The organism is Micromonospora sp. PRAS1 (assembly GCF_059553435.1).
The window spans coordinates 115,343-173,013 of sequence record NZ_JCANNB010000011.1 but is presented as its reverse complement, the minus strand read 5'-3'; the positions used below and the strand labels follow the sequence as shown (position 1 = coordinate 173,013).

General features: G+C 72.1%; 37 protein-coding genes and 1 riboswitch (2 of these 38 running past the window's edge). Of the genes, 25 read left to right on the top strand and 12 right to left on the bottom strand.

Going from position 1 to position 57,671, the window contains the following annotated elements; translation table 11 throughout:
• Positions 1-494 carry the 5' portion of an ATP-binding protein gene (locus AC507J_RS13365; RefSeq protein WP_496289457.1) on the bottom strand. The gene continues 946 nt to the left of window position 1, outside the view, so the window shows 494 of its 1,440 coding nt (coding positions 1-494); the start codon lies at positions 492-494; its stop codon lies beyond the left edge, outside the window.
• A gap of 147 nt (positions 495-641) precedes the next feature.
• Here AC507J_RS13365 and AC507J_RS13360 point away from each other — a divergent pair, with 147 nt between their 5' ends.
• From AC507J_RS13360 to metE, 4 genes are all read left to right on the top strand, one after another.
• The gene (locus tag AC507J_RS13360) at positions 642-1,463 is read left to right on the top strand and encodes an ABC transporter ATP-binding protein (protein WP_496289456.1); all 822 of its coding nucleotides are present in this window, start codon (positions 642-644) and stop codon (positions 1,461-1,463) included.
• Between the two features lie 9 nt (positions 1,464-1,472).
• The gene (locus AC507J_RS13355; RefSeq protein WP_496289455.1) at positions 1,473-2,234 is read left to right on the top strand and encodes an ABC transporter permease; all 762 of its coding nucleotides are present in this window, start codon (positions 1,473-1,475) and stop codon (positions 2,232-2,234) included.
• Positions 2,235-2,263: 29 nt separating this feature from the next.
• Positions 2,264-3,034 carry a MerR family transcriptional regulator gene (locus tag AC507J_RS13350; RefSeq protein ID WP_496289454.1) on the top strand — a complete coding sequence of 257 codons (771 nt, stop codon included), beginning with the start codon at positions 2,264-2,266 and terminating at the stop codon, positions 3,032-3,034.
• A 29-nt stretch (positions 3,035-3,063) separates the two neighbouring features.
• A riboswitch (cobalamin riboswitch) is annotated at positions 3,064-3,274 on the top strand.
• Between the two features lie 112 nt (positions 3,275-3,386).
• Positions 3,387-5,624 (top strand): 5-methyltetrahydropteroyltriglutamate--homocysteine S-methyltransferase, encoded by a 2,238-nt coding sequence (metE, locus tag AC507J_RS13345; RefSeq protein WP_496289453.1) that lies wholly within the window; start codon positions 3,387-3,389, stop codon positions 5,622-5,624.
• A gap of 83 nt (positions 5,625-5,707) precedes the next feature.
• Here metE and AC507J_RS13340 read toward each other — a convergent pair whose 3' ends face one another.
• Positions 5,708-5,896 (bottom strand): DUF397 domain-containing protein, encoded by a 189-nt coding sequence (locus AC507J_RS13340; protein ID WP_496289452.1) that lies wholly within the window; start codon positions 5,894-5,896, stop codon positions 5,708-5,710.
• Entirely contained in the window at positions 5,889-6,770 is an 882-nt protein-coding gene (locus tag AC507J_RS13335) for a helix-turn-helix domain-containing protein (protein WP_496289451.1), read from the bottom strand. The genes AC507J_RS13340 and AC507J_RS13335 overlap by 8 nt, the downstream gene beginning before the upstream one ends.
• Positions 6,771-7,264: 494 nt before the next feature.
• Here AC507J_RS13335 and AC507J_RS13330 point away from each other — a divergent pair, with 494 nt between their 5' ends.
• A complete protein-coding gene (locus tag AC507J_RS13330) occupies positions 7,265-7,423 on the top strand; it encodes a hypothetical protein (RefSeq protein ID WP_496289450.1) in 159 nt (52 codons plus the stop codon).
• Between the two features lie 10 nt (positions 7,424-7,433).
• Here the strand turns inward: AC507J_RS13330 and AC507J_RS13325 are convergent, their stop codons facing one another.
• Both AC507J_RS13325 and AC507J_RS13320 read right to left on the bottom strand, forming a co-directional pair.
• On the bottom strand, positions 7,434-8,198 hold the full coding sequence (locus AC507J_RS13325) for a VOC family protein (RefSeq protein ID WP_496289449.1): 765 nt from the start codon (positions 8,196-8,198) through the stop codon (positions 7,434-7,436).
• Between the two features lie 126 nt (positions 8,199-8,324).
• On the bottom strand, positions 8,325-9,347 hold the full coding sequence (locus AC507J_RS13320; RefSeq protein ID WP_496289448.1) for a hypothetical protein: 1,023 nt from the start codon (positions 9,345-9,347) through the stop codon (positions 8,325-8,327).
• Between the two features lie 261 nt (positions 9,348-9,608).
• Between AC507J_RS13320 and AC507J_RS13315 the strand changes: the two genes are divergently transcribed.
• The 5 genes from AC507J_RS13315 (at position 9,609) to AC507J_RS13295 (ending at position 15,417) form a co-directional block, all read left to right on the top strand.
• Positions 9,609-10,619, top strand: a complete 1,011-nt coding sequence (locus AC507J_RS13315; protein WP_496289447.1) for a LacI family DNA-binding transcriptional regulator — start codon at positions 9,609-9,611, stop codon at positions 10,617-10,619.
• Positions 10,620-10,695: 76 nt separating this feature from the next.
• Entirely contained in the window at positions 10,696-12,321 is a 1,626-nt protein-coding gene (locus AC507J_RS13310; protein WP_496289481.1) for an FAD-dependent oxidoreductase, read from the top strand.
• Positions 12,322-12,337: 16 nt separating this feature from the next.
• Positions 12,338-13,609, top strand: coding sequence for an ABC transporter substrate-binding protein (locus AC507J_RS13305; RefSeq protein ID WP_496289446.1), 1,272 nt, complete (start codon positions 12,338-12,340; stop codon positions 13,607-13,609).
• 10 nt (positions 13,610-13,619) lie between these two features.
• Complete coding sequence (locus tag AC507J_RS13300; RefSeq protein WP_496289445.1) at positions 13,620-14,585, top strand: carbohydrate ABC transporter permease; 966 nt, start codon at positions 13,620-13,622, stop codon at positions 14,583-14,585.
• A complete protein-coding gene (locus tag AC507J_RS13295; protein WP_496289444.1) occupies positions 14,575-15,417 on the top strand; it encodes a carbohydrate ABC transporter permease in 843 nt (280 codons plus the stop codon). The genes AC507J_RS13300 and AC507J_RS13295 overlap by 11 nt, the downstream gene beginning before the upstream one ends.
• A gap of 15 nt (positions 15,418-15,432) precedes the next feature.
• Here the strand turns inward: AC507J_RS13295 and AC507J_RS13290 are convergent, their stop codons facing one another.
• Positions 15,433-18,771 carry an endo-1,4-beta-xylanase gene (locus tag AC507J_RS13290; protein WP_496289443.1) on the bottom strand — a complete coding sequence of 1,113 codons (3,339 nt, stop codon included), beginning with the start codon at positions 18,769-18,771 and terminating at the stop codon, positions 15,433-15,435.
• A gap of 646 nt (positions 18,772-19,417) precedes the next feature.
• Between AC507J_RS13290 and AC507J_RS13285 the strand changes: the two genes are divergently transcribed.
• The 3 genes from AC507J_RS13285 (at position 19,418) to AC507J_RS13275 (ending at position 23,338) form a co-directional block, all read left to right on the top strand.
• The gene (locus AC507J_RS13285; protein WP_496289442.1) at positions 19,418-20,041 is read left to right on the top strand and encodes a peptidase associated/transthyretin-like domain-containing protein; all 624 of its coding nucleotides are present in this window, start codon (positions 19,418-19,420) and stop codon (positions 20,039-20,041) included.
• Positions 20,042-20,664: 623 nt separating this feature from the next.
• Entirely contained in the window at positions 20,665-21,813 is a 1,149-nt protein-coding gene (locus AC507J_RS13280; protein WP_496289480.1) for a helix-turn-helix domain-containing protein, read from the top strand.
• 340 nt (positions 21,814-22,153) lie between these two features.
• Positions 22,154-23,338, top strand: coding sequence for a helix-turn-helix domain-containing protein (locus tag AC507J_RS13275; protein ID WP_496289441.1), 1,185 nt, complete (start codon positions 22,154-22,156; stop codon positions 23,336-23,338).
• On the opposite strand, the gene AC507J_RS13270 is transcribed toward AC507J_RS13275, so the two are convergent.
• Together AC507J_RS13270 and AC507J_RS13265 are read right to left on the bottom strand one after the other, a co-directional pair.
• The gene (locus AC507J_RS13270; RefSeq protein WP_496289440.1) at positions 23,294-35,482 is read right to left on the bottom strand and encodes an amino acid adenylation domain-containing protein; all 12,189 of its coding nucleotides are present in this window, start codon (positions 35,480-35,482) and stop codon (positions 23,294-23,296) included. The genes AC507J_RS13275 and AC507J_RS13270 overlap by 45 nt on opposite strands.
• A gap of 71 nt (positions 35,483-35,553) precedes the next feature.
• Positions 35,554-38,370, bottom strand: coding sequence for an AfsR/SARP family transcriptional regulator (locus AC507J_RS13265; RefSeq protein WP_496289439.1), 2,817 nt, complete (start codon positions 38,368-38,370; stop codon positions 35,554-35,556).
• A gap of 538 nt (positions 38,371-38,908) precedes the next feature.
• Here AC507J_RS13265 and AC507J_RS13260 point away from each other — a divergent pair.
• Both AC507J_RS13260 and AC507J_RS13255 read left to right on the top strand, forming a co-directional pair.
• Positions 38,909-40,150: a ricin-type beta-trefoil lectin domain protein gene (locus AC507J_RS13260; protein WP_496289438.1), complete on the top strand. Its 1,242-nt coding sequence runs from the start codon at positions 38,909-38,911 to the stop codon at positions 40,148-40,150.
• Positions 40,151-40,255: 105 nt separating this feature from the next.
• Positions 40,256-41,866 (top strand): hypothetical protein, encoded by a 1,611-nt coding sequence (locus AC507J_RS13255; RefSeq protein ID WP_496289437.1) that lies wholly within the window; start codon positions 40,256-40,258, stop codon positions 41,864-41,866.
• Here AC507J_RS13255 and AC507J_RS13250 read toward each other — a convergent pair.
• Positions 41,845-43,875 (bottom strand): hypothetical protein, encoded by a 2,031-nt coding sequence (locus AC507J_RS13250; RefSeq protein WP_496289436.1) that lies wholly within the window; start codon positions 43,873-43,875, stop codon positions 41,845-41,847. The two genes, AC507J_RS13255 and AC507J_RS13250, sit on opposite strands and share 22 nt — an antisense overlap.
• A 240-nt stretch (positions 43,876-44,115) precedes the next feature.
• Between AC507J_RS13250 and AC507J_RS13245 the strand changes: the two genes are divergently transcribed.
• Entirely contained in the window at positions 44,116-45,600 is a 1,485-nt protein-coding gene (locus AC507J_RS13245; protein ID WP_496289479.1) for a S8 family serine peptidase, read from the top strand.
• Between the two features lie 66 nt (positions 45,601-45,666).
• Here AC507J_RS13245 and AC507J_RS13240 read toward each other — a convergent pair whose 3' ends face one another.
• The gene (locus tag AC507J_RS13240; protein ID WP_496289435.1) at positions 45,667-47,307 is read right to left on the bottom strand and encodes a ricin-type beta-trefoil lectin domain protein; all 1,641 of its coding nucleotides are present in this window, start codon (positions 47,305-47,307) and stop codon (positions 45,667-45,669) included.
• Positions 47,308-47,691: 384 nt separating this feature from the next.
• Here AC507J_RS13240 and AC507J_RS13235 point away from each other — a divergent pair, with 384 nt between their 5' ends.
• Both AC507J_RS13235 and AC507J_RS13230 read left to right on the top strand, forming a co-directional pair.
• Positions 47,692-48,261, top strand: a complete 570-nt coding sequence (locus AC507J_RS13235) for a sigma-70 family RNA polymerase sigma factor (RefSeq protein ID WP_496289434.1) — start codon at positions 47,692-47,694, stop codon at positions 48,259-48,261.
• A gap of 67 nt (positions 48,262-48,328) precedes the next feature.
• Positions 48,329-49,270 carry a zf-HC2 domain-containing protein gene (locus AC507J_RS13230; RefSeq protein ID WP_496289433.1) on the top strand — a complete coding sequence of 314 codons (942 nt, stop codon included), beginning with the start codon at positions 48,329-48,331 and terminating at the stop codon, positions 49,268-49,270.
• Between the two features lie 13 nt (positions 49,271-49,283).
• Here AC507J_RS13230 and AC507J_RS13225 read toward each other — a convergent pair whose 3' ends face one another.
• Together AC507J_RS13225 and AC507J_RS13220 are read right to left on the bottom strand one after the other, a co-directional pair.
• Positions 49,284-50,102, bottom strand: coding sequence for a hypothetical protein (locus AC507J_RS13225; protein ID WP_496289432.1), 819 nt, complete (start codon positions 50,100-50,102; stop codon positions 49,284-49,286).
• Positions 50,099-50,596, bottom strand: a complete 498-nt coding sequence (locus AC507J_RS13220; protein ID WP_496289431.1) for a hypothetical protein — start codon at positions 50,594-50,596, stop codon at positions 50,099-50,101. Before AC507J_RS13220 ends, AC507J_RS13225 begins: the two co-directional genes overlap by 4 nt.
• A gap of 233 nt (positions 50,597-50,829) precedes the next feature.
• Between AC507J_RS13220 and AC507J_RS13215 the strand changes: the two genes are divergently transcribed.
• From AC507J_RS13215 to AC507J_RS13185, 7 genes are all read left to right on the top strand, one after another.
• Complete coding sequence (locus AC507J_RS13215; RefSeq protein ID WP_496289430.1) at positions 50,830-51,381, top strand: hypothetical protein; 552 nt, start codon at positions 50,830-50,832, stop codon at positions 51,379-51,381.
• Complete coding sequence (locus AC507J_RS13210) at positions 51,378-52,073, top strand: hypothetical protein (RefSeq protein WP_496289429.1); 696 nt, start codon at positions 51,378-51,380, stop codon at positions 52,071-52,073. Before AC507J_RS13215 ends, AC507J_RS13210 begins: the two co-directional genes overlap by 4 nt.
• A 65-nt stretch (positions 52,074-52,138) precedes the next feature.
• On the top strand, positions 52,139-52,492 hold the full coding sequence (locus AC507J_RS13205; protein WP_496289428.1) for a hypothetical protein: 354 nt from the start codon (positions 52,139-52,141) through the stop codon (positions 52,490-52,492).
• Between the two features lie 52 nt (positions 52,493-52,544).
• Positions 52,545-53,285, top strand: a complete 741-nt coding sequence (locus tag AC507J_RS13200; RefSeq protein WP_496289427.1) for a DUF8175 domain-containg protein — start codon at positions 52,545-52,547, stop codon at positions 53,283-53,285.
• A gap of 1 nt (position 53,286) precedes the next feature.
• Positions 53,287-54,573 (top strand): hypothetical protein, encoded by a 1,287-nt coding sequence (locus AC507J_RS13195; protein WP_496289426.1) that lies wholly within the window; start codon positions 53,287-53,289, stop codon positions 54,571-54,573.
• Positions 54,574-54,602: 29 nt separating this feature from the next.
• Positions 54,603-56,102, top strand: coding sequence for an SCO6880 family protein (locus AC507J_RS13190; protein ID WP_496289425.1), 1,500 nt, complete (start codon positions 54,603-54,605; stop codon positions 56,100-56,102).
• Positions 56,099-57,671: the 5' portion of a putative type IV secretion/conjugal transfer ATPase gene (locus tag AC507J_RS13185; RefSeq protein WP_496289424.1), read on the top strand. It continues 233 nt past the right edge of the window; only the first 1,573 of its 1,806 coding nucleotides appear in the window; the start codon lies at positions 56,099-56,101; its stop codon lies beyond the right edge, outside the window. The genes AC507J_RS13190 and AC507J_RS13185 overlap by 4 nt, the downstream gene beginning before the upstream one ends.

Sequence of the window (57,671 nt, the reverse complement as noted above, 5' to 3'; positions counted from 1 at the left end):
TCGTAGGCGGTGAGGCGCTGCATCATGTGCAGGTCACTGCCGAGGAGCAGGAGCAGGACAGGACGGCGGGACAGCAGACGGTCCCAGGCGACCTGGAGGTGCCCGTCGAAGGTGTCGTCCTGTTCGGCAAGCCATGGCAGTTCGTCGAGGACGACGATGCTGGGCTGCTCCGGAAGCGCCGCGGCGAGAATGCGGAGCATGTCACCCCACCCGCCGGCCGGTGCGCTGGCCGGCAGCAGGTTGGCGTCGTTGGGCAGGTCGGACTCGGCCAGGGCGGTGAGGAACTGGTTGGTCGACTCGGTGATCGATGCGCCCTTGACCGCAGTGAAGTAGACGTAGGGCAGCCCGGCCCGGTCGCAAAGCTCTTGAACGAGACGAGACTTGCCGACCTGGCGGCGACCGCGCAGGGCGACGGCGATACCGCGTCCCGTGCGGGTGACCTGGTCGACCCGCTTGCTCAGGAGAGCGAGTTCGGTGCGTCGACCGACGAACACGGATGCTCCTAAGGTAGATGTAATCTACGTAGAACAAATCTACATCATGGGTGTCCGCCTCAGGTTGATGGTGTCGCACGACCCGTCAGAGGTTCCGCTGATGCCGGGCTTGACCTTGACGCAGCGTCAACCCCGCATGCTGACGCCATGTCCACCGAACTCCAGAAAACCGAGCAGGTCCGCGGGCCGGCGATCCAGGTCCAGGGCCTGACGAAGTCATACCAGCAACTGAATGTGCTGCGCGGGGTCGACTTCGCCGTCGCCCGGGGCAGCATCTTCGCCCTGCTCGGCTCCAACGGCGCCGGCAAGACCACGGTCGTGCGGATCCTCGCCACGCTGCTCAAGCCGGACGCGGGAACGGTGAACGTCAACGGCTTCGACGTCGTCCGGCAGGCGGCGAAGGTACGGGAGTCGATCAGCCTGACCGGACAGTTCGCGGCCGTCGACGAGATCCTCAGCGGGCGGGAGAACCTGGTGCTGATCGCCCGGTTGCGGCAACTGGGCAATCCCGGCCGGGTCGCCGATGATCTGCTGACCCGCTTCGCCCTGACCGACGCGGCCGGCCGGCGGGTGTCGACGTACTCGGGCGGCATGCGCCGCCGCCTCGACATCGCGATGAGCCTGATCGGGAACCCGCCGGTGATCTTCCTGGACGAACCGACGACCGGGCTCGACCCGCAGGCCCGGCTGGAGGTGTGGCAGGCCGTCCGGGAACTCGCCCGGCAGGGTACGACGGTGCTGCTCACCACGCAGTATCTCGACGAGGCCGAACAGCTCGCCGACCGGATCGCGATCCTGCACGCAGGGCGCATCATCGCCGACGGCACCCTCGCCGAACTCAAGCAGCTACTGCCTCCGGCCAAGGTCGAGTACGTCGAGAAACAGCCGACCCTGGAGGAGATCTTCCTCGCCATCATCGGCGACGCGCGCACCGGCGCAGTCACCAGCCCCGACGGTACGAGCAACTGAGGACTATCGATGAACAAGCACTTCTTCGGCGACACCGCTGCCCTGGTGGGACGCTCCCTGCGCCACGTCAGCCGTAGCCCGGACACCATCATCACCACCGCGATCACGCCGATCGCCATGTTGCTGCTCTTCGTCTACGTCTTCGGCGGCGCCATCCAGACCGGGTCGGACAGCTACGTGAACTATCTGCTGCCCGGCATCCTGCTGATCACGGTCGCCACCGGCATCACCTACACCGCGTACCGGCTCTTCCTGGACCTGAAGGGCGGCATCTTCGAGCGGTTCCTCTCCCTGCCGATCGCCCGCGCGTCGGTGCTCTGGGCGCACGTGCTGACCTCGCTGGTCGCCAACCTGATCTCGCTCGTGCTGGTGGTGCTGGTCGCCCTCGTCATGGGCTTCCGCTCGGGAGCCGGCGTGCTGGGCTGGCTCGCGGTGGCCGGCATCATGATCCTGTTCACCCTCGCGCTGACCTGGCTCGCGGTCATCCCGGGCCTGACCGCGAAGTCGGTGGAGGGCGCGAGCGCATTCTCCTATCCGCTCATCTTCCTGCCCTTCATCAGCTCGGCCTTCGTACCCACGCAGAGCATGCCCGGCCCGGTGCGCGCCTTCGCCGAGCACCAGCCGGTGACCTCCATCGTCAACGCGATTCGCGGCTTGTTCGCCGAGCAGCAGGTCGGTGGTGACCTCTGGCTCGCCCTCGCCTGGTGTGCCGGCCTCCTCGTCGTCGCCTACGGTGCCGCCATGGCCGTCTACCACCGCCGGGTCGACTGAGCCGGGTCCGGGTGGGGCAGGCTGAGGCCATGCTGACGATCGGACGACTGGCCTCCTACGCCGGGGTGACCATCCGCGCGGTGCGGCACTACCACCAGATCGGACTGCTTCCGGAGCCGGAGCGCGACGCCTCCGGCTACCGGACCTACGACGCAGCGGCCGTCGTACGACTCATCCGGATCCGGACCCTGGCCGAGGCCGGCGTCCCGCTGGCCCGGGTGCGCCAGCTGCTCGACGCCGACCCGGAGACCTTCGCCGCCGCGACCGCCGAGATCGACCGGCAGCTGCGTACCCAGATCCGTACGCTCCAGGAACACCGGCGGCGGATCGCCCGGCTGGGCTACGGCGACTCCCTGGCCGTCCCCGCGGAGGTGGTCGACTACCTGGACCGGCTGCGGGACATCGGAGCACCGGCGGCCGTCGTCGAGGGGGAGCGCGACGCGTGGATTCTCATGGCGGCGCGCTGGCCGGAAGCGATCCCGACGTTCATGGCCGACAAGGTGGCCCAGCTGGGCAACCCGAAGATCGTCCGGCTGTACCAGCTCCTCGGTCGGATCGCGGAGAACTGGGCGGACGACGAGCTGCTGCGCGAGACGGCCGACCTGATCTGCGAACTGAACGAGGCGGCTGCGGCCCACGGCGGACTGGAGCAGCAGGACGAAATCATGCCCGACCCGGCGTTCATCGGCCTGATGGACTCGTTCGCCGATGCCGCGCACCCCGCTGTCGCCCGGCTGCGGGAGCTGATCGCCGAACGTGGCTGGACCGGCTGGACCCGGGCGACGAAGCGCGGAGCGTGACAGCGTGGCCCGGACACCGCACGGCCCGTACGATGACCGGTGGTGCTGGTTCGACCATCGGTCCACGGTGGTCGAGGCAAGAGGGAACCCGGTGCGAGTCCGGGACTGCCCCGCAGCGGTGAGTGGGAACGACCGCCGTCAACGAAGCACTGGACCGCGAGGTCTGGGAAGCGACGGCCAGTAGGCGACCTTCGGGTCACGCCCACGAGTCCGAAGACCTGCCAGCGCCGCGCACACCGCCGGTGTGCGCCGCCGGCGGTCTCGTGGGAGGGCCGAAGCGGAAGCCGGTACGCAGGCGCGTACCCGCCTTCCCCTCCCGTGCCGCCGGGCACTTCGAGGGAAGGACACCCTGGTGAGCACCGCATTCGGGCAGAGCACCGTGCTCGGCTATCCGCGCATCGGCGCGAACCGTGAGCTGAAGAAGGCCGTCGAGGCGTACTGGGCCGGCACCGTCGACGCGGACGGTCTGGCGGACACCGCCGCCCGGCTCCGCGCCGAGGTCTGGCGGACGCTGCGCGACGCCCGCCTCGACGCGATCCCGTCGAACACCTTCTCCCACTACGACCACGTCCTCGACACCGCCGTCGCGGTCGGCGCGATCCCCACCCGCTTCGCCCGGCTGGGCCTCTCCGCGCTGGACACCTACTTCGCCATGGCCCGTGGCGTCGACGCCGAGCCGGCGCTGGAACTGACCAAGTGGTTCGACACCAACTACCACTACCTGGTGCCGGAGATCGACACCGACACCGTCTTCACGCCGAATCCGGTCAAGCCGCTGGACGAGTACGCGCAGGCGCGCGACCTGGGCATCGCCACCCGACCGGTACTCGTCGGCCCGGCCACGTTCCTGCTGCTGGCCAAGGGCGACGATCCCTTCGCCCGCCTCGACGACCTGGTTGAGACGTACGCCGGGATCCTCACCGCGCTGGCCGACGCGGGCGTGGCCTGGGTACAGCTGGACGAGCCGGCCTACGTCGCCGACCGCAGCCCGGCCGAGATCGAGGCGCTGCGCCGGGCCTACACCCGGCTCGGTCGGCTCGAACACCGGCCGCGCATCTTCGTGGCGACCTACTTCGGTGAGCTGGGCGACGCGCTGCCTGCCCTGCTGGACACCCCGGTCGAGGCGATCGGCCTCGACCTCGTCGCCGGGCCGGGCAACGTCCGGCGGCTCGCCGCCGCCGGCCCGCTGGGCGGCCGGACCATCGTCGCCGGCCTGGTGGACGGCCGCAACATCTGGCGTACCGACCTGCGGGCCGCCGTGGCCGCCGGGGCGACGGTCGCCGGGCTGGCCGACCACGTTGCGGTCGCCACCTCCTGTTCGTTGCTGCACGTCCCGGTGGACCTCTCCGCCGAGACCCGCCTCGACCCGCAGCTGGCCGAGCGGCTCGCGTTCGCCCGGCAGAAGGTCGACGAGGTGGTTATGCTCGGCCGCGCGCTGCGCGACGGCACCACCGCGCTACCCGCGCCGCCACCGGCCGCCCCGGCCGCCTGGCGCCACGACGACGTACGCGGACGCCTCGCCGCGCTGCGCCCCACCGACCGGCGGCGCGGCGACTATCCCACCCGGGCCGCCCGGCAGCAGGACCGCCTGGGGCTGCCGGAACTGCCGACCACCACGATCGGGTCGTTTCCGCAGACCGCCGAGCTGCGCCAGGCCCGCGCCGCGCACCGGGCGGGCAGCCTCGACGACGCGGGCTACCGGGCCCGGATGCGTGCCGAGGTCGAACACGTCATCCGACTCCAGGAGAAGCTGGGGCTGGACGTGCTCGTGCACGGCGAACCGGAACGCAACGACATGGTGCAGTATTTCGGTGAGCAGCTCGACGGCTTCGCCGCCACCGAGCACGGCTGGGTGCAGTCCTACGGCTCCCGCTGCGTCCGCCCACCGATCATCTACGGCGACGTGGCCCGGAAGATGCCGATGACGGTCGACTGGTCGATCTACGCGCAGTCGCTTACCGGCAAGCCGGTCAAGGGCATGCTCACCGGCCCGGTCACCATCCTGGCCTGGTCGTTCGTCCGCACCGACCAGCCGCTCGCGGCCACCGCCGACCAGGTCGCGCTCGCCCTGCGCGACGAGTGCCGCGATCTGGAGTCCGCCGGGATCCGGGTCATCCAGGTCGACGAACCGGCGCTGCGCGAGACACTGCCGCTACGCCGGGCCGACCAGCAGGCGTACCTGGACTGGGCGGTCGGCGCGTTCCGCCTGGCCACCAGCGGCGTCGCCGACGACACCCAGATCCACACCCACCTCTGCTACTCCGAGTTCGGCGAGGTGATCACCGCAATCGACGCGCTCGACGCGGACGTCACAAGCATCGAGGCGTCCCGCTCCAAAATGGAGGTGCTCGAAGACCTCGCCGCGATCGGCTACGGCCGGGGCGTCGGCCCCGGCGTCTGGGACATCCACTCGCCCCGGGTGCCGCCGCGTGACGAGGTGGTCGAGGCGCTACGCCGCGCCGTCGCGGCCGTCCCGGCCCGGCGGCTCTGGGTCAACCCGGACTGCGGCCTGAAGACGCGCGGCTACCCGGAGGTCGAGGCGTCGCTGCGGCACCTGGTCGCCGCCGCGGCCGAGGTACGCGGCGACTGACCGGTCCCCGGCGGGCGGCGTGCCGCCCAGCTCGGTACGGGAGCGCGCCCGGTGGTTGTCGGGCGCGCTTTCGTGCAGCAGGTTCAGGGTCTGGTTGCTCGGATGAAGTTGGTCCAGGCGGTGGGGGAGAAGGTGAGGGTGGGACCGGCCGGGTCCTTGCTGTCGCGTACGGCGACGAGGCCGGGCAGATTGTTGGCGACCTCGACGCACGCTCCGTTGTTGTCGCCGCTGCGGGTGCTCTTGCGCCACCGGGCGCCGGTCAGCTCAGCCATGGTAGACCTCTCCAATGATCTTGCTGATCAGTTGCTTGGATTGTCCCTCATCGAGGGCCAACCCATCGAGGCTGGACCAGACTCTTTCGTAGGCTGCAATCTCGTCCGGTCGGTCGAGGTAGAGAGCCCCCGTCAACGACTCGCAGTACACGACCGAGGGCTCCGGGACCGCACGCGTGTGCAGCGGGAAGTCGAGCATCATGAAGGTGCCGGCGAGTGTTCCATAGTGGGCGCCGGCTGCCAGCGGCAGCACGCGAATGGAGACGTTGGGCAACTCGGCGATCTCCAGGAGATTGTTGAGCTGTTCGGCCATCGTCGCTCGTCCGCCGATGGCCCGAAGTAGCACCGCCTCAGACAGGACGGAGTGGAGGACCGGTGCCTTCGGCAACCTGCGCGTCAACAGAGCTTTGCGTTGCCGCCGGACCGCGAGCACCTGCTCGAACTCGTCCTCGTCCATGTCGCGGCGATTCTGGTAGACCCCCTGGGTGTAGGCCGGCACCTGAAAGATGCCCGGTATCAACGACTCGTCGTAGCCGCGAAGCTTGCAGGCGGCGGATTCCAGGCCGACGTACATTTCGAACCAGTCCGGGATGGCAAGGCCGTACGAGTGCCACCAGCCCTTGGCCTTGGTCTCGTTGGCCAAGGCGGTGAGCGCGCCGGTCAGCTCGGGCGTCGCGGCGTACAGCTCGCACATGGCCCGGACGTCGACGGCGCGGGCCGGGCCGAGGCCGCTCTCGATGCGCCACAGCTTCTGCCGGCTGAACTGCATCGCCTCGGCCACCGCGTCGAGCGTCATGCGCGCCTCGGTGCGCAGGTCACGCAGCGCCCGCCCGAGCTGCCGCCGGGGGACTGTCGATCCCATGTCGTCGGCCATCCGCCACCCCTCTCCGTGTTGCGTTTTGTTACATCACGACGCCAGTGGTGAAACGCGCGATCGTTGCTCACTGACCAATTCCTCCGGGCAGTGATCGCGCAATGTCTATTGTGCTTCCGACCATACAAGAAACTCCCGACAGCCTCCATTAGCGGGTGATTCCTCTCAGAGGTTGGCGCAGCAATTCGGTCGTGAGGCTCCGCAATCACCGCTCGACCCCACACGGACCTCCGCCCTCCGTCCGCGAACGCTTGTTCTCGCATGGTGGAATGGGGTCATTGAGATCTTGGAATTTTACCGTTCAGAGCTAACGGAAAGCGACCAAGATCTGGCGCCCGGTCAGGTTGGTGGCGCTGGCAGTGCTGCGAATCCCGGGTTGCTGTCCGATGGCGTCGACGGCTGTGCCCGACGCGAGTTGCGGGATGTCGCGGCATCCGGGTCGGTTGACGGCGCGAGTTGCGGCATCTCGTGGTGCCGCCGGCGGGATAGCCGCCGTGACGAGGCACGACCTGCTGGTCGTAGCCACCCACCTGCTCGCCGAGGAGGGCGCGGAGCGCACTGTGGCCGCCACCGACCAGACCAACTTCCCGATGGTCGCTGCGTTCGCCAGAGCCGGCTACCCGATCGTCCAGGACCGCATCGACCTGATCTGACCGGTACGCGTCACGCGGTCAGGACGCAGAACTCGTTGCCGTCGGGGTCGGCCATCGCGACCCGGCCAGCCTCGACCCGGCCAGCCTCGACCCGGCCAGCCTCGACCCGGCCAGCCTCGCTCCGGTCGGCGTCGATCCGGGTCGCGCCGAGGGCCAGCAGGCGGTCGATCTCCGCCTGCTGGTCACCGTCGGCCGGGGGAGCGAGGTCGAAATGCAGGCGGTTCCGGCCCACCTTCGGCATTAACGGTGGGCCGCCCCAGGTGATCTTCGGACCGCCGTGCGGCGAGCGGATCGCGGTCTCCTGGTCGTGGTCCCAGACCAGCGGCCAGCCGAGGGCCTCGCTCCAGAAGTAGCCGACCTGCTGTGAACCGTCGCAGGCCAGCGCGCCGACGAACCCGCACTCGGCGAGGAAGTTGTTGCCGGGCTCGATGACGCAGAACTCGTTGCCCTCGGGGTCGGCGAGCACCACGTGCGGGTCGTCGGGGCCCTGCCCGACGTCGACGTGCCGCGCGCCGAGCGCCACAGCGCTGGCCACCGTCTGCTGCTGGTCCGCCAGCGAGCTGCTGGTCAGGTCGAAGTGCATCCGGTTCTGGTCGATCTTGGGTTGCTGGCTGGCCAGGAACCGGAGCCGGAAGCCGGTATCGTCGGTGGGCAGCAGCGCGACTCCGTCGCGTGGATCGTCCGCCAGCTCCCAGCCCAGCAGCCCGGACCAGAAGTGCGCGAGCCGCGACGGCTGCTGCGCGTCGACACAGACCGCGACCAAGTGACACGCCATACCGCTGCTCATCTCCGACCCGCCGACCGGCCACCGCCGACCGGCCGCCCCTTGGCCAGCAGCCTAGGGACGAGTCGCGACGCGCGCAGCCGAGTATCCGGCCGGCGGTGGGCAGCGGACGAGAGGTCAGATGGCGCGGGCGATGCAGATGCGGGCGTTGAGACGGGGACCGGCCTCGTAGACCATGTACGACACGCCGCCGTCGGTGCCGAAGGCGGGGGAGGCGACCCGGCCGTTGTCCGAGGCGATCGGGGCGTGGAAGACCCCGAGGTGCACCTCCCGGTCGAAGTTGTTGCCGACCTCGGTGAGCCGCATCCGGCCGTCGTTGCCGTGGTACACCACGTACGTCGTGTTGTTGCGCTTGAGCAGGTGCGGGGCGGAGATGTCGGTAAGCCCGTCACCGGCCGGCGAGATCAGCGGGTTCGGGGCGAACTGCCACTGGTCCCAGCCGTTCGGCGACCAGCCCCAGAAGATCTTTCGGGTGCCCGGCCCCACGGTGTGCGCGCCCATGAAGAGCATCACGTACTTGTTGTTCTTCCCGGCCACCCGGTGCTCGAAGACCCGCGCGTACGAGGTCTCGGTGGTGTTCGGCACGAGTCTGGTGCTCAGGATCGGCGTCTCGTTGCTGAAGTTGATGCCGTCGCGGGAGCGGGCCACCCGGGTGGTGAAGTTCTCCCCATGGAAGTAGAGGAAGAACTCCTTGCTGGAGGCGTTCCACACCACGTGTGGTGAGGAGACGTGGCTGACCGTGGTGGTGGGCAGCACCCGGTCGATGATCGGGTTGCCCGGGTACTCGGTGTAGGGGCCTTCCAGCCGGTCCGCGTAGGCGACGCAGATGCCGCCAGGCGCGTCGTGCGGGGCGTAGTAGAGGTAGTACCGCCCGCGCGCCCCGGAGATCTTGTCGTAGACCCCGCGTACGCAGGGGAAGATCATTTCTCCGGTGGGATCGTAGGCCAGCGGCCGGGCGAACGCGTCGCGGACGTAGCGGTAGTTCGGGAAGCCGGCCGGGCCGGCGAGGGCGGGATCTGCGGCGACGGCGCCACCGAGTGCGGTGCCGGCGGCTGCGGCGGTGCCGAGCAGGGCCGCGCCGCGCAGCAGGCCGCGGCGGTTAAGCGTGGTCGGTCGGGGCGGGCTTTGGTCGTCGTCCATGGGGCCTCCGATCGTGCGGTGACCGTGCGTGAGATCGCGATCCACAGGGGAGTGGGCCGTGTGGTCGATGAGTCTGTGGTCGGGCGCGGCGGAGCGTCAAGACGCTAATACGAATTATCAGGGCCGTCTCCCGGGAAAATTTTCTGTCGCCGAGGGCTTGACGGCGGGCCGTGGGCGGTCGCAGGATTTCACACCAACGTAGCTAATGCGTATTAGCGCTGAAACGAATGGACACGCAAAGTGACCGGATCGCGTAGGCGGGTGACCCAGCAGGACATCGCCCGGATGACCGGCGTCAGCCAGGCCACCGTCTCCCTCGTGCTCAACGGCCGCGACGACGGTGGCGTCCGGATCGCCCCGGAGACCCGGGAACGGGTGCTGCACGCGATCCGGACCACCGGGTACGTCGCCGACCCGGTGGCCCGGCGGCTCGCCGCCCGACACAACCGGATCCTCGGCGTCTTCACCTACGAGCCGGTCTTCCCGACCGGCACCGGCGACTTCTACCACCCGTTCCTGGTCGGCATCGAGGAATCCGCCGAACGACTCGGCTGTGACCTGCTGCTGCTGACCAGCGCCCCGGTGGTCGACGGCCGGCGACGGATCTTCCACGACGACAACCGGCTGCGGCTCGCTGACGGCTGCGTGCTGCTCGGCCGCTCACTGGACCGCGACGAACTGGGTCGGCTGGTCGCCGAGGGCCAACCGTTCGTCTCGGTCGGCCGACGCGACGACGCGGGCGGGCCGGTGCCCTACGTCGGGGCGGACTACTCGACCGCCACCGCCGCCGTCGTCCAGCGCGCCCTCGACGCCGGACACACCCGGCTGGCGTACCTCGGTCAGGGGGCCGGACCGGAGTCACACGCCGACCGGTTCGCCGGCTACCGCAGTGCCGTCGAGGCCGCCGGGCTGCCGGCCCGGCACGAGGCCACCGACCGGGCCCCCGCCGAGCTGCTCGACACCCTGCTCGCCGCCGGGGTCACCGCCGTGCTGGTCGAGGAGTACGCCGACGGCGTCGCGCTCGCCGCCGTCGCCCGCGAACTCGGCCTGACCGTACCCGCCGACCTCTCCATCCTGGCCCTGGGCGACCCGACCCGGCCGACCAGCAGCGACCTGGAGTTCACCGGGTTCCGGATCCCCCGCCGGGAGATGGGGTGGCAGGCCGTCGAGGTGCTCACCGGGCTGCTCGCCGCGGTGCCCGACACGGTGACCCAGCGGCTGCTGCCGTGCCAGCCGGTCGACGGTGCCACCCTCGTCCCACCCCGCCCCTGACCACCATCCCCGGTCGCCGCGCCCGAACCGCGGCGGCTTCCGACCAACCCTCCGGAAAGGACGGACCGTGCCAGAGATGCGGGCCGAAGTACTTATCGTCGGCGGTGGACTCGGCGGCGTGGCCGCCGCCCTGGCCGCGCTACGGGCCGGCCGTACGGTGCTGCTGACCGAGGAGTACGCCTGGCTCGGTGGGCAGCTGACCAGCCAGGCCGTGCCGCCGGACGAGCACTCCTGGGTCGAGCACTTCGGGGTCACCGCCAGCTACCGGGCGCTGCGCGACGGCATCCGGGACCACTACCGGCGCTGGTACCCGCTCACCGACCGGGCCCGACGCGCCACCGCACTCAATCCGGGGGCCGGGCACGTCAGCCGGCTCTGCCACGAGCCCCGCGTCGCGGTGGCGGTGCTCGAGGGAATGCTGGCGCCGTACCGGGGCTCCGGGCGGCTGCGGGTGCTCCAGCCGTACCGGCCGGTGGCCGCCGACACCGACGGCGACCGGGTCACCGGGGTCACCGTGGCGCACCGGGACACCGGCGAGCAGCTGCACCTGACCGCGCCGTACGTGCTGGACGCCACCGAGACCGGCGAGCTGCTGCCGCTTACCGGCACCGAGTACGTCACCGGCTTCGAGTCCCGGGCCGACACCGGCGAACCGAGCGCGCCGGAGCAGGCGCAACCGACGAACATGCAGGCCGTCTCGGTCTGCTTCGCGGTCGACCACGTCGACGGGAACCACACAATCGACAAGCCGGCCGCCTACGACTTCTGGCGGGCCTACCGGCCGCCGTTCTGGGGGGACCGGATGCTGTCGTTCCGGTCGCCCAACCCGCGCACCCTGGAGATCTCCGAGCGCAGCTTCACCCCGAACCCGGACGACGACCCGTGGCTGGTCCAGGCCGACCAGCGGGTCAATCCCGGCGACGGCAACCTCTGGACGTTCCGCCGGATCGCCGCCCGCCGCAATTTCACCCCCGGCGCGTACGACAGCGACATCTGCCTGGTCAACTGGCCGATGCTCGACTACTTCGAGCAGCCGATCATCGACGTACCCGATCCGGACGCGCAGCTCGCGGCGGCCCGGGAACTCTCCCTGTCGGTGCTCTACTGGCTCCAGACGGAGGCACCCCGCGCCGACGGCGGCACCGGCTTTCCCGGGCTGCGGCTGCGCGGCGACGTCACCGGCAACGGCACCGCCGCCACCGGCGGGGACGTCACGCACAGCGGCCTGGCCCAGGCCCCCTACATCCGCGAGTCGCGCCGCATCCGCGCCGAGTACACAGTCGTCGAGCAGGATCTCTCGCTGGAGATCCGGGGCGACAAGGGCGCGGTCAGCTACGTCGACTCGGTCGGTGTCGGCATGTACCGCATCGACCTGCACCCCTCCACCGGCGGCGACAACTACATCGACGTGGCCTCCTGCCCGTTCGAGATCCCGCTCGGCGCCCTGATCCCCCGGCGGGTGGAGAACCTGCTGCCCGCCGGCAAGAACATCGGCACCACGCACATCACCAACGGCTCCTACCGATTGCACCCCGTGGAGTGGAACGTCGGCGAGGTCGCCGGCCTGCTCGCGGACTTCTGCCTGGCCCGGCGGGTCACCCCCCGCGCGGTGCGCTACACCCCCGGCCTGCTGGCCGACTTCCAGAACCGCCTCGCCGACTCCGGCGTCGAGCTGCGCTGGCCCGACATCGCCGGCTACTGAGGAAGGACATATCTCGATGAGGACCCGGTTGACGGCCGTCGTCGCGCTCACCGCGCTGCTCGGCCTGACCGCCTGCGGCGGCGACGCCGCGGAATCCGACGGCCCGGTCACCCTGCGGATGACCGTCTGGTCGGCGAACGAGGCACATCTGAAGCTGTTCAACGACATCGCCGCCGAGTACACCGCGAACAAGCCGGAGGTCGCCGGGGTCACCTTCGACCCCATTCCGCTGGAGAACTACACCACCACGCTGACCACCCAGATCGCCGGCGGCAACCCGCCCGACCTGGCCTGGGTTATGGAGAACGCCGCGCCCGACTTCGTCAACTCGGGCGCGCTTGTCGCGCTGGACGACACCCTCAAGGGCGTCGACGGGTACGCCTTCGACGAGCTGGCCCCGGCCGCGACGAAGCTGTGGCAGGTCGACGGGAAGCTCTACGCGTACCCCTTCTCCACCTCGCCCTTCGGGGTGTTCGTCAACACCGACCTGCTCACGGCGGCCGGCGCGGAGGCCCCCGCCGAGTTGATCACCGCCGGGCGGTGGAACTGGCAGAACGCGCTGGCCGCCGCGTCGACGGTGCAGGCCAAGACCGGCAAGGCCGGCCTGGTGGTACGCGACTTCGACTACAAGAGCTGGGACTTCCTCTCCACGATGTGGACCGGCTGGGGTGCCCAGGCGTGGAGTGAGGACGGCCGGACCTGCGGCTTCAACTCCGCCGAGATGGTCGAGGCGATGACCGCCCTGCACAAGGGGATCTTCGTCGACAAGGCGCTGCCGGGGCCGGGCACCACCGCCGACTTCTTCGCCGGTGAGGCCGGCATGACCATCGCCCAGATCTCCCGTGCGTCGCTGCTGACCGACCAGAAGTTCGACTGGGACCTGGTGCCGCTGCCGGCCGGCCCGAAGGGCGAGTACGCGGTGATCGGCCAGGGCGGCATGGGCGTGCTGAAGAAGGGAAAGAATGCTGAGCTGGCGACCGACTTCCTGGCGTACCTGACCAACCCCGCCAACTCCGCGAAGCTGGCCCAGTTCTTCCCGCCGCCGCGTACCTCGCTGCTCACCGCCGAGACCCTCGCCAAGACCAACCCGCTGCTCAGCCCGGAGCAGTTGCAGCAGGTGGTGATCGACGGTATCGCCGAGGGTGTGGTGAAGCCCAGCCACACCGGTCAGGCCGAGCTCAACCAGGCGGTCCGCGCCGCGCTGGACCCGCTGTGGCAGCCGAACGCCGACGTTCGGGGCGTACTCGACGGTGTCTGCTCCGCGATCAACCCGCTGCTGGCGAAGTAGGCGACCGCCGATGTCGGTCCTGACCAGGGACACGGTGGGGCGGGCCGGTGACCGGCCCGCCCCCAGCGGGGCGGCCGCGCCGGGCCGGCGCGGCTGGTGGACGACCCGCCGCCGCGACCAGCTCGCCGGCCTGCTCTTCATCGCCCCGCAACTCGTCGGCTCGGTGCTCTTCGTGCTGGTCCCCCTCGGGCTGGTGGTCTGGTACAGCCTGCACGAGTGGAACGTGCTCGCCGACACCTTCGAGTTCGTCGGCGCGGACAACTACCGGGCCATGGCCGACGACCCGAACCTGCCCTCGGTGCTGCGGGTCACCGCGCTCTTCTCGGTCGGTCTGGTGGCTTTCAACCTCAGCCTCGCCCTGCTGCTGGCGGTGCTGCTCAACCAGCGGCTGCGCGGCACCGTGCTGTTCCGGACGCTGTTCTTCTCCCCGGTGGTCGTCTCGCTGGTCGCCTGGACCATCGTCTGGGGCTTCCTGCTCCAGGACAACGGCGGTGTGAACGGGATGCTCGGCGCCCTCGGCGTGGACGGGCCGAACTGGCTGCGCGGCGACACGACGGCGCTGCTGTCGGTGATCGTGGTGCAGGTGCTGAAGAACGTCGGCCTGAACATGGTGCTCTTCCTGGCCGCCCTCCAGGGCGTGCCGGCGGAACTCTACGAGGCGGCCCGGGTCGAGGGAGCCAACGTCTGGACCCGGTTCCGGCGGATCACCGTACCGCTGATCAGTCCCACCATCCTGCTCACCTCGATCATCACCGTGGTCGGCTCGTTGCAGGTCTTCGCCCAGATCGCCGTGCTCACCCAGGGCGGGCCGGGCACCTCGACCACGGTGCTCGTCTACTACCTGTACCAGCGGGCGTTCCAGTTCCACCAGTTCGGCTACGGCGCCACCCTGTCCGTGCTGCTCTTCCTGATCGTGCTGGTGCTCACCGTCGTGCAGTGGCGGATGCGCAGGAGGTGGGTCTTCCATGAACAGTAGGCTCTCGGCGCGGGCGAAGGTCGGGCTCTACGGCGCGCTCTGTTTGCTGGCGATCCCGTTCGTCTTCCCCACCTGGTGGATGGTCACCTCGTCGGTGAAGCCGGTAAGCGACATCTTCGCCTTCCCGCCGTCGCTGATCCCGACCGAGGCGAGCTTCTCGGCGTACCGGCGGGTCTTCGAGCTGCAACCCTTCGCGCAGCAGTACCTCAACAGCGCGTACATCGCGGCCGTGGTCACCGTCGGCACCCTGGCGGTCTCCGCGCTCGCCGGCTACGCCTTCGCCCGGATCCGGTTCCGGGGACAGCAGGTGCTCTTCGTGGTGGTGCTGGTCGGACTGCTCATCCCGAGCGAGGTGACGATCGTGCCGCTGTTCCGGATGTTCAACTCGTGGGGCATGGTGGACACCCACTGGCCGCTGATCCTGGTGCCGATCCTCGGCGCACCGAGCGTACTGGCCACCTTCATCATGCGGCAGTTCTTCATCGCGCTCCCCGGCGAGTTGGAGGAGGCGGCCCGGGTCGACGGGCTGGGCCGGTTCGCCACCTTCTGGCGGATCGCGTTGCCGCTGGCCCGGCCGGCGCTCGGCGCGGTGGCGATCTTCACCTTCCTGCACAGCTGGAACCTGTACCTGGAGCCGATCGTCTTCCTCTCCTCGCCGGAGAAGTTCACCCTGCCGCAGGCGTTGACCCTCTTCGTCGACGCGTACGGCGGGCCGATGTGGGACGTGCAGCTCTCGGCGGCCTCGATGACCGCCATCCCGGTGCTGGTGATCTTCGTGCTCGCCCAGCGGCAGTTCATCGAGGGGCTGGCGCACACCGGCCTGAAGGGCTGAGACCCGGCGGCGTTCCTACAGGTTCGCGCAGTACCCGACGCTGAACGTGCTGGCACCCGGTGCCAGCGTCTTGTTCCAGTCCACGCCCCTGATCCGGTAGCTACCGTCGTCGAGGCGTTCCCGCGTGAAGTTCCACGCGTCGTAGATGTCGCCCTCGATGTCGACGACGGCGCTCCACTCGACGGGCTTGTCGCCGGTGTTGGTGGCGGTGATGGTCGAGCAGTACCCGCCGCCGCTGTCGGAGTTCCACCGGGCGACGCGGGTCTGGGTGACGGTCACGTTCGAGCCGGCGACCAGCCGGCCCACGCCCCAGCGGGCGGTGCTCTGGTAGCCGACGCCCTCCTGTTCGGCCCAGTTGCGGATCGAGCTGCGGGCGCCGTTCGACGCGTCGTTGACCTGGAAGTCCAGGCCGTGGAAGGTGTCCAGGCCACCGTATTCGAGCAGGCTGATCGCCGCCTCGACGACGTAGCCCGTCGCGGTGCGTACGGCCGCGCTGGTCAGCCGGCCCGCCTGGAACGCCTCGTCGCCGGTGCCGAAGGAGACCATGTTGTCGGCGTTGATCCGGATCTGCGTGTCGTCGTAGCGGTAGCTGCCGTTCTTGACGTTGCCCGCGTCGACGTAGATCTCGACCGAATCCTGGGTCCACGGGTCGGAACCGGAGACGTCCACCACCGGGTCGGTCACCTCGGCCAGCACGTAGAGCGTCTGACCCCGCCAGAGGGTACGCACCTGCGCGGTCGCCCCGTCGGTGCCGGAGACCTGCTTGCCCGTGGTCACCGCGCCCGCCTGGGCCCAGACCGGATCCACCGTGCCGTCGATGACCGGCGCGGTCGCGGCCTGCCGCACCTCCAGGTACGACAGCTCCTCCACCAGGGTCAGCGTGCCCACCGCGCCCGGGGTGTTCCAGCCGACAGTGGTGTCGTTGTCGCGGACCTGGACGTCAAACGTGAGCGTGTCGCCCTGGGCCGCGCCGGCCAGCGGCAGGTGGGCGACCAGGTGATAGCCGCCGTCCCGCTCGGCCGCCACCGCCGGCACATCGCCGTCGCCGTCGCGGGAGAGGTGGTACGTCTCGCCGCCCAGCACGAAGCTGACCCGGTCGTCGGCGGAGACCGTGCTGTCGTCGACCGTGACGTACGCGGTCAGCTGGCCCGGCGCCCAGCGCAACTGGAACCGCGCCCTCTCCTCCACCGGGAGCAGCGGCAGCTTGCGCCAGGTCAGGTCCGTCGGGGCGGCCGCGTTCAGCGGCACGTCACCGGCGAAGACGTTTGCGGTCCGCAGCCGGGCGGGCAGTTCGCCGTCCACCGCACCGTGGTAGGCGGGCTTGGCGCGCAGGTTGTCGTCGAAGAGCAGCGGAGCACCGTTGCCGGAGCGCCACGAGCGACCGTCGGTGAGACCCCAGACCGTGACGGCGAAGAGGTCGTCGGCGTACGACCGGAAGATCCGGAACGCATCCCGGTAGTAGTAGCCCTGGTCGATCAGCTTCGCCTGGGTGACCGGGGTGCCGGTGGTGACGTCGAGCTCGGTGACCGCCTGGGTCACCGGCAGGTCCGCGAACGCCTCCAGCGCGTCCTGGAGGGCGCTGACCGGCGTGGCCAGCGAGACGTGGAACTGGTGACCAACCCCGTCGACCGGCACGCCCCGGGCCAGCAGCCGCTGCACAAGCGCCAGGTAGCGGGCCTGCTTGCCGCTCTGCTCGGTGTTGTAGTCGTTTATGAACAGGGCGACCGGACGATCGTTGCCCTCGACCGCGTGCACCTCGTTGAACGCCTCGTCGGCGTAGGCGAACGTCAGGTCGATGAAGCTCTCGCCGAGGATCCGGTACCACTCGCTGCGACGCAGGCCGTCGGCGTACTCGCCGCTGTCGCTCACCACCTCGTTTATGGCGTCGAACGCGTACAGCGGGTTGCTGGGGGAGCCGAACTTCCCGTACCGCTCGGCCAGCGATGAGGCGACGGCGAAGATGTGCGTACGCAGCCGCTCGCGCAGCAGTTGCTGGTGGGCCGCCGACGTGGTCAGCGGCTGCCCGGCGGCGTCGGTGAAGAACCAGTCCGGGGTCTGGCTGTGCCAGGTCAGCACGTGGCCGTAGACCCCCAGGTCGTTGTCGCGGGCGAAGTCCATCATGGCCAGCGCCTGGTCGTGCGGGCGGAAGTCGCCCTCGGCGTCGTACCACGCCTCGGGCTTCATGTGGTTCTCCGGCGTGATCTGGTTGAAGTGTCGGGTCAGCAACTCGGCGGCCCCGCCGACCGTCTCCCGGCTGTCGATCGCCACGCCGACCGGGAAGTCGGTGGTCTCGTGCAGGCCGGCGAGGTCCTCGATGACCGGCGGCTCGGGCACCCGTACGACGATGTCGTCGACGAGGAAGTCGCTTGTGTTGCCGGTCACGTCCGCGCCCTGCCAGCGGGTCTCGAAGTAGAGCAGCGCGCTCTCCGCGGCGGGCATGGCGAAGCGGGCGCTCACCTCGGTCCACCCGGAGTTGGTGATCGTCTCGAACTGGGCGAGGGTGCTGAACGCCTGGCTGCCGCCGCTGGTGCTGGCCAGGCTGAGCCAGATCTGGTCGGCCGGCTGCCCCTCGGCGAACCGCAGCCAGGCACTGAACTCGTAGGTCACGCCCGCCTCGAACAGCCCGGACACGTCGCGGCCGACGCCGGCACCCTGGTTGACCCGGTCGGTGACCAGCGCCGCGGCGGCACCGCCGTGCGCGACGTCGGTCAGGGCCACGCTCGGCGCACCCGGGCCGCTGTCGCGCGGGCCCCAGCCGTCCAGTCCGTCCTCGAAGTCGGTGTCGATGACGACGGTGCCCGGCGCTGGCCCGCTCCCGCCGCCGTCCGGCGCGGTGATCAGGACGTCGTCGAGGAGGAACGGGGAGTCGCCCTCCGCCTCGACGTAGAGGGTGGCGGCGCTGAGCCCGCTGGGCAGCGTGTAGTCGCCGCCGATCCGCACCCAGCCGTCGGCCGTGGTGGGGACGTTGTCGCCGATCCAGGTGTAGGTGTTGTCGCCGCCGCCGGCCGGGGTCGCCTCGACGGTGAAGTGCACGCTGGCGGTGCCCTCGGTGCCGGCCGGCAGCTTCACCCAGGCGCTGACCGTGTACCGGACGCCGGGTTCGAAGAGGGCGGTCGCGCTCGTCGCCGGGCCCTGCCAGTTGGCGGTACGGCCGGTGACCGAGAGGCTGCCGTCGCTCTCGCGGCCCTCCTCGGCGATGGCCAGGGTGACGTCACCGCGCGGCCCCCACGGCGCGTACGAGCCGGACTCGAAGTCGTTGGCGAGGACGACCTCCGCGGCGGCGGCCGTGGCGGGTGCGACGGCGACGGCCGGGGTGGGTGCGACGGCGACGGCCGGGGTGGGTGCGACGGCCACGGTCGCGCCGAGCGCGGCCGAACAGAGGACGGCGAAAGTTCGCGATCGGTGTCGTGATCGACGGGACAGGTTCCAGAGGCGCATCAGTGGTCCCTTTATGCAAATTGGACGGTGATGGGGGTGTGCCTGGCAGGTCCTTCCTGGTCGGATCCAAGCGCGTGCATGCTATGTCGGCCTGATCGCCGAGGCCAGAACTTCCGGAAGTTTTCGGAAAACAGCGCACCGAGTGTGGCCGCTCGGTGCGGCTGATCGTGCCGTGACGGCGGTTGACAATCTCGACCGGCAGCGGCCACCACCGACCCCGAGCAGGTCCGCCGCTTCGAGACCGAGTAAGCCAAGGACGCCCCGGCTGGCCCCGTCCGCTACCCCGTCGCCCTCGGCCGTCCCGTCGAAGCGTCCTACCCCGCTGCGGCGAGCACCGGTACGACGGCCCGAGCCGGCGGCCCGGAAGCGTACGGCCATTCGACGACAGCGGCTTACTGCGGTCATCTCAACCCCGATGAAATTCAAAGATTCGCGTTGACGGGCATAAAATCGATAGTTAGGTTTGATCGCGCCATGACGTTCCGAGAATGCGGGGGCTCGAATGCTGTTCAGGCGACTCTGGGGATCTCGCGCCCGTGCTGCGCGCCGGGTACTGGTTGCGATGGCCGGATCGTTGGTGCTCCTGGCTGCTGGGTCAACGCTGCCTGCGTCGGCGGCTGGCGGGCAGCCGACGGGTGCGAAGGTGCTCCGCCAGCCGACGATCAGCTTCCCGAATGGAGACAGCGTCGCCGAGGGTGGCCAGATCACCATCAGGTTCGATGCGAGTGGCGATAAAACGGTGAGCGCGTTTCGGTACAGCGTCGACGGCACCCACCTGGACAGCGAGGTCCCGGCGGCGCCGGACCGTACAGCTACCGTGACGGTCGATGTCGGCAACGGCGGCGGTGAGCATCCGGTGTACGCCGTCGCGGTCGATCGCCGCGGCCGGACGAGTCCCATGACCCAGGCAAGCTTCACGGTGTCGGTGGTCTGGGATCTCAAAGGGCGAGCCCTCGATGCGATCACCTGGTTGCCGGTAGAAGGAGCAACGATCCGCCTGGAGCCGGCTGGGGTCGAGGTTGTCACTGGTCCCGACGGGAGCTTCCAATTCGATGTCAACCCTGGCTTCTATACCCTCACCGGCACCTATGCTGGACCGCCCAACCTCTACGGCAGCCAGGAGTTGCTGCTTGATGGTCAGGGTCTGTCGTTTGAACTGATTCTGTTCCCAGACATGGGGAATTGATGCACGGCGTTCGCACGATGAATTGAATCTGGCGTACGATAATGTCCGCGCCTGACTGGTCTGAGGCTGGGCGCCTCGCCGAGGAACAGGGCGACTGGGATCGAGCGATCGCGGTGGTCGGTGCCGTTGCGGAATGCTACAGCTCCGACTGGGAGCGCCACAATGCACACCTGTGGCACCTGGATCTGCTTGCTCGCGCTGGCCGCAGTGTCGAGCTAGAGGGTCTCGGCCAACGTGATGTGCATGCGCGTAGGCGGCTGAACCGGATGCTCTACGAGGAAGGTCGGTTAGAGGATCTTCGGCGGCGAGCGCGATCCGGAGATGGCGGAGCGCGGTACCTCCTCGGACGCTTGGTCAGAGATCAGGGCGGTTCGGGTGCCGAGTAGGTAGGCGGCGTCGGGGTAACCGGCGCTGGTCACGCTCGTTGCAGCCTGGCCTACCAGATGTCGAAGTTTCGCTTCGACCGCTGACCGCTCGATTGATGATCAAGCTTGTGCGGCTGCCGTGAGTGCGGATAGGTGTACCGTCCGAAGTGGCAGCCTGCCGGGGATGGTCGGCAGGGGTTCTCATTTGATCTGGGAGTGCCGCTGATGCCTCGTCGGCCTATACCTGCTGATCCGTCGATTGGTGATCGTATTCGTGCTCGGCGGGAGTTGCGCGGTTGGAGTGTGCGGTACGCGGCCAGTCGGGCGGGAATCTCCCATACGTCGTGGTCGCGGATCGAGCGTGGTCAGCAGCGTACGGACCGGTACATGGTGGTGGATCTGGCGGCGGCTCTTGAGTGTTCGGTGGTGGATCTGACCGGGCAGGCGTACACGCCGGCTGATCGGCAGCTCGATGCGGCTCGTATCGATGCGGAGCGGGTGTGGCGGGTCATGATGGATACGCCGATGACGAAGCGTTCCGATGCGGCGGCGACTGCGGAGCAGGTGCGTCGCGAGGCAGCGCTCGTGCGTGACCTGTACGGGCGGTGCGATTACGCGGGTGCTCTGCGGCGGCTCGTTGCTCTGGTGCCGGCGATGCACAGTCTGGCTGATCGGCGGGTGGCGCTGGCGGAGATGGTGCCGGTGTATGGCGTGGCGATGGGGTCGTTGCTCAATGTGAGTTTTCCGGCGCATGCGTGGCTGGCTGCGGAGCGGTGCGCCGAGACGGCCGGGTTGCTGGATGATCCGGTGGCGGTCGGGGTTGCGGCGGCGAATCGGGCGCGGGTGGCGGCCTATTCGGGGGCGTACGGTCCGGCGCGGGCGCTGTGTGACGTCGCGGCTGCGGATCTTGCGGGTAGCGGGGCGGATGGGGCGTTGGATGTGCTGGGGTTCCTGCACCTGGCGCGGGCGCTTCACCTCGGCGGGCTGCGTGACGAGGCCGGTGCGGAGGAGCATCTTGCGGAGGCTGGGCGGATTGCGGCACACACCGGGGAGACCGATAGTTGGGATCTCGCCTGGGGGCCACGGAACGTGGCGCTGTGGCTGATGGCGTTCCTGCTCGACACGGGCCGTCCGGAGGCAGCCATGAAGGCGGCGGCGGGTGTGGAGTTGGCGGGCCTGCCGGCGGTGCGGCAGGTGTACTTCTGGCTCGACATGGGCCGGGCCGCCGAGGCGGTCGGCCGGGACCGTGATGCCGTACGGATGCTGCTCGCTGCGGAGCGGGTTGGTCCGCAGCATGCCCGTTCGTCGGTGTCGGCGCGGGAGACGGCCCGGTCGTTGCTGCGCAAGGGGGCGATGTCGCCGGAGTTGCGCGGGCTGTGCGAGCGGATGGGCCTGACCGCGCAGTAGTGGTGCGTAAGCGTTCCAGCCAGCAGTTGTGCGTTCCGTAGCGTCGCGATTACAGCGCGGCCGCATGTCTCTTTCATGATCTGTTGCGGTCGCGCTCGTTGGCTGGCGCGACGGTGGCGACATCTCCCGAGAACACCGCCGTGCCCTCTTCGAAAGGGGTCATACGTGGGCGGTGCGGAGCGCGATCAAGGGCAGAGTCGGGGCGAGCAGATTCAGGCGGCGGAGCGGGAGGCTGCGAGGCAGCGGATTCTTGCTCAGGCTGAGGCGGAGCGGATACCGGTCGAGGAGACGACTCGGGCGGTGTCGGATCGGCCGCTGCCTCGTCGTGAGCGGTGACCGGGTGCCGATCGGTCGGCGGGTGGCGTATCTGCGGGCGCGGCGGCGGTTGTCGCAGCAGACGCTTGCCGACCGGTTGGGTAAGTCGAAGAGTTGGGTGGACAAGGTCGAGCGTGGCGTCCGCCGCCTGGAGCGGGTGCCGACCATCCGGGAAATCGCCGCCGTGCTGCGGGTCGACGCGGCGACGCTGCTCGGTCGGGACGCCCAGCCTGCTGGTGTGGTCGAGCGGGACGAGGACGTGGCACGGATCCGGGCGGCCTTGTCGGCGTACGACATCGGGCGTGACCGACCGGCGTCGGTGTTGCCGGTCGACCGGGTTGCCCGGCACGTCGGGTACGCCTGGACTGTCTTCCAGCACGCCCGCTATCCACAGGTGGTCGAGCTGCTGCCGAGCCTGCTGGGCGATGTGCAGCGCACCTGTGCCCGGGACCCGGCGGCGGGCCGGGCGGTGGTGGTGGTGGTGGTGGCGTACCGGTTGACGGCGGCGCTGCTGGTGAAGCTGGACGAGACCGATCTGGCCTGGCTGGCAGCGGATCGGGCGATGGCTGCCGCCGCCGGTGACCCGGTGTTGGTGGCGGGTGCGGCGGTGCAGCTTGGCCAGGTGTTGCGGTCCCCGGCGCAGGCGCGGTCGGTGCTGCTGGCGGCGGCGTACCGGATTGCTCTGTCGGATCTTGATGCCGGTACGGCGGGGGAGTTGTCGTTATGCGGTGCGTTGTTGGTGCAGGCCGGGTTGGTGTCGGCCCGGTGTGGTGACGAGCGCGTGGCCGGTGACCTGTTGGACGAGGCGGCCGAGCTGGCGGCTCGGGTGGACGACGGGGTCGACCTACATCGGACGGCGTTCGGGCCGACGGTGGTGGAGTTGGCCCGGGTGGCTGCCGCCGTGGAATTGGGCGACGGGTCGACGGCGGTCGCGCGGCACAGACAGGCGATCCGCCGGAACGTTTCCGGTGCCCTGGAGCCCGAAACTGGTGCTCTGACCCGCGGCCAGTCCTCCGTTGTACTGCTCGTTCATGACAGTGACGGTGCCGCTCCTGCCGTTGGCGACGCCGTTCCAGACGTTGCTGACCGATACGCCGCTCGGCAGGTTGAGGGTGACTCGCCACCCGCGGTCCAGGGCCGTGACACCTGGCGCGAGCCCACGCCGCTACCCATCGAGGCAAACCTCATCGGGCAGTCGGTGGCCAGCTGACCACGCCGGGGAGGACGTATCGGGCAATGCGGGAGGCAGCTCCGGCTCGATCGGATGGTGCAGCAGGTGCAGGGGCGCGGCGTCGATCCCGGCCCCGGCCAGCGCCCGGGCGTACGCCGTCGCGGTCGAGTCGTCCGGCAGGCCGTGCACCAGCGGCAGATCCGGCCTGGCCGCCCAGAGCAGCGACTCCAGCCGGCAGGAGGCGATCGTGCCGGGCAGCCCGAGCAGGTTGCCGTCCACCGGCACCGGTGGCAGGTCCACCGGGATGTCGCGGGTCGTCTCGCCGACGTGCAGCAGCCCGCCGCCGACCACCAGGATGTCGCGGTCGCGCCGCATCCGGGCCAGGGCCCGTCCGGCGTCCAACGCGGGTGGGAACGAGTCGTCCACGACGATGGTGCCGGGTGCCAGCCGGTCGACGTCGATCGGCTCGGTGGCCGCGCTGGTCGCCGCGATGATCATCTCGACGGTGTAGCCGGCCGGGGCGATTTTCGGCGTCGAGGGGCAGATCTCGATGGTGCCGGCGAAGCCGTCGGCCCGCAGCCGTTCGGCGTGCTGGGCCAACCTCGGCGCGGCGGCCGGGATGTCGCAGAGCACCAGCCGCGCGGGTGGCTGCTCCGCTGCGGCCAACAGCAGCCGCAGCGCGGAGAATCCGATCGAGCCGAGACCCACCACGGCGAGGCTTCGGCCGGCGAGGCTCCGTCCGGCGGCGGCCAGCGCGGCCTGCACCGTGCGGACGACGGAGACGACGGTGACCGCGTGGCCGGTGGTCACTGCGACCCCGCTGCGGGTACGCCGCAGCACGCCGAGGCCGTAACCCGTGCGGGCCGGAATCATGCCGGCCAGCGACACGCAGCGGGCACCGAGGCCGGCGGCCAGGTCGACCGCCTCGGCTGCCTCGGCGGCGAGGGTGTCCCCGGCGGCGGTCAGCTCGTCGGCGAACCGGGGCAGGCAGACGAAGCCGGAGACGCCGAGTGCGGTGTTCAGCTCCTCCAACAGACGCGGGCGGCTGCCGGGAAAGAGCAGCTCACGTAGCTGTTCCCGGGGCAGGCTGCCGGTGGGCAGCCCGGCGATCGCGGCCAGCTGCGCCGGGGCCGGCAGATAGCCGACGATGGCCGCGGCCAACCTGGTCCGACGCCCACCACTCACCGTCGCCGCCGGTACGGCCCCGCCCGCCGTACCCGTGGTGCTGGTGTCGGCTGCGGCGGTCAGGTCGGCGCGGAGCCAGTCGGCGAGCCGGCGCAGCTCGGCCGGGGTCACTGCGGCGGAGGCACCACGCAGGGTGATCCGGAGCCCGTCCGGCTCGGGGCGCGCGGTCAGGAACAGGTCCGTTCCGAGCCGCGGTGGCGCCAGCTCGCTCTCGGCGTCCCAGTCGAGGCTGAGCCGATCGGCATCGGTCGCGCTGGAGGAGGGCTCGCCGAGTGCCGCTGGCGACGGCGCGTCGGCCACCTCGGGCGGTGGCGTACCCGCCGTTGCGGCCGGCGGCGCGCTGAGGGCGGCGAAGTCCAGGAAGCTGAAGAAGAACTGGGCGCCGACGGGAGTGCCTCCCGGGCCGGCGGGCACGGCCGCCGCGATCGACGGCGGGTCGTCGTACCGGCGGGCGGCGGACACCTCGGCCGCGACGCGAGCGAGTTGTTCGGCGAAGCCGGCCGAGCCGCCCAGCCGCAGCGGCAGCATCGCCGCGCATGGGCCGAAGATCCGGTGCAGATCCGGCAGCGGATGGTCCCGACCGGTCAGCGCCAGGCCGAAGACCAGGTCGTCCTGCCCGGTGAACCGGACCACCGCCCGGTGGTACGCGGTAAGCACCGGCGCGTAGAGGGTGGTCGCCGCCTCGGCGGCCAGCCGGCGCAGTCCGGCGACCACCGCCTCGTCCAGGGTGAAGCCGCAGACCAGCTCGGACGTATCGGGTGCGGTGGCGCCGGCGGAGAACACCGGTGGCCGGTACGGGGTGGCGAAGCGTCCGCTCCACCAGGCGTGGGCGTTCGGCTCGGGCGGTCCGGCGGCGCGGCCGGCCAGCAGCTCGACGTACTCGCGGAAGTGGGTGCGTAGCGGCGGCAGGCTCACGGGAAGGCCCGCCACCAGCCGGTGGTAGACCGTCAGCAGTTCCTGGCCGAGCAGGGCGGCGCTGTAGCCGTCGCCGATCAGGTGGTGGGCGTGCACCAGCAGGATGTGGTCGTCGGCGGCGAGCGCCAACAGCCGCAGCCGCAGCAGCGGCCAGGCCCACGGCTCGAAGGCCCGGCGGCGTTCCTCGGCGACCAGGTCGGCCACCTCGGCGGGGTCGGCGACCGCCCGGTAGCCGACCGGCAGCCTCAGCGAGGCGGGTAGTTCCTGCTGGACCGGGGGACGGGCCCCGGCGGGGAGGACGGTACGCAGCATCGGGTGCCGGGCCACCAGCAGGTCGACGGCGCGCTGGAAGACCTCGCGACGCAGCCGGCCGCGCAGCCGCAGCCGGGCCAGCCAGGCGGTGCCGTCGCCCGGTGCGACGGCGTCGGCGAGCAGGAAACCGCGCTGGGTGGCCGTCACCGGGTAGGGCTCACCCGGACCGCCGCCGCCCATTCCCGGGCCGGCGACCTGGCCCGTGGTGCCGGTGATGCGGTCCTCGGTACCGGCGGTGCGGTCAGAGCTGCCGGTGGAGTGGTCCGTGGCTGCGGCGGCGTCGATCTCGGCGGCGAGTGCCCGCAGGGTCCGGTGCTGGTAGACGACGGTCGGGCTCGGGATGGCCGGGAACTGGTCCTGTGCGCGGGCGAACACCTCCAGCACCAGAATGGAGTCGCCGCCGAGGGCGAAGAAGTCGTCGTCGGGGGCGACCGTCGGCAGGTCGAGCAGGCCGGCCCAGATCCGGGCCAGCCTCGTCTCGGTCTCGGTGTACCCGCCGGCATCGGTGGCCGGGCCGGCGGGTGCCGGGAGACGATCCTCGCCGGCGGGAGCCGGACGTCGCGTCGGGCCGGCGGGTGCGGCAAGTCGCTTCGGGTCGGCGGCCGAGGTGAAGCCGCCGAGTGCGCGGAGTCGGTCCCGGTCGACCTTGCCGGTGGGGGTCACCGGGAGGCTTTCCAACAGGTGGATCCGGGCCGGGACCAGCTGCGCGGGCAGCCGGTCGGCGAGGAACTCCCGCAGCCGTGGCGCGGTCGGTGCGGTTTCCGGCACGGGCGCGACGAAGGCGTGCAGTCGTGGGTACGGCTCGGCCTGGTGCAGCACCGCCACGGCAGCCACCTCGGGATGGGTACGCAGCACCGCCTCGATCTCGCCCGGTTCCAGCCGATAGCCGTGGATCTTCACCTGGTCGTCGAGGCGGCCGAGGAACTCCAGGCAACCGTCCGGGTCGACCCGGCCCCGGTCACCGCTGCGGTAGTACCGCTCGCCGTCGTGCCTGACGAAGGCGGCGGCGGTCAGCTCGGGCTCACCCAGGTAACCGGGGGTGAGACCCACGCCGCCGATAAGCACTTCACCGGCCACGCCGGGCGGGCGGGGCTGGCCGTCGGGGTCGACCACGCGTATCCGCGCCCCGCCGACCGGGCGGCCGATCGGCAACCGGCGTACCGCGTCGTCGGGGCGTTTGTCGATCAGGTGCCAGCTGGCGTTGATCGTCGCCTCGGTCGGACCGTACAGGTTGGTGATCCGGCAGCCGTCGCCGAACAGGTCGAACCAGCGCCGCACCGGCACCGGCGACAACTCTTCCCCGCCGACGTGCACCCAGCGCAGGGCGCTGAGATCCGGCCGTACGCCGTCGCGTACCGCCCGTTCCTCGGCGGCCCGCAGGATCCGCTCCCACAGGGTGGGCACCGAACTCCACACGGTGAGCCGGTCCCGTTCGATCCGGGTCAGCAACGCCTGCGGGTCGCGCAGCACCGAGCGGGGAAAGGTGACAACGGTGGCACCGACCAGCAGCGGCGCCAGGATCTGCCGGACCGAGGCGTCGAAGCAGATCGACGAGGTCTGGGCCAGCCGGTCGCCGGGCCGGTAGCCGAACGTGTCGATCGCCCAGTCGAGATAGTTGACCATCGACCGATGGCTGATCGGAACTCCCTTCGGCCGTCCCGTCGACCCGGACGTGAAGATGACGTACGCGGTGTCGTCCGGCGCGGCGACGATCGCCGGCACCTCGGCGGGCACCTCCTCCGCCGGCACCCCGGCGGGCACCTGCTCCGCCGGCACTTTGGCGGGCACCTGCTCCGCCGGCACTTTGGCGGGCACCTCCTCCGCCGGCACCGCGGCCGGCAGGCCGTCGGCGTCCGGGCCGAACCGGATCGGCCGGGTCGGCCCGGCGAGCCGGGCCACTGCTGCCGCGCAGTCCTCGTCGTGCAGCACCACCTCGACCTCGGCCCGGCGCAGCTGCTCGTCGAGGCGGGCCGGGGGATGGTCGGCGTCCAACGGCACCCAGGCGGCACCGGCCCGCAGGATCCCGACCACCGCGACGACCGACGCCGGACCGGGCGCGGTGAGCATCCCGACATGCTGGCCGGGGCGTACGCCGTGGGCGGTGAGCAGCGCCGCCACCCGATCGGCGGCCCGATCCAGGTCCCGGTAGGTAGTCGTCCGCTCGCCGTCGGTCACCGCCACCGCGTCCGGGGTACGCCGGCAGACCGCCCGGATCCGTGCGCTGACATGCCCCGCGTCGGCCAGCGGCCTGAGCGGTTCGAGCTGTCCCGGACGCTCGGCGGCACCGTTCGCCCGCGGACGCCCAATGGTGTCGGATGCGGACAGCCCGTCGGCGGCGAGCTCGACCAGTTCCCGGTGGTGCTCGGCGGCGAGCCGGGCCACCGTCTCGCGCCGGAACAGTCGCAGCGGGAAGTTCCAGGACATCCGCAGCGTCGGGCCGGACTCCCACCAGAGCAGGCTGAGCTGGGTGGCCGCCGAACCCGAGCCGGCCGCCGTCGGGACGACCGTCACCGGGGCGTCCGGGTCCGCGGTGACCGGGAAGCGGGCGAAGCTGAACCCGGCCGGGCTGGCGGTGCGCGGTCCGTCGCCGCTCGGGCGCAGCAGCCGCGCCAGGTCGAGGCTGGACACCGAACCGTGCCGCTGCGCGGTGGTCCAGGACTGCCGGAGCCGGTCGGCCAGGCGCGCGACCGGCTCGGCCGGATCGACCTCGACCAGCAACGGCAGAGTGTCGGCGAAGGGCCCGACGAGCCGCTCGATGCCGGGCAGCCGGGCGTCGCGGCCGGCCCGCGCCACGCTTACCGGCACCCGCCGTTGCCCGCTCCACCGCGCCAGGCACCGCAGGTAGCCGGCGAGGAGCAGGTGGAACAGCGAAACGCCGGCCTCGGCGGCCCGCTGGCGCAACCGGGCGACCAACTCGCCGTCCAACTCGTCCAGGTGCCGCAGGTACGGCGGCGCGGGCAGACCCGCCGGGTCACCGTCGTACGGCAGCCGCAGCCGCCACCCGGGATCGTCCAGCCGCTGCCGCCAGTACGCCAGGTCCGCCTCGGTGGGCTCGGCGGCACCGAGGGCGTACTCGGCGAAGCCGGGGGAGGCGGGCGGATGCGCGGGGGCACGCCCCAGCGCCAGCGCGGTGTAGTCCGCCCAGAGTTCCCCGCTTAGCTGGTTGAGGCTGACCCCGTCCCCGGCCGCGTGGTGCAGCACCAGGAGCAGGTGACCCCGCTCGGCGTCCTCCGGCGCGAGCACCGCACGCAGTGGCGGTTGCCGGGTCAGGTCCACCGGCGTGTTGCAGAGTCGTTCCTCCAACTCTGCGAGGGGGCCGGTGAGCGGCTGCACCTGGTACGGGATGTCGGCACCGGCGGCGGATGGCGGAAGGACCAGCTGACGCGGGGTGCGGGCACCGGTACCGGGCACGAACCGGACCCGCAGCATCGGATGGCGGCCGGCGAGACCGGCCAGGGCCCGGCCGAGCAGGTCGGCGTCGAGCGGCCCGGTGACGGTCTGCCGGACGAAGGCGTAGCTGGCAACGGTCGGGTGCAGCCGCTCGTTGACGTACCAGGCCCGCTGCACCGGGGTCAGCGGGAAGGGCTCCCCGTCGGCGATCGGCGTCGCCGCCTGCGATGACGCCGGCGGCGCGGCGGGCGGCCTCGGCACCGACGGCGCGGCGGGCGCAACCGGCGGCACCGACCCGTCGACCGGCGCTGCCCTGTCGACCGGCGACGGCGCGGTATCGGCCTGCGCCAGGTGGGCAGCGAGCGTGGCGACGGTGGTGTACTCGAAGAACAGGGTCACCGGCAACTGCCGGCCGAGTTCGTCCTCCAGCCGTTTGACCAGGTCCACCGCGGCCAGCGAGTCCAGCCCGAGGGAGAGGAACGAGACGTCGTCGGCGATCTGGTCGCTCGGCCGGTGCAGCGGCTCGGCGAGCAGCCGACGCAGCAACCCGGCCAGCTCCGCCGCTTCCGCCGTCTCCGTCCGACCCGTCTCCGTCCGACCCGTCTCCGTCCGACCCGTCTCCGTCCGACCCGTCTCCGTCCGACCCGTCTCCGTCCGACCCGGCACCGGATGCTCGGCGGCCGGGCCGGCGGTTACCACGGCGGCCGGAATGGCGGCCGAGCCGGCGGTGGCCGAGCCGGCGGTGGCCGAGCCGGCGGTGGTCGAGCCGGCCGTCGGCACGGTGATGGCCGGGATGACGCTCCGGGCGGTGCTCGCCGGGGCTGGCGTCAGCTCCGCGACGACCAGGTGGGCGGCGTCGACCTCCCGGGCGACCAGGAGGGCGCGCAGGGCGTCCCGGACGGTCAACCCACCGCGAGCGCCGCTGCGGGCCGCCATGCCGCGGTCGGTGATCGCCGCGAAGCCGATCGCCTGGACGGGGTGGCCGGCGGCCCGCTGCGCGGCGGCGAAGGCGTCGAGGAACGCGTTGCCGGCCGCGTAGTCGCCGATCGCACCGGCCAACCCGGGCAGCACCGCGCTGATCGACGAGAAGCCCACAAACGCAGCCCGGTCGTGGCCCCACCGACGTAGAGCCTGCGCCAGCAGGTGACTGCCGCGCACCTTGGGCGCCAGCACCGCCATGATGTCCGGAACCGACTTCACCGCCAGGGTGCCGATCCGCACCGTCCCGGCGGCGTGCCAGACGGTGTCCACCCGGGGCAGCCCGGCGAGCAGCGCGTCGACGTCGGCTGGCACCGTCACGTCACAACGCCGGTACGTCGCGTCGGCGCCCGCCTCGGTCAGCTCGGGCAGGAGGCCGTCCGGGGCCTGCTCCGACCGCCCGGCCAGCAGCAGGGTGGGTCGGCCCCGGCGGGCAAGGGTACGGGCCAACTCGGCACCGATCCCACCGCCCCCGCCCACGATCACGTGCACGCCGTCCGTGCTCGGTGCACCGGCACTGTCGGCGGGATCGGTCGCCGGGACCAGGTGCCGGGCGAGCCGGCGCCCGGCCCGCCAGGCGACCCCGGTCGCGGTGACGCCGTCGGCGCGACTGACACCATCCGCAGGATCGTCGCCACGCCGCAGGGCGGACAGCTCCCGGCACACCGACTCCACCCGGATCGCCGGGTCATCCAGATCGGACAGATCGATCACCCGGGTACGCAGGCCGGGGCGCTCGTCAGCGAGGGCCCAGCAGAGTCCGGTGAGCACCGCCTGCACCGACCGAGGCCGCTCCGCTGCCCCGGTGACCTGCACGTTCTCGGTGATCACCAGCAGCCGGCCGAGTTGCTCGTCCGGCTCGTCGAGCAGGGCTCGCAGGGCGCGTACCTGCCTGGTCACGGCGGCGTCGAGGGTCGCCACGTCGGGCGGGTCGACAGCCGGCCCGGCGAGCAGCACGGTCACCTCGGGCCGCGCGAGATCGTCGGCGGCCGCTGACGTGACGTGCCCGGCGTCGGGCTGACCGGAGGGCTGCACCGTGACGCCGCGTGCGGTGAGCGTGGCGGCGAGCCGGTCGGCCAGGTCACCGCCGACGCCGGGACCACGCAGCCGGACCCGGACCGGCAGCTCACCGGCGGGTACCGGCGCGTCCCGCCAGGCGACCCGGTGCAGCGGCACGGCGGCCAGAGGCGCCGGCGACGGCGGGTACGACCGCCGCTGGAACGGGTACGTCGGCACCGGCACCCGTCGCCGCCCGGCGTAGAGGGCGGCCCGATCCAGCGGTCCGCCGAGCGCCCACAACCGGCCCACCGCAGTCAGCAGCGCCCCGGGCGCGGCACCCGGTTCCGGGGCGAGCAACGGCAGCACGCGTACCCGATCGGGAGCCTCGCCATCGGGCCGGCCGCCGGTACCCAGGTCGAGGAGGACGTCGTACTCCTCGTCGGGCACCGACCGGGGCGGGGCAGGCAACCGCAGCTCGGTCGTCGCGGCGCGTCGGACCGCCTCGGCCGGGTCCAGTTCGCCGCGAACGGCGGCTGCGGCCAGCGCGCCGACGCCGGAGCCGAGCAGGGCGTCCGGCCGTACCCCCCAGGCGGCGAGTTGGCCGGCGAGGGCGACGCCGACGGCGACCGCCACCGCCGCCGCGACCTGCGGCTCGGCGGCCGAGCCGGTCAGGCACCAGGTCAGCAGCGGACGGTCCGCCACCGGCGCGGCGGCGACCTCGGCCAGTAGGTTGCGGAAGACCGGCAGCCGGTCGTGCAGGTCGCGGACGGCAGCCGCCGGCAGCGACGTGGCGTCGCCCGGGAAGACGAGCGCGGTCCGGGGTCGCCGGCCGACCGCTGCCTCGCCGAGGGTGTCGGCGGCGGCGTCGAGCCGGTCGGCGAGCTTCCCGTCGGCGACCACGGCCAGCCGGTGCGGGGCGTCGTCGCGGGCCGTACCCGCGCTGGCGCAGACGTCGGCCTCGGCGAGTTCCGGGTGGGCGCGCAGGTACGCGGCGAGGTCCCGGGCCGCCCGGCGCAACGCGGCGGGTGAGTACGCGCTGAGCGTGGCGAGCTGGCAACCGGAGCCGTTCAGTTCGGCGGTGACCCGCGTCGGGAGCCCCTCCGGTGCCTCGCGCAGCACCGCGTGCGCGTTAGTCCCGCCGAAGCCGAATCCGTTGATGCCGGCGAGCAGCGGGCCGGCGGCGCTCCACGGTCGCCCCTCGGTGACCACCGCGAAACCGGCGGCGGCGAGGTCGAAACGTCCGGCCGGCCGGGCGTGGTGCAGCGAGGGCGGCAAATACCGGTGTCGCAGCGCCAGCACCACCTTCACCAGCGCGGGCAGCCCGGCCGAGTTGAGCAGGTGGCCGAGGTTGGTCTTCACCGAGCCCAGCCCGCGCGGCATCCCGTCGGCGGGGGGCGGGTACGCCGCGGCCAGCGACCGGACCTCCACCGGGTCACCGAGTTCGGTGCCGGTGCCGTGGGCCTCCACGTACGACACCTGCGCCGGGTCCACCCCGGCGTCCCGGTACGCCCGCGCGATCACCTCCCACTGCCGGTGCGGGTTCGGCGCGAGCAGGCTCAACGAGCGTCCGTCGTTGCCGACGGCGGTCCCGGCGACGACGGCCAGCACCGGGTCACCGTCGGTGTACGCGTCGCCGACGCGGCGGAGCACAAGCGCGGCACCTCCCTCGCCGGGTACGAAACCGTCGGCGGCGGCGTCGAAGGCCCGGCAGCGCCCGGTGGGGGAGAGCGCATCGGCGGCGGCGAGCATCCGGTACCCGGTCTCGGTGAGGTTGAGATTCACCCCGCCGACCACCGCGACGTCACACTCCCCGGCGGCCAGGCTGCCGGCGGCCAGGTGCAGCGCGACAAGCGCCGACGAACAGGCGGTGTCCACCGCCACCGCCGGCCCGGTCAGGTCCAGCGCCTGCGCCAACCGGGCCGGGATCAGGTTCCGCAGGTTCCCGACCAGCGCCGCCGCCCCGTCGACTGCCGTCCCGCTGGCGGCCAGCAACTCGGGGTAGGTGCTCTCGCCGACGGCGGCGAAGACGCCGATCCGGTGGCCGTGCCGGCGGGGACCGGCGTATCCGGCGCGTTCCAGCGCCTCGTACCCGATCTCCAGGAAGAGTCGGGCGTGCGGGTCGGTGAGCCGGGCCTCCTGCTCGGTGAGCCCGAAGAACCCGGCGTCGAAGAGCATCGGGTCGGCCAGGAAGGAACCCCACTGTGGCCGGTCCTCCGGTGGGGTCCAGCGGTGGGCGGGAACCGGGTCGACGGCGTCGACGCCGTCGACCAGCCGTTGCCAGAACTCCTCCGGGGTGTCCGCGCCCGGGAACCGGCAGGCCATCCCGATCACCGCGACACCCGCGTGGTCACCCTCAGCGGCGTGTCGAGCCTCGTCCCGGCCCGCCTCGGCCTGCCGCGCACGCTCGTCGGCCGCGCTCCGGCCCGGCCGGGAGCCCGCCACCTCAGCCGGGTGGGCGACCTGCCCGGCGGCGAGCCGGTCGGCGAGCGTCGCGACGGTGGGGCAGTCCCGCAGGTCCGCCGGGTTCAACGGGATGCCCAGGGCGTCCTCCAGCCCGGCGAGCACCTCCATCGCCTTGAGCGAGGACCCGCCGATGGCCAGGAAGCGGTCGTCCGGGCCGATGGTGGCCGGCGGCCGGTCCAACACCCGGGCCCAGACCTCGCGGACCAGCCCTTCGAGTTGCCGCCGGGACCGCCTGGCACCGCCCGGCAGCCGAGCAACGCCGACCGGCGCGCGGTCGGTCGGCGGGCACCAGCGTCGCTCCCGGTCGGCGAAGTCGCCGGCCAGGTAGCGCTCGCGCATCCGGCGTCGGCGCAGCTTTCCGCTTGTGGTCCGGGCGAACGCGCCGGGGGGCAGCGGCAGCACCCGGACGTCGTCGTGGCCGCTGGCCTCGGCCACCCGCCCCCGGACCGCGGCGAGTACCCCGGCCGCGTCGGCCGGCGGGCGGGCCCACGGCACGAAGACCACGATCCGTTCACCACCGGCGTCCGGATCGGTTGCGCCCACCACCGCGGCCAGGTCGCCGGGCAGGCCGGGGGTGGCGACGGCCACGGTTTCCAGGTCCGCGGCGTGGAAGGTCCGGCCGTTCACGAAGACCACGTCCTTGGCCCGGCCGGTGACGCAGAGCCGCCCGTCGCGCAGGAAACCCAGGTCACCGGTACGCAGCCAGCCCGCCACGAAGGTGTCCCGGCTGGCCTGCGGCGCCCGGTGGTAGCCGCGCGCCACGTTCGGGCCGCGTACCTCGATCTGGCCGACCCGCAGCTCGGACAGGGGTCGGCCGTGGTCGTCGACGACGCGCAGCGCGCAGCCGGTCACCGGGTGGCCCAGGTCCATCAGCTCGACCGCGTGCCCGCCGGGCTCCGTCGACACCGCCCGGCCCCGGCTCAACTCGGCGCGGTCCAGCACCAGCGGGTCGGCCACCTCACCTTGCGGCGGAAAGGTCACCGCGAGGGTCGCCTCGGCGAGCCCGTACACCGGTCGCAGCGCGGCCGGGTCGAGCCCGGCCGGGCCGGTGTGGGCCAGGAAGGACCGCCACACCGCCGCCGAGATCGGCTCGGCCCCCACCACCACGCAGCGCACCGAACTCAGGTCGAGCCCGGCGAGGATCTCGGCCGGTACCCGGCGCACCGCCAGGGCCAGCGCGAAGTTCGCCGCCGACAGCAGGGTGGCCCGGTGCCGGTGGGCGATGGTGAACCAGAGGGCCGGACGCTTGGCGAACGTCAGCGGGCCGATGCGTACCTGCTTGAGACCGACCGCGAGCGGGGTCAGATGGGTGCCGATCAGTCCCATGTCGTGGAAGTACGGCATCCAGGTCACCAGGACGTCGTCCGGGCGGACGCCGCTGGCCACCCTGGCCTGCTCAAGGTTCGCCAACACGTTGTCGTGGGTCAACTCCACCCCACGGGGCGCGCCGGTGCTGCCCGAGGAGAACTGAAGGAAGGCGACGTCGTGCCCGGCCGGCGTCGGCAGCTCCGCCGGTGGGGTCCCTTCGCGCAGCGCGGCAAGCCGCAGCACCGGCGCGGGCAGTCCGTTCGCCACCGCAGCGGTGGCGTCGTCGGTCACCACCACCGCGTCGGGGAGCAGGTCACGCACGGCCCGGACCCGGTGCGGCTCGGGCGGCAACGGCACCGGCACCAGCCCGGCGGCGAGCGCACCCCAGAACATCGGCTGGAAGTCGTCCCCGGCGTCGGCGAGCAGCAGCGCGGGCGTGCCCGCTGCCACCCCGGCGGCCCGGTAGCCACCGGCCACCCGCAGCGACTCGTCGCGCAGCTGCTGGAAGGTCACCGTACGCTCGGTGCCGTCCTCCGCGACGTGCACGATGACCTGGTCAGGCGACCGGTCGGCGGCACCGAGGAGTACGTCGAGCAGACCCCGGCGGGCACCCGGCCCAGTCGCAATCGGCACGGCAGGATGCTAGTGGTCCACGATGTCCGATTGGTAACCGGCGGCGCGCCACAGCCGTCGGGCGAGCGTGCTCAGTCCCGCGTCGGGTCGGCGGCGGCCCGGCCGAGCCGGGCAAGCCTGTTCCGGGCGTCGTCGGCGGCCGGGTCACCCAGTTCGTCGTAGATCAGCGCCGCCAGGCGCCAGGCCGCCGTGGCCGCAGCGGGGTTGCCCATCGCGGCCCGGGTCTCGCCGAGCCGGACCAGGGTCTCCGCCTGGTGGTAGCGGTCGGCGGAGGCCCGGAACAGCTCGACGGAGCGCTCGTAGCAGGAGACGGCCCGGTCGTGCTCGCCCAGCCCGTGGTACGCGAAACCGAGACTGTCAAGCGTCGCCGCCTGGCCGTTGTGGTCGTCGATCAGCTGCTGCTGGGTCAGCGCCGCCGTGCAGTCGGCGATGGCCTGCCGGTGGTCGCCCTGGACGGCGTGGATGAAGCCGATCGCGTTCAACGTCCGGCCCTCGCCCGCCCGGTTGCCGGCCAGCCGGTACAGCCGCAGCGCCTCCCGGGCGTGCGTCAACGCCTCCTCGCGCCGGCCCAGGACGAAACAGTGCTCGGTGTAGTTGTGCAGGGTCTGCGCCAGCCCGGCCGGGTCGTCGAGGTGTTCGTACAGTTTGATCGCCCGCTGGAGGCGTTCACCGGCGGTGTCGTACTCGCCGAGCCGGTAGGCGGCCCGGCCGAGCAGCCGGTTGGCCGTGGCCTGGGCCGCCAGGTCACCGAGACGTTCCGCCGATTCGAGCGCGGCCTGCTGCGCCACGAGCTGGTCCTGCCAGAGCCCACGGGGTGCGAGGAACGTGGTCAACGCCCAGGCGAGCTGCCAGGCGTACGCGTCGAAGCCGGTCGTGGTGGCCTGCCGGATCACCCGCAGCAGCACGAGGCGTTCCGTCGCGAACCAGGCCAGCGCGGCATCCTGGTCGGCCATCGGCACGTGCACGTTGTCGGCGAGGGCCGGCAGCACGGTGACCGGTGACCACTGGGGCTGGACCAGCCGGCCGGCCGGGTACGCGCTGTGCAGGTAGTGGTCGTAGAGGCGGTGGAGGGCTTCGTGTCGCTCGTCGGTGCGCCCGGCCCCCTGCGCCAGTTCGGCGGCGTAGGAACGCAGCAGGTCGTGCAGGGCGTACCGGTCGGGCTGATGCTCGGTCAGCAGGTGCGACCGGGTCAGCTCGTTGAGCACCGGGGTGAGCGCGGCCCGTGGCCAGCCGAGCAGCGCAGCGGCGGCGGACCCGCTCAGCTCCGGCCCCGGGTGCAGGCCGAGCAGGCGGAACAGGCGCGCCGCGTCCGGGCTCAGCGCCGCGTACGACCAGGAGAAGACCCGCCGCACGTCGCCGTCGGCCAGGACCTCCAGCCGGGTCTCCGGCGTACGCAGCTCGGCGGCGATCGCATCGAGCGGGAAGCGGGGTCTGGTGGCCACCCGCGCCGCCATGATCGACAGGGCGAGCGGCAGGCGACCGGCTGCCTCGATCATCTCGGTCGCGGCGGCCGGCTCGGCGTCGAGCCGGTCGCCGCCGATCCGGCCGCGCAGCAGGTGCGTCGACTCGGCGTCGGTAAGCACGTCGAGGGCGAGCAGCCGCGCCCCCTCGGCGGCGACCAGGCCGCTGAGCTGATCCCGGCTGGTCACCACGACGACGCACCGGCCGGCGCCCGGCAACAGCGGTCGTACCTGGCCGGCGTCGCGGGCGTTGTCGAGCACGATGAGCATCTCGCGGTTCGCCAGCAGGCTCCGGTAGAGACCCGTCCGGGCGTCCGTGCTGCTCGGCATCCGGGCCAGCGGCACGTCCAGTGCCTCGAGGAAGCCGAGCAGGGCGTCGGCCGGCGAGACGGCCTCGCCGTCGTCGTACCCGCGCAGGTTGACGTAGAGCTGACCATCCGGGAAGCGGTCCGCCACCCGGTGCGCCCAGTGCAGCGCCAGCGCGGTCTTGCCGATGCCGGCCATCCCGCAGATCGCGGTGATGACCACCTTGGGCGGCCCGTTCCGCACCGCTTCGACCGCCGCGTCGAGGCGGGCGAGCTGCGCCTGCCGGCCGACGAAGTCGGGCGTGGCCAGCGGCAGCTGGGCCGGGCGGGTACGACCCCGCCCAGCCGCCCGGTGGTCGGGACGCGACACCGGCCCGGCGGCAGGGGAACGGTGGTGCAGGATGTCGTCGTGCAGGCGGGTCAGCTCGGGCCCCGGATCCATCCCGGTCTCCTCGGCGAGGACCTGCCGGGCCTGCCGGAAGGCTGCCGCCGCCCCGGCCACGTCACCGCTCTGGTAGAGACCCGTCATCAGCTGCGCCCATGCCCGCTGCCGGAGCGGATGCCGTTCGAGCAGGGCGCGCAGCCTGGGAATCACCTGCGCGAACGCGCCGAGCGCGAGCTTCGCGGCGGCATGCTCCTCCTCGGCCAGCAGCCGCCGCTCGGTGACCTGCTCGACCCAGCGGGAGAGCGCTCTGGGTAGCGGCAGTCCGGCCAGCGCCGGGCCACGCCACAGGGCCAGCGCCTCGGTCAGCTCGGCCTCGGCCAGCGCGGGATCGCCGTACGCCAGGGCGTCGCGCCCGCGGGCGGCGGCGGCGTCGAACCGGTCGAGGTCGCGCTCGTCCGGCTCCACCCGCAACAGGTAGCCACCGGCGGTGGTGACGATCCGTCCGTCATGGTCGAGTGCCTGCCTTAGCCCGCGCACGTAGGTGCGGATGTTGGCGCCGGCCGACGCCGGTGGCTGGTCGCCCCAGAGCGCGTTTACCAGTTCGTCGGCGGGAACCGCCTCGCCGGATCGGGCGAGCAGGAGCGCGAGCAGCAGCCGCTGCTTCACCGAGCCGAGTTCGACCGGACGGCCGTCCCGGGACACCGACAGCGGGCCGAGAAGGTCGAAGCGGAGCAGCATCAGTCACCCCAACCGACGAACGAAGACATTCACTTTGTACGCCGATTGTGCGCGGTTGATACGCGGGCAACCGTACCATCGCCGCCGGGTCGGTGATCTTCCCGGATTGCGGCTTTTCGGGGGTTTCGGGCGGCAGCGATCCACTCGCCATGGGGGGCGTGCGGCACGCGCTGGTCGGCGTACTGGGCTGGACCGTCGGCGTCGGGATGGCCGACGGTCCGGACCAGCGCGTCGATCGGCTACTCCGGGCCGGGAGGCTCTTCCCGGTCAGCGGCCCGCCGTCGTCCGCCGTACCGGACGGGAAGAGCCAGACCCCACCGGGGGCGTTGCCGGATCGCAGCGGGTGGGCGAGGCGCCTGGGCCATCGCGCCTCCTCGGCGCCGAACGGCAGGCCCCGGAAAGTCCACGCGGGAAAGTTTTGCTCGGCTTGCCCTGCCGCCGGTGAACCGGCAGCCGTCCAGCGCCGTCATGAGGGCGTGCAACTGCCGCGTACGCCCGCGGACCTCGTGCGTCCGCTGCCAGGCCGATGGAGGGCTTGATGACACTGAGCGCTGTTCCGTCCCCGATCCGCCGAGCCTTCACGAGCACGAGAGTCGCGCTGCTCACCGTCGTGGTGCTCGCGCTCGGCCTGATCGTGGTCATGTCGAGCAGCTCGGACGCGGTCGCCGGGGAGCGGGTGAAGTTCGTGAACGCGACCGGCGAGACCCTCTGGGTGGGGGCCGGGGAGAGCGGGGACGGCTCGCGCCGGATCACCGGACTGCCGGTCCTGCGGCCCGGTGAGTCGAAGACCGTCGTCATCCCCGACGACGGCCAGCCGGGTCACTGGCGCGGGCGGTTCTTCGCCCGGCAACGCTGTAGCGGCGAGCCGGGCAGCACCTTCAAGTGCATGGTGGGGGACTGCGGTCCCTTTCCGGACCGATGCGAGCGGGGTGCGGAGCCGGTGAGCCTGGCCGAGTTCAACTTCGACCAGAACAACCCCGCCGCTCCCTGGTACAACGTCAGCTACGTCGACGCACTGTCCTTGACGATCACGATCGAGGCGCCCGGTGGTCCGCCCAACCCGGTGGCGGGCAGCTGCGTCAGGTGGGACTGCTCGGGCGGGCAACTGCTGGCCGCCTGCCCCGAGGCACACGCCGTACGCGATCCGGGCCGCGGCGACCGGGTTAACTGCGTGAACCCCAACCGGGACGCCGAGAGCGCCTACACCGCAGCCCTGCGTCCCTTCGGAGCACGGGCGTACCTGTGGTCCACGCACGACAAGGTGCCCGGCAACGAAACCGTCTTCGCCTGCCCCGGCTGTGCGGACTTCGTGGTGACCTTCCGCAACGGCGGCGCGTCGGCGCCGAAGCCCGCCAACCAGCCGGTCGCCGACCAGCCGGCCGCACAGGGCGGCGGCGGCTTCGCCCTGCGCGGCTACGTGGACAAGTGCGTCGACGTGCCGGGTGCCGTCTCGGCCGACGGCGCGCAGTTGCAGCTCTGGAGGTGCAACGGCACGCCGGCCCAGCGCTTCGAGCGGGGACCCAACGGCTCGCTGGTGGTGCTCGACAAGTGCATGGACGTCGCCTGGGCGTCGCAGGACAACGGGGCCAAGGTACAACTCGCGCACTGCAACGGGGGCCCGGCGCAGGTCTGGGTCGTCGAGCGGGAGATGGTGCGGAACCCGCATTCGGGCAAGTGCCTCGACGTACGCGACTGGAATCGCGGCAACGGCGCTCCGTTGCAGATCTGGGAGTGCAACCCCGGACAGGACAACCAGACCTGGCGTACGGTCGGCCGCTGACGAGCCCGGGCGGACGGCGCGGGGCGCGGGCGGCCGGACCGACGGTCCCGCGCTCCCCGCCGGCTCGCCGCGCGAGGTGCCGTGGCACGACCCGAAAGGATTCGAATGAAGTCAGGTGGTCCGGAGCGGGCGGCAACGCCCTGGTGGGCGCTGACGCTGCTGCTGGCGGTCCTGTTCGGGCCGCTGATCCCGGCGACACCGGCCACGGCGGCACCCGACGACACCGGCAAGTACTACGTGGTCGGTCCGCCGGTCAACGGCCAGCGGGAGTACCTGTACAGCATCGCCCTGACCACCCTCGGCAACGGCAACCGGTTCCGGGAGATCATCGACCTCAACCGGGGGCGGGCACAGCCCGACGGAGCCACCTTCACCGACGGCGTCGAACTCGCACCCGGTTGGATCCTCGTGTTGCCCCGCGACGCCGACGGGCCGGGAGTGCGTACCGGTCCGCTTCCGGCGATCGGGCCGCCGACCCCCCGGCCGTCACCGCGCACCGCGACGCCCTCCCCGGCGGCACCGACGCCGAGTGCGGCACCGCCCACCTCCAGCGCCCCGACCCAGCCGGCGTCCCCGAGCCCGGTCACGTCGGTCCCGGCGGACGATCCGGCGGCCCCGGCCGCCGCCGCACCTCCGCCGCGGTCCGGGCCCTCCGGTCCGGGTCTGTTCAGTCCCGGACTGGTCCGGATCGGAGCGGGCGTGCTCGCGGTGCTGCTCGCCGTCGTCGCGCTGCTGGTGCTGCCCCGGCGGGTGCACCAGATGCGCTCGGTGACGCTCGACGACGGACCGTGGCCGCCGGAACGACACCACACGCCGACCCCGGCCGAACTCGAGGCCCGCGCGGCGGCCACCCCGCCGCCACCTCCGCCCGCCCTGGCAGAGCCACCGCCACCCCCGCCACCCCCGACGGCACCACCTCCACCACCCCCGCCACCCCCATCCCCGACGGCACCGCCTCCGCCGGCGCTGGCGGTCACCGCGCCGTCCGTACCCCCACCTCCGGCACCTTCGTCACCCCCGCCGCCGGTCACCGCGCCGTCGGCGCCCCCGCCCGAGTGGCCGCCCTTCGCCGGCGCGGCGCCCACCCGCGCACCGGCCGGGCCGCCGCCGGGGACGGGACCGGTCGATGCGGTGGACGCAGCCGGGGGTACGGAGATCAGCGCCCCGCCCCGGCCCGCGTTGCCGGCCGACGGCGACGTGCCGTACGTCCGGGCGGACGCCCGCACCGAGACCGGTCCGATCCTGGTCCGCCTGGCCGGCGTGACCACCGGCCCGACCACGCCCGCCTACGCCTGGCTCGCCGACGACGAGCCGGCGCCACCGGCGGCCGTGCCGTTGGTGCTGGGACATCACGGACCGTGGCGGTTGCGGGTGGACCTCGGCCGGGCACCCGACGTCTTCACCCTGGTCGGCGAGGTCACCCAGTGCCGTCGGCTGGCCGGCGCGTACGCCCGGCAGCTGCACGCGGCGGGCATCGAGGTCGCCGTCGTCGGTGACGCACTCGGTGCCGAAATCTTCGACGGCTGCCGTCGCCTGACCCGGCTCCCGACTCCGGACGAGGGCGGCGCCGACCCGTACGTGGTGATCACCGCGGGCCTGCCCGAGGGCCTGGCGGCCGGGATGCGCGAACTGGCAGCCGGTGGCCGCTGCATACCGGTGGTGATCGGCCGGGTCGCCCACGGCCGGTGGTCGGTTCAGCTCGGCACGGGTGACTGATGCCGGGGCACGACGGTCGACAGCGGACCCTTGCCCGGCTCCGGTACGCGCCGCCACATCCCCGCCTCGGCGCGGTACGCGCGGTACACCCGCACCCGCCGGTAGGAGCGGCTGCCGAGGATCAACTCCACCTGTGCGGCGCGCAGCGGTTCCGCCCGGGAGCGGAGCCGGTTGAGCGGGGCGAGCAGGTCGGCCGTTGACGTGACGTCGATGGCGCGGTTCCTCGGCACCCGCAGCTCCAGCAGCAGCCGGCCCGGCCGGACCGCCGGCTGGCGACGGTAGAGGCGCAGCCAGTGCCGTGGCAGGCGGACGTGCTCCGCCGGCAGGAGGGCGTACGCGCGCCGGGAGCCGAAGCTCGGCCAGCGCCGTACGTCGTTGGGCAGGCCGGCGATCGATCGGCCGGGGGAGGAGCGGATCCGCAACGCTCCGTCCGCGCATTCGCCGGCCGGGGTCAGCTGGCCGGCCCGGTCGACGTCGAAGGTGTCCACCGCGGAGATCCGGTCCAGGCGCGCCGCCGGCAGCAGGTACGCCTCCCGGAGGCCGCGCAGGTGTTGCAGGCGGGCGGGCAGGTGGGCCCGGAGTACCGACATCGGGATCGCAGCGCCCGGTCCCACCCGGACCCGCAGCAGCCGATTACCCTCCGGCACCGAGCGGGGATCAAGGAACGCGAGCAGGAACAATTCGGCGCTGGGCAGCCCGTCCGCGACCTCCCGGGCGTCGACCGACGAGACGACGAACGCCTCGAACGCCTCGGCGTTGACCTGCTGCCCCGCGCTCAGCCACGGCGGACCGTAGGCCGCCGCCCGGCGGTCCTCGGTGGTCAGCGCCGGCCGGGGCAGTGGCGTCGCCGGAACGTCGGCCGGCTCGCGCGGCCCGTCCTCGACCTGCGGCACCGGCGCGGCCGGCCCCGGCTCGGCCGCTCTCGGCTCGGCCGACTCCGGCTGCGGCCCTGGCTTCGGCTCGGCCGGCTCCGGCTCCGACTCCGGCTCGGGTTTCGGTGCGGTCGGGTTGCTCACCGTGATGCTGGGGCGGGCCGAGGCCGGCAGGAGCAGGCCGTCCGGGGTGGTCCGCAGTGCCGGTGGCGCGGCGGCGAAGCGTGGCCGGTGCGCCTGCCAACCGGCGGGCTGCCCCGCGTAGTCGAGTGCGCGCAGGTCCTTCCGGCCGTCGACCAGCTCCGCGCTGCCGCCCGGTGGTGGCGTCCAGACGGTGGCGCCGGTCGTCTCGGCCAGCTCCTGCGCCTGCGTACCGAGGCGCTGCTGCTCGTCGGGGTCGGACGGCCAGGTCAGCCAGAGCCGCAGGTCGATGCCGTAGAGCGGCAGGTCGCCCAGGAGGGCGGCGAGTTGACCGCCGCTGTACACCCGCTGCGTGCCGCCGTAGTCGCCGACCAGGAAGCCACCGGCCCGTGCCGTGACCGCGACGGTCACCAGCCCGTCCGAGGCCGAGCCGAGCCGGTGCGCGGTGGCCCGCCGGGTGACGAAGTCGGCCCGGGTGGCGAGGACGACCCCGCCGCGCAGCGGCAGGCCCACCACGCCCCGGCGGGGGCGGACCAGACCGCGCTCCACGGTGAACCAGCCGGGCAGCGGGGTGGCCAGCTCGGGCGGCTGGATGACGATCCAGTCCCGGGCCCGGCGGGTTCGCCGGTCCAGCGGCACCGCGTGCAGCGGCCCGTTCCCGCCCTGCCGGTCGTGATGCCGGATCTCCGCGCCGTCGGGACTCACCAGGACGTCGTGCGCGAGCAGCCCGGCGACCTCGCTGAACAACTCGCTGTGGCGGGCACCGTCGGCGGTGAGGATCCGTACGTCGTTGGCGTCCTCGCCGGAGCGGCGGACCAGGTCGGCGATGACCCGCGCGGTGACCGGCCGGTCCGGCTTCAGCGGCAGCACCAGACCACCGCGCGTTCCCGGCTCCAGCCACAGGTCGAACAGTCCGGTGATGCGCCGGTGCCGGCGGGGGTCGAAGCGGCTGGTTGCCGGTGCCTTGCCGATGTCCCCGTCCACCGTCGTGGGCATGGCCTGCATGCGCTCCTCACCACCGTCCGCTCGGTTGCCGGCCGTGGCGGCCCGCGACCCATCGCATCACCTGGTCCCGTGGCCCGTACGTCTTCACGACGCAGATCATCGCGTTCTGGTTCAGATAAATTCGAACGATCTGCTGTTCGGATTGAACGTACGCGGCCCGAATCCGCTGTAGAGGGTGTCGGCCGCACTGATCGGCCGCGGGCTACTGAAGGAGGAACATCAGTGCTGGCAATGCGACCGAACCTTGGACGCCTGCTCGCGGGCGTAGCGGTTGCCTGCTGCCTGGTCGTGGCCATGGCCGGTACGGCGGGTGCCCAGAAGGCCCCGCCGGACCCGCAGGCATACGTCAAGTACTACGTGGTCACCGCCGCGTACCAGGGTCAACCGGAGAACCTCACCGAGATCGCGCTCCGGTTCCTCGGCAGCGGTGAGCGGTCCGCGGAGATCTACAATCTGAACGCCGGGCGGGTGCAGCCGGACGGGGCCAGCCTGTCCGACCCGACCCGGCTCAACCGTGGCTGGTACCTGGTGCTGCCGTGGGACGCGGTCGGCGACGGGGTGCAGCACGGGCAGATTCCGGCCGGGCCGAAACCGACCCCGAAGGCGTCCCCGACCACCGCGCAGCCCTCCGCGCAGCCCTCCGGCAGCCCGAGCCCCAGTCCGAGCGCCAGCCCGTCACCCAAGGGCACCAAGGGCGGCACCGACTGCACCGCCGTGGCCGCGTCGAGCGGTCGCTCGGACTGGGCCCAGTTGCGGTTGGCGGCCGACGGTGCCTGGGACCTGAGCCGGGGTAACGGCGTCATGGTCGCCGTCATCGACTCGGGGGTGGACGGTGACCTCGAACAGCTCAGCGGCCGGGTCGCGGTCGGCGCGGACGTTACCGTCGGAAACGGTCGCGGCGACACCGACTGCCTCGGAACCGGCACCGCGATGGCGAGCCTGATCGCCGCGAACGCGGGCGCCCAGAACGGCCCGGCCGGTCTCGCGCCCGACGCCACGATCCTGCCGGTCCGGATGGTGGGTACGTCGGGTAAGAGCCGGGCCACGGACGCGGCGAACGCCATCGAGGTCGCGGTGAGCGCGGGTGCCTCCGTGCTGGCGCTCGGCTCCCACGTGGACCTCTCCGCCCCGGCGGTCACCGCGTCGCTAACCACCGCGCTCAACCACGACGTGGTCGTGGTGGCCGCCGCACCGACCAGGCCGGTTACCCTGCCGTCGCCAAGCGAACCCAGCGCCACCGGCGCTTTGCTGCTGGTCGGTGGGGTGGGCGCCGACAACGGGTTGGTCGAGGAGTACCAGCCGGACACGGTGGAGGTGGTCGCGCCCGGTGCGGACGTGACAGGCATCGGGCCGGGGAAGGCCGGCGCGTTGAGCTACACCGGCACCCGCTTCGCCGTGGCGATCGCGGCCGGGCAGGCGGCGCTGGTCCGGGCCGCCTATCCGGAACTGAGTGCCGTCCAGGTCGAGCAGCGGATCCAGGGCACCGCCGACGCGGTGGGTGGCGACACCCCCGACGCCAGGTACGGTGCCGGCATGATCAACCCGGCCGCGTCGGTCGCCCGGCCGATCGAGGGTGAGCAGCCGGTCGGCACCGGAGCGGGCGCCGGCGACGACGGTGGCGGCCTGGGCGCTCTCGTCCTGCTCGGCTTCGCGCTTGTCGGCGGGGGCGCCTTCCTGACGCTCCAGCTGCTGCGCCGCCGTCGCGCCTTCGGCTGACCGGACGCGGAAAAAGAGGGGGTACGGGCCTGCTGGCCCGTACCCCCTCTTTGTTGGATCGGTGGGTTAGCGCTTTCGCCAGGTCTGCTCGGCGTTGCCCACGTAGATCCAGAGTTCCAGCGGCTTGCCGTTGGCGTTCATGTCCACGTCGACGGACTTGCCGTTGAGCCCGCTGATGATGCCGCCCTTGTCGTTGAGCCGCCAGTTCTGCGCCTTGTTGCCACTACAGACGGCCACCTGGATCGCGGTGCCGTCCGCCGAGCCGGCCCAGGCGATGTCCATGCAGAGACCTCGGGAGCGGATGGTCCCGTCCTTTCGGAAGTCCCACCACTGGGCCGGGTCCTCCGTGCAGGTCTTCAGCGTGAGCCGGGTGCCGTCGCCGGTCTTGCCGGAGCTGACGCAGAGCCCGGTACGTGGGTGGAAGATCTGCTTCGCCCCAGCGGGCCGGACCGGCTTCGGGGCGGGCTGCTGCTCGGCCGGCGGCTTCGGCTTGGCCGTGGTCGGCTTTGGCTCCGGCTCGGCGGCCGGCGGTTCCGGGGTGGCAGTGGGCGGGCTGGTCGACTCGGTCTCTTCCGGGGCTGGCGCCTCGGACGAGGGCGCGGTCGAGGGGGAGGGAGAGGGAGAGGGAGGCTCGGCCGGCGCGGGCCGGCTGAGCCGGGTGTCGAGCGCGTAGAGGTCGGTGAGGGCCTTCACCGCGCGCAGGTGCGTCTCGGTGCCCGGGTCGACGGAGCCGCCGGTCTGCCGCACTTCCGTCGGACCGTTGCGGTGCGCGGCGAGCGCCAGCAGGTACGGGTCGCCGTCGAGGCTGGACAGCTCCTTGACCAGCTCACACATTGCCGTGCCGAGGGTCGGAACCGCCACCGTGGGGTCCCAGGCGGAGCCGCCCTCGGGACCGTACGCCTGCCACACGTCGGGGCGGAACTGCGCGATGCCGCGCTGCCCGGCCGGACCGAGCAGGTTGGCGTCGAGCCCGGAGAGCGCCATCAACTGGGCGGCGATCATCGGTGGCGTCACCTGGTCGCAGACCGACCCGGCCGTGACGACGAGTGGCACGTACTCGGCGGGGATACCCTTCGCGTCGTTGGGCGGCGGGGCGGTCGGTGCGGGGTTGCCACTTCCGCCGAACTGCTTCAGCTGCCCGTAGTACCCGGCGTAGCCGCTGACCAGGTCGACGTAGGAGACGGCGTCGGCGGGCACCGCCTTCGCCTCGGTGACCGCGGGCAGCCCGGTGTGGAAGGCGGCCACCGCCAGCCGCCACTGGTCCCCGGAGACACCGGCCAGTCGGAGTTGGCCGGTGAAGTCACACATCTGGTGGGCGAGCGCCAGGATGCTCGCCGAGATGTCCGAGCGGCGGGCGTCCGGCCAGGGCTTCCAGGTCTTCCAGTCGTCGGCGTCGAGGCCGGCGATGCCCTGACCACCGGAGGCGGTCTGCCGCGCCCGGTTGTCCAGACCCGATTCGGCCATGAGCTGCCCGGCGATCCGCGCCGGAGTGAGCACCGGACAGGATCGGGCGGCGGCGACGATGGCGGTCAACTGCTTCTCGGTGACCTTCTCACCGATCACCGTGTCGTCGCGGGCCGAGGCTACCCCCCAGTTGATGGTGGCGACGACGGCGGAGAGCACCGCCAGTCCGGCCAGCACGGCCGCCACGATCTTGCGCGGCGTCCGGCCGAGTCTGGACCTGATGGATACGAGGTCGGTTGTCACGGGGCCATCCCTTTCGGCGTAGCGACACCTGTCGTGACGGATGTCAACCACCCGGCGTTCACCCTGGCCGCGAATTTTCTTGTCAGGATTGTCGGCCTGGCGGTGAACCGGAACGGGTGCGCAGCCGTCAACCGGGCAGCGCGGCCTTTCCGGCAGGTCGCGGTCCGGGCGCCGAGCAGCGCCGTCGACAGTGGAGGTGACCATGACCACCCGGTACGGTCCGCGCGGGACGCAGCGTCCCGGCGCGACCCTGGGCGTGCCAGCCACCTGCCCAGCACGTTCCGTCTACGGTACGGCTATGCTCGCTCTCAGGGCCGCGAGGACGCCGGTACGCAGCGTCCGCCCGGCCGGCAGGATGCGATCCGTCCGTCAGGGAGGCGGCCTGTGTCGGCGGTGCCCAACGACTCGGCTGGACCGTGCCTTTCGGACAGTCCCGCCGTCGAGCCGTCCGCCGCCGAGACCCTGTTGCGGCAGGTCGTCGAGGAGTACCGCCGGCCCCTGCACCGCTTCCTCACCCGACTGCTGCTCGGTCAGCAGGATCTGGCCGAGGATCTGGTGCAGGAGACGTTCCTGCGTGCCTGGCGGCACGCGGAGACGCTCGCCGCGGACCCGTCGAAGATCGCGCCATGGCTCTACACGGTCGCCCGGCACGTGGCGATCGACGCGATGCGGGCCCGGCAGGCCCGGCCGCCCGAGGTCAGCCTGCCGGACCTGAACCGGGTGCCCACCTCGGACGACGAGATGGAGCGGGTGGTGAACGTCCACGCGGTGCGGCTCGCGCTGGGCAAGATCAGCCCGGAACACCGTGCGGTGTTGCTGGAGATGTACTACCGGGGCGCATCCGTGGCCGAGGCGGCGGTGCGGCTGGGGATACCCGAGGGTACGGTGAAGTCCAGAGCCTTCTACGCGGTGCGCGCCCTGCACGCCGCGATCGGCTCTACCGAGTCGCCCTGATCCCAAGGTCGCCCGGGACAGCAGACGGACACACCGCGTGGTGCCGACCCGTTGAGGAGAGGGCTGGATGCGCGCAGGCGGGGAGCATGCCACGGCCGAGCGGGAGAGGTTGGCCCTCTACCTGCTCGGAGCCTTGGACGATGCGGAGCGCGAGGCGTTCGAGGAACATCTCGCCGGCTGCTGGCAGTGCCTCGACGAGGCGGCCACGGTGGGCCCTTCGATCAGCGGGCTGGCCGGGCTCGGCGCGGCGGACTGGTCGCCGCCACCCGCCACCCCGCCGCCACCCGCGTCCGCTACCCCGGAGCCGCCCGCACCGGCTGCCCTGGAGCCGCCCGCACCGGCTGCCCTGGAGCCGCCCGCACCGGCTGCCCTGGAGCCGCCCGCACCGGCTGCCCCTGAGGCGCCGGCGCCCGCCGCTCCGACCGATGGTGGCGGGCCCGACTCCGGCGCGGTGACCCGGGAGCGCGGCGACGCCGGGCAGCCCGCTGGTCCGGTCCGGCCGACCGGTGCCCGACCCGTGGGAAGGCGTCCCGCCGGTGCCCGTCCGGCGGGCCCGGCTGCCCGTCCGGCGTCCGCGGCCGGATCGCGTCGGCGGCGGCGGTTCGTCTGGGCCGGTGCGGCAGCCGTCCTCGCGCTCGCCCTGGCCGGGGGCGTGGTGGCGGTCAACCAGTGGAATGCCGGTTCCGAGCCGGTGCTGACCGCATCGGGCGAGGCGCCGGGCTACGGCGCGAGCCTCTCCGTCGCCATCATCGCCGGTGACGAGGGCAGCGCCACCATCCGGATCACGGTCACCGGCCTGCGGCCGGGCATCCAGTACCGGCTCTTCGCGGTGACCCGTGACGGCGCCACCCATGTGGTCCGGGACTGGACCGCCTCGTCCGGGCCGCAGGAGGTGGCCGGCGAGACCTCGCTCCCCGTCGAGCAGCTGTCGTTCATCACGGTCGGGCTGGTCGACGGCTCCGCGATCGTGACGGCGCCGCTTTCCCAGGGCCCGGCCGCACCACGCTGATCGCGCCGAGTGGTCAGCGCCATCGCGGCGGTGACTGCCGGCGCTGGCTGCCGGAAGGGTCGGCCGTACCCGCCCCCTGACCGGAGCCCCGACGTTCGACATCGAGATGCGGCGACCGTTGTCGTGCCGCCCTGCGCTGCTCGACCACGGAGTTCACGAAACCCGCACCGGTGCCGACGAGTCCGCCCGCCGCGGTCAACGCGGGCAGGTTCCGCACGGCACCGTCGATGTTGAGGCCCAGGCCGATCAGATTCAGCCCCTGCAGCGCGGCCTTCGGATAGTCGCCCTTCTCGATCGCGTCGATGAACTCCGCACCGGACTTCAGGCCGGCGGCCACCGCGGAGGTGATGTTCAGGCTGCGGGCCGCCCAGCCCTCCACGAGGCCGGCGATGGTGCTTGTCGCACCGGCCATGAACTCCGCACCGGGCGGCAGCGTCTCGATCAGGAACTGCTTGAAGTCGACCAGGCTCCGGAATCCGGCCCGCTGTGCGGCTTGGTCCGCCTCGCGGGTGCTCGGCCGGTCCGGGTCGATTGTGCTGCCGTGGCGCGGTTCCGTGGCGTACACGCCCAACTCGACTGCCCTCTCGGCGAGCGCGGCAGGACGGGTGACAACTGTCGACCTGCGGCGCAACCCCTCGTGCGCGCTGGCCAACCCGGGCGGGGACACCGGCCGATTGCCGTTGAAGGAGTCCGTGAACTGCGGGGCCGCGTCCGGTGGCGGGTACGCCGTTGCCGCTGCCGCGTACGGATTGAGCGGCAGGCTGTGGTGCCGCTCCGGTGCCGGCGCCTCAGGCGGTGCCGGAGTGCCGTGGAAGGTGGCGGCCGGCCTCATCGGGCGCGTACCTGCCGGCGGCGGGGGCTGCCGGGCGTCGGGAGGCCGACCGGCCGACCCGCCCGAGCCGCGCCGCGCACGCTGGTGAGGTGTGCGGCGGTGGCGACCCGCTGACCGGCCAGCGCCGCTGTGCGCAGCCGGGAGTGCTCGACCCTGGTCCAGTTCCGCTCGTGCCGTTCCTTCTCGTACGCCGGATGCCCGACCGGGGTGGCGCGGTGGTCGAGGTACTCCTTCGCGGCGAGCGCCCCGGCCCGGTTGGCGCGGCTGAAGGCATTGTCGAGTTCGACGGCGGGCGGGTCCGTCGTCCGGGCCGGCGGCTGGTCCGTCCAGCGCGTCTCGGCGGCGGGTACCCGACGGACGCTGGCCAGGGCGGCGGCCAGCGCCACACCCGGCGGCGGGCCGGTCACGGCCGGCGGCGTCGGCCGGTGCCGCCGGTCCCGGCGCGGGTTACGGCTGGCCGGGTCCGAGGGCGGGCGGGGGAGCGGCGGTGGCATCGGTTCCTCCGGAGATCGAGGTCGTGCCCTCCTTCTACGGACGCGGGGCCGTCGGGTTCGCCGTGCCCACCAACTCTTTTCCCGGGGTCGCGGAAAAACCCGGAACTCGTACTGAACCGAGGGGGTGGTTGCGCCGTAGAGCGGCCGTCACCGGTTCCGGCCGGCGCCCGATGGGCGCCCGGTGGGGCGGCCGGTGGTCCGGAACGGCGAGCAGAGAAGGGGAGGCGAGACGGATGGGCAACGGGTCGGTGGCGTTGCGGCGACCCGGGGTGTCAACCCTGGGACCAGCGCCCGACGAGACCTCCGTGCGGGAGTACGACGACCGTCCGACCTGGCGGCGTGACGCGCTCTCCGACGACGGCATCGGTTGGATCGGCGCCCATGGCGGTGCCGGTGCGACCACCCTCGCCCGGCTGCTGGGCGGGATCGACATCGGTTGCCGCTGGCCGGACCCGGCCCTCGCCGAACCCGCCCAGGTCATGGTGGTCGGGCGGACCAACCTGGACGGGCTGCGCGCGGTTTCCCGCGCGCTGCACGCGATGCGGGACGGCCGGCACCCGGCCGGGATGCGGTTGCTGGGCGTGGTGCTGATCGCCGACGCTCCGGGCGGGCTCCCGGCACCGCTGCTCGGCCGGATCCGGCTGCTGCGCTCGATCGCCCCGGTGCACCGGCTGCCGTGGATCCCGTCGTACCGGGTGGGCGAGCAGCCGAAACGCCCGCCACGGCAGCTGTCCCGCCTGGCCGCGGTGGTGGATCCGCACGTCGGGCGACGGAGGCAGCCGTGATCAGGGCAGTCCGGATCGCGGCGAGCATCGTCGTCGTCGCGCTGGGGTTGGTCGGGCTGGGCCTGCTGGTGCCGTCGGGGGCGCGGGCGGCCGATGGCGTCTACGAGGTGGAGATTGATGGTGGCGACGCCGTCTACAACTACACCCTCTGTCTGAAGACCACCACCACCATGGCGAGGCCGGCCGCTAACAACGGCGACCGAGAATGTACGGGAAAGCGCAACTCGACGAACGGTTCCTACAAGATGACCGCCCCGTACAAGCCGGGCGACAGCGTGAAGATGGATATCGAGATGCACACCGGTCTCACGGGTGAGTCGGTGACGAAGGACAATGTCGATATCACCGGGGCGACCAAGTGCAAGATTTCCGGCGTGGTGCATGCCGGAAAGTTCAAGTGTGACACCCCGTCCAACGGACTCCTCTTCTCGCCACCGGCGGTTGAGGAATACACGGTGAACACCAATCCCGACGGGGCCGTCTCGAAGCTGCTCGATTTCATGGCCTGGCTGGTGAGTGCCGCTGGCGTGACGGGCCTGCTCATCACGGGCGCGACGTTGGCGTCGCAGCTGCGTCGGGGCGCACTCGAAGAGCGGACCGAGTACATGAAAAGCATCGCCTTCGTGCTCGCGGGGTGCCTGCTCGCCACCACTGCCGGTCCGATCGTGGCGTGGCTCGACGTCACGGGCTGACTTTCATCGGGGCGAATTGTGGCCCGCGCGAAAAGAACGACCAGCTAATCTCGAAGGAGTTCCAAATGATCCTCTCCGACATCTACTTTCGCGTGGTACTCGGGATTCCTGCCGCGCTGCGGGCACCCGACAATCTGGCCGCCGCGGTGCCGCAGCCGGACTCCAACGGCAGCCTGCCGGCAGGTCTCTCCGACAAGGTCGAGCAGGCGTTGGGTCTGATCTCCTGGGCCGGCACGGCGGCCGGTGTCGTCGGGGTGCTGATCACCGGCGCGGTCATGGCCATCTCGCACAAGCGTGGCGAGAGTTCGGAGCACATGAGCCGGCTCGGCATGGTGCTGGGTGGCTGCATCCTGGTCGCCACGGCCGGTCCGATCGTCACCTGGGTGTTCGGCACCGGGGGAGGCGGGGACGGCAGCTGACCGCCCGTTCGACCGAGGACCGAGCGGTCGCCCGCTGGACCGGGAAGGTGTCATGAGAAGAAGATTCGGATCGGACGACGAGACGGCCGAGGAGAGGCCGTTCTGGCAGCATCGCCGATGGCAGCTGTCGGCCGCCTTTCTGGCCCTCGCCCTCTGCACCGGCACGGTCGCGGCGCTCGGTGGCGGCCGGGACGCCAACTCCAGCGTCGCGGCCGCCGGCCCGGTGATCGGTGGCCTCGAGCCGGACGGATCCCGGCCGCAGGGCTGCCGCACCGACGACTCCGTGCAGCAGCTTCCGAGCGAGGCGCCGAAGGACATCGTCTGGCGGCCACTCAACGGGGCGGACACTCCGACGTCCGCCTCGGCGGGGCCGCTGAAGACCACAGGTCCGTTGCTCTGGTGCTTCGCGCACACCCCGATGGGGGCGGTCATGGCGGCACACACCATTTCCCGCCAGATGAGCGGCCCCGACTGGCGTACGGTAAGCGACCAGCAACTCGTGCCCGGCCTGGGGCGGGACTACTTCGACGCGATGCGGGCGTCGATGCCGGAGACCGGGCCGGTGCAGACCTCGAACGCGCTGGCCGGTTTCGTCGTGCTGAAGTATTCGCCGCGCACGGCCACCGTCCGGGTGCTGGTCCGGCAGGCGAACGTGGTCCACGCCTCGGTCGACTACATCGTCGACTGGAACGGCGTGGACTGGCAGCTTCGGCCGCTGAGCTCCGGTGGCCTGCACACCCGGGCCAACCCGGTGCTCTCCCTCGTCGGCTTCGTGCTGTGGAACGGGGTGTGACGTGTCGGACTGCGCTACCGGTGACGCCGTCTACATCGGCACCATCGGACAGGTCGTCGGCTTCTTCGAGCGAGGCATCGACGGCATCCTGAGCGATATCGCCGCAGCCATCCTGGGCGCGGCTGTCGAACTCTTCGCCAACCTCGGCAACATCCCCACGCTCGGCGACGAGGCGCTCAACGACAGCATCCACCTGCAGACCAACTGGTTGGTGGTCACGATCGCGGTCGCGTCGTTGCTGGCGGCGGCCTTCCGGATGGCGCTGGAGCGCAAGGGACAACCCCTGGTCGTGGCGCTCATGGGCCTGGTCCGCATGATCCTCACGGTCAGTGCCGCCTGGTGGGTGGCCAACTGGCTCGCGAGCGAGGCGGACGCCTACTCCCAGCATCTCTACGAAGAGGGCATCAAGGCGCAGCTCAAGCTGATCGCCAACTGCGGCACCGACGGGCTCACCGCCTTCCTGCTGATCATCGTCGGCCTGTTGCTGCTGATCGCCGGCTGCATCCACGTCATCCTGATGTACATCCGGCTGGGTGTGATGGTGCTGCTCACCGGCACGCTGCCGCTGGCCGCCGCGGCTTCGATGACCGAGACGGGCGGGAACTGGTGGCGCAAGCACATCGCCTGGATGGTCGCCTGGTTGGCGTTCAAACCGGTGGTCGGGTTGATCATGTACTCGGGTGCCGCGATGATCGGCGCCACCAACGAGCTGAGCGACGGCGACCAGGCCCGCCACTACAAACTCGCGGGCGTCGCAGTCCTGTTGATGGCTGCGGTCGCATTACCCGCGCTGATGCGGCTGGTCGTGCCGGCGATGGCCAGCATGGGCTCGGGCGGTGGTGTCGGTGCGGGCGTAGGGGCCGGTGCCGCCGCAGCGGGTGCGGTGGCGAGCGGAGCCAAGAAGATCGCTGGCGGCGGCGGGGGCGGGGCGGCTTCCGCCGGCCGGTCCCGGGGGGCGAGCGGAGGGAGCTTGGCGGCGGGCGGTGCCGCGGGTGGCCTCCGTGACGTCGTCGCCAACCGAAACATGGTCCACACCGCCGACGGTTCTACTCACCACAAAAATAGTCACGCAGCAAAGCAAGGGACCGCCGGCGGCGCTTCCGGCGCCGCTTCCGGTGGTGCTTCCGGCGGCGGCGGGTCGAGTGCCGGGCGGGTCGCCCGGGGCGCGGCCGGCGTCGCGGCCGCGACGGTCGGTGTCGCCGCTACGGCGGTACAGGCCGTGGCCAGCACCCACAAGCACGCCAGCAACATCGCCAGCGGAGCGCTCCCCGATCGCCACAGTGACTAGCTGATGCCGGGACAAGGAGAAGGACCATCATGAGTACGACCGCAGAATCCATGAAGACACCGACCTACGGCAACTGGCGTCGCCCCCGCAAGGCGGGCCTGGGCTCGTTGGGTCTGGTCGGCACGATTGGCCTGTTCGGTGGGCTCGTGCTGGTCCTGATCTCCTCGATGGTCTCGCTGAACGTGGCCCTGGTGGTGGGGCTGCCGTTCGCGCTGCTCCTCGGGCCGCTGGCGATCCGCACCGCCGACGGCCGCAACGTCTACGACATGGCCGCGGTACGGGTCGGTTGGCTGCGCCGCAAGTCCAAGGGCCAGCACCTGTACGCCTCCGGGCCGCTGTCGGCGCGTCCGGGCGGCCGGTTCCGTCCACCCGGTCTGCTGAGCCAGGTGACCATGCTGGAGGGGCGTGACCCGTACGACCGCCCGTTCGGCGTGCTCTACCACCGCAACCGCCACCAGTACACGGTCGTGCTCAGCTGTGAGCCGGACGGCGGTTCGCTCGTCGACCCCGACCAGGTCGACACCTGGGTGGCGCTGTGGGGTGAGTGGCTGTCCCGGCTGTCGCACGAGCCGGGCCTGCGGGGCGCCTCCGTGGTCGTCGAGACCGCACCGGACCCCGGCACCCGGCTGGCCACCGAGGTGCTGGGCCGCATCTCCCCGGATGCGCCGCCCGCCGCCCGGGCGGTGATGGAGGAGGTGGTGCAGACCTACCCGGACGCGTCGTCGGAGATGAACACCTTCCTCACCCTCACCTACTCGGCGCCCGGCGGCGCCCGGCGCGACCACGACACCATGCTCGCCGACCTGGCGCTGCGGCTGCCGGGCGTGCTGGGTGGGCTGGTCGCCGCCGGCGGCGGGTCGGCGGAACCGCTGTCGGCCGAGCGGATCGCCGAGGTCGTCCGGGTCGCGTACGACCCGGCCGTCGCCGCGGAGATGCTCGACGTACGTGCCCAGTACGGTGGCACCGGGCTGGAGTGGGCCGACGCCGGGCCGGCAGCCGCCGTCGAGACGGTCACCCACTACCAGCACGACTCCGGGGTCTCCCGCAGCTGGCTGTTGACCCTGGCGCCGCGCGGCACCGTGCGCTCCGGTGTGCTGCGCAGCCTGCTCGACCCCGCGCTGGGCATCCGCCGCAAGCGGGTGGCCCTGGTCTACCGCCCGATCGACCCGGCGACCTCAGCCAAGATCGTCGAGTCGGACCGCCGGTCTGCCCAGTTCATGGCGAACTCGACCCGGGGCCTGGTTCGCGCTCGCGCGGCCTCGGAGATCGAGGCCGCCGAGCAGACCGCGGCGGAGGAGGCCTCCGGCGCGGGCCTGGTGGAGTTCTCGATGCTTGTGACGTTGACCGTCGACTCGGCCGCCGAGGTACGCGACGCCGACGTGACGGTTCGCAACCTGCTCGGCGCCACCCGCATCGCGATGCGTCCGGCGGACCGGATGCAGGCCGCCGCGTTCTCCTGCGCGCTTCCGGTGGGCATCCTGCCCTGGGAGCAGACGATGGTGCCGCACGAACTGAAGGAGGCGTTGTGACGCCCATCCGCGCCGGCGGTGCCCGGCTGCTCGACCTCGGCGCGGGCTGGCCGCGGCACGCCTCCGGACCGGCCACCGCGATGTCCGACCTGGTGGTCCCACCGGCCGAGGAGCAGGCCCGGGAACTCGACGAGACGGGCAGGCAGACCCCACGCGCACTGCGCCGCGAACGTCGACGCCGGGCGCAGGAGGAGGCGGCCGAGCAGCGGTACCTGCGGCGACTGGCCCGGGCCAACGCGGACGACAACGTGCCGCACCGCGGCTCGTACGCCCTCGGTGGTGGGCGGGTGGCCGCGCTGGACCCGCCGACCATGTGGCGGGCGACCACCGTGCAGGCCTGCGGTCTCTGGCCCTTCGCCTCCGGCTCCGGCGCACCGATGACCGGCGTCCCGCTGGGCCAGCACATCCACACCGGGGCCACGGTCTGCGGGGACCCGCTCAACTGGTTCACCCGCGCCCGGTACATCTCCAACCCCTCACTGTTCATGCTCGGCATGCCCGGTCTGGGCAAGTCGACGCTGATCAACCGGATGTTGATCGGGCTGAGCGCCCAGGGCGTCGTACCGTTGGTGCTCGGCGACCTCAAGCCCGACTACGCGGACACGGTCCGCGCCCTCGGCGGGCAGGTCATCTCCATCGCTCGCGGCGTCGGCGGGCTGAACATCCTGGACCCGGGCGCCATGGGCGCCGCCGCGGCGAAGATCGGTGGCCAGGCGGGGCAGGCCCTGGACGCCGAGACCCACGGCCGGGTGCTCAACATGATGGCGGCGCTGCTCACAATCGTCCGGGGCGCACCGATCAGCGACCACGAGCAGTCGGTGCTCTCCGCCTGCCTGCGGCACCTGCGGGATCGCACCCCCGCGGGGCGGACGTTCCGGCTGCCGCAACTGCTCAGCGTGCTGGCGGAGGGGCCGCCCCGGGTCCGGCAGGTGACCCTCGACCGGGGTCAGGAGTCCCGCTACCGCGACGCCGTCGACCCGCTGCACCGGTCGCTGCTCGGCATCCTCGACGGCCCGCTCGGCGACACCTTCGCCTCGGAGACCTCGACCCGGATCGACCCGGACGCCACCGCCGTCTGTATCGACATCTCCCGAATCGGCGAGGCCGACGGGCAGTTGACCGCCGCCGCGATGCTCGCCGCCTGGTCCGACGGGCTCGGTACGGTGGCGGCCTCGCACGCCCTGGCCGACGCGGGGCTGGCACCCCGCCGCTGGTTCTTCACCATCCTCGACGAGCTGTGGCGTCCGCTGCGGGCCGCCTCCGGCATCGTCGACCGGATCGACGCGCTCACCCGGCTCAACCGCTCCCTCGGCCTCGCCGACGCGAAGATCACCCACACCCTGAAGGACGCCGAGGCGCTCGGCAGCGAGGCCGACAAGGCCAAGGCCCGGGGCTTTGTCGAACGCGCGGGCATGGTGGCCTGCGCCGGGCTGCCCAGGGCCGAGATGGAGGACCTCGGGCGGGTGGTGGGACTGTCGCGGCGGGAGATCGAGTTGGTCTCGTCGTGGTCCTCGCCGCCCGGGTGGGCCCAGGACGGCGGCAACGAGGAACCACCCGGCCGGGGTCGTT

Coding starts and splice junctions, on each gene's coding strand:
- AC507J_RS13300 (WP_496289445.1), top strand. CDS start 13,620: ATGTCGGTCCTGACCAGGGACACGGTGGGGCGGGCCGGTGACCGGCCC.
- AC507J_RS13215 (WP_496289430.1), top strand. CDS start 50,830: ATGGGCAACGGGTCGGTGGCGTTGCGGCGACCCGGGGTGTCAACCCTG.
- AC507J_RS13200 (WP_496289427.1), top strand. CDS start 52,545: ATGAGAAGAAGATTCGGATCGGACGACGAGACGGCCGAGGAGAGGCCG.
- AC507J_RS13355 (WP_496289455.1), top strand. CDS start 1,473: ATGAACAAGCACTTCTTCGGCGACACCGCTGCCCTGGTGGGACGCTCC.
- AC507J_RS13305 (WP_496289446.1), top strand. CDS start 12,338: ATGAGGACCCGGTTGACGGCCGTCGTCGCGCTCACCGCGCTGCTCGGC.
- AC507J_RS13220 (WP_496289431.1), bottom strand. CDS start 50,596: ATGCCACCGCCGCTCCCCCGCCCGCCCTCGGACCCGGCCAGCCGTAAC.
- AC507J_RS13245 (WP_496289479.1), top strand. CDS start 44,116: ATGCGACCGAACCTTGGACGCCTGCTCGCGGGCGTAGCGGTTGCCTGC.
- AC507J_RS13340 (WP_496289452.1), bottom strand. CDS start 5,896: ATGGCTGAGCTGACCGGCGCCCGGTGGCGCAAGAGCACCCGCAGCGGC.
- AC507J_RS13295 (WP_496289444.1), top strand. CDS start 14,575: ATGAACAGTAGGCTCTCGGCGCGGGCGAAGGTCGGGCTCTACGGCGCG.
- AC507J_RS13260 (WP_496289438.1), top strand. CDS start 38,909: ATGACACTGAGCGCTGTTCCGTCCCCGATCCGCCGAGCCTTCACGAGC.
- AC507J_RS13310 (WP_496289481.1), top strand. CDS start 10,696: ATGCGGGCCGAAGTACTTATCGTCGGCGGTGGACTCGGCGGCGTGGCC.
- AC507J_RS13205 (WP_496289428.1), top strand. CDS start 52,139: ATGATCCTCTCCGACATCTACTTTCGCGTGGTACTCGGGATTCCTGCC.
- AC507J_RS13255 (WP_496289437.1), top strand. CDS start 40,256: ATGAAGTCAGGTGGTCCGGAGCGGGCGGCAACGCCCTGGTGGGCGCTG.
- AC507J_RS13190 (WP_496289425.1), top strand. CDS start 54,603: ATGAGTACGACCGCAGAATCCATGAAGACACCGACCTACGGCAACTGG.
- AC507J_RS13250 (WP_496289436.1), bottom strand. CDS start 43,875: ATGCCCACGACGGTGGACGGGGACATCGGCAAGGCACCGGCAACCAGC.
- AC507J_RS13225 (WP_496289432.1), bottom strand. CDS start 50,102: ATGAGGCCGGCCGCCACCTTCCACGGCACTCCGGCACCGCCTGAGGCG.
- AC507J_RS13265 (WP_496289439.1), bottom strand. CDS start 38,370: ATGCTGCTCCGCTTCGACCTTCTCGGCCCGCTGTCGGTGTCCCGGGAC.
- AC507J_RS13230 (WP_496289433.1), top strand. CDS start 48,329: ATGCGCGCAGGCGGGGAGCATGCCACGGCCGAGCGGGAGAGGTTGGCC.
- AC507J_RS13320 (WP_496289448.1), bottom strand. CDS start 9,347: ATGGACGACGACCAAAGCCCGCCCCGACCGACCACGCTTAACCGCCGC.
- AC507J_RS13350 (WP_496289454.1), top strand. CDS start 2,264: ATGCTGACGATCGGACGACTGGCCTCCTACGCCGGGGTGACCATCCGC.
- AC507J_RS13325 (WP_496289449.1), bottom strand. CDS start 8,198: ATGGCGTGTCACTTGGTCGCGGTCTGTGTCGACGCGCAGCAGCCGTCG.
- AC507J_RS13360 (WP_496289456.1), top strand. CDS start 642: ATGTCCACCGAACTCCAGAAAACCGAGCAGGTCCGCGGGCCGGCGATC.
- AC507J_RS13335 (WP_496289451.1), bottom strand. CDS start 6,770: ATGGCCGACGACATGGGATCGACAGTCCCCCGGCGGCAGCTCGGGCGG.
- AC507J_RS13285 (WP_496289442.1), top strand. CDS start 19,418: ATGGCCGGATCGTTGGTGCTCCTGGCTGCTGGGTCAACGCTGCCTGCG.